This window comes from Ignavibacteria bacterium (assembly GCA_013177855.1).
GTDB lineage: Bacteria > Bacteroidota > Ignavibacteria > Ch128b > Ch128b > Ch128b.
The window spans coordinates 1-47125 of the sequence record JABLYA010000008.1 but is presented as its reverse complement, the minus strand read 5'-3'; the positions used below and the strand labels follow the sequence as shown (position 1 = coordinate 47125).

Here is a 47125-nt window from a genome sequence, read left to right as displayed (position 1 = left end):
TATACTTATTAAATGATATTCCTTCAATATCCAATTTATCAAAGAATGAAATTTCTTTATCTATAATATGATTTGGGGTTTCATTAAAGTACTTATCAAGTAGTTCTAACGATTTTTTTAAATGTGCTTTCATTTTCATTTCTTTTTCCGAATAGATAATTTATATTTTTTATATTTATCTTTATCATAATCTAATGCTCTAAATTCCTTTATATTTTTCATATCCTCAATTGGAGCTGAAATTTATTTAACACCTACGATTCAACGTTTGCTGTTCTATCGTTAAATACCATAATAAATAGTTTACAAAATAAATTAAAAAAATGGAAATAAAAAAATTATCTCCATATTTTATATTTTATATATTACTTTTTGTAAATAGTTTAAATTGCTTCACTTTCTATAATTTTTATAATCTCTAAAGGTTTTGTTATAGGTATAAATTGTTCATTAATAAGTATATATACTGATATTTTATCTGTTAATATCATAATTTTATTATAATTTACTATAAATGAGAAACCAAAAAAATCATCAACTTGTTCATATGTAATTGGTGACAAGTTTGATATTCCTTTTATCGTTTTAAGATAAACATAATAAGGTTGAAGTAGTTTTTCATATAAAGCCATTTTATCTGTTATTGTTGTAGGTATCGACATCATATTTTGTGCATTATTTTTACCTGTTGTAAAACTATTTGGTTTTATAGATGTTGAAATTGACATCATATCTTGTGCAAATGCTTCAATTTTTTTTAAATATTTCATTTTCTAATTTAATAATTTTTATGTTGGTGATATAACATATACTGATTTTTTCTTTGTATTCTTTGTTTCACGATCATCATAACCTGTTTTTTTTGGTGGTTTTTTTTCATCTTCTTCAACATAAAACATATAGTAATTTGTATCTATATAATCAGGTACAGGTTCATTATATAAATCTGGATAATTCATAGACACATATGTTTCATATGTCATTATAAATTTCATTTCTTTAGCCATTCACCTCTTATTTTATCAATAAAATCAAATATTTCTCTATCTGAACATTGAACACCTTGATCAAAGAAATAATCTTCTATCATTGATGGTGATAGTTTATCAACTCTACCGACTATACCAGGTGCGCCTTTACCGTCACCGTAACCAGTCCAATCGTTGGCTAACCATTTATTAAAATTTTGAACATTTAATATTCTATTTTTAGTAAATTGATCAACTTCACCACCTATACCATCTTTTGGTTTTGAAATATTTTCCAAATTGTCGTAATTGGTTTTGTGTAACATACCACCTAAAAATACTTCGAAAGTTTTTATAAATTTATTTTTAGATGTTGTTTTTATTGTGTATCTCATATTTTTAAATTATTTTTTATAATAAATAACTAGTATCATCCAATTCTTCTCTATTTCTAATTTCATCCAATAATTGCAATGATAGATTGTACATTTTCATTAATTTCCATATACCTATTTCTTATTTTTTGGCAAATCTTTAACGATTTTATATTTTAGAATTGTTTTACCATTTACAGTTGGTTGATTTTCATCATCTTTTCCTATTTTTTTTACAATAATTTTTTTATTTTTAAATCTACCACCACGAAGTTCATCTCCAACCTCAATATTTAGTTTTATTTTTTCATTCATTTCTTGTACAAATTCTTCTGCAACTTCATATGGACATTTTTCATTTTCCCAATCTTCCATAAACGTTTCAGACATTATGGAACCATTATAACCAAGATTGTGAACCTGATTAATAAATATATCAAACCATTCTTCAAATGTTTCATAGTTTTTTATGAAATCTAAAAATCTTGTCTTCATTGAAATTTTTTATTTTTATACATTTGTTTAAGTTTTATAGATTCTATTCTCATTTCCATCAATCTTCCAGTGTAAAGATAAAACATAAATGCAGTCTCAACCATCATCTTACCAAATGTTTTTATCAAATCATGAATATTCAATCTAGTACCATATTTTTCTGAATATTCTACTTCAAAATTTATAAGATATTCGTCTATTACAGGTAAAGAATTATATTTTTGTTCTAAATTTTTAATTCTCAACATATCTTCTTCACTTTTAGCTTGTTCATATTCCTTGGCTTTTTCTGCAAGTTTTTTATTATCTTTTAAAAAATTATAAATTTCATCTGCTGTAGCACCAGGTTTTATGTTAGCTATATTTTCTGAAATTTTTTTCATAACCTGTTCAAACCTTCTACCGTAAATTCTTTGCAAAATTCTATTGAAATTTTTCATTGTATATAATTTAAATTCGGCTGTTGTATCATCTAATATTTTCATTTCTTTTTGTACCATTCTTTGTGCTTTTGGTCTTTCTTGAAAATTACTACCAACCAATTTATAAATTATATGTTTTGGATTAACACCTATAAGTAATTGTGTTCTTGTTTTTGGTTCTCTTTCTTCTACATTATATGAACCCCAATTACTATTATCATAATTAAAATATTGAATCATATATTCATCATTACCTAAATTAATAATAACTTTAATATATTTAACAGAAATTTCTAAAAACATTCCTTTCTCATTTTTTTTCAATTCTTTTTGTAAATCTTTTTTGAAACCCAATCTTTCCCATTTTGCATCTGGTTCCAACTCGTAGTTATATTGAATGTTCTTCATTACTTCATTAGGTATACCAAGAGCAGTTAATGAAGACTTTTCAAATATATCATATGTTTTTAAATATTTCATATTCATATATATTAAAAAATATAATTATAAAAAAACCCAGTTCCGAAGAACTGGGTTTTCATACATAATAGTTGATGATTTTTATTCACTATCAAGTGAGAAAAAGTCATCGGCATCGATTGCCTTATTTTCAATTGGTGATTCTTCTTCATCTCTTGAAACTTTTGAAGAATCGTTTTTGCTTTTCTTAGCACCCTGTTCAGCAACAAGTATATCTTTTCCACTAAGAATAGAAATAACTTGTGTTACTTTGTTTTGAATAGTATCATCCCATTCTTTTGCCTTATGGTCGTCAAGATTGACTGTTCTATTAAGAAGAAATTTTTTAATTTTAGCCTGAACCTTAGCGTTAGTAATTTTACCATCATCATCAACAGGAGCTGTTTTAAATTTATTACTTGCTTCATCATAAAGTTTAATAGGTGATACTTCTAAGAATGAAGAAGCTTCATAGTTTTGAAAACCGCCTTTTTCTTTAATAATAAGTTTAAAATCTTTGCCTTTTGCAAGGTCAAATACATTACAAGGTGTACCTGTAACTTCGCCATTTCTTTCAGAATTAATCTTTTCTTTAATAGTATATCCATAAGGATAAATCATAATTTTACCAACTAATTCTGGGTTTTGTTCATCTTCGATGATGAGAACATATGAATAATACTTTGTTGTTCTCTTAATCAATTCTGCTTTTTCATTATCTGCAGCGTTTTTACTGTTTTTCAATTTCCAATATTCTGTGCAAAGTTCACAATTTGGTTCACTGTTCTTACGGCAATCATAATAACCAGCAAGGTTTGATTCGTTCTTCATATCAACATAGTGAATATGCTTCTCGATTGCAGAAGGACCAATTTTACCATTTTCTAATAAGTTTGGAAGGAATCTTAAAGTTGCACGATAACCAACTTTCTTATCAATTGCATCTTTTAAGTTTGGACGGTAAATACCATCATTGTTTGTTGTGGTTTTGTCAAACACAGACATTGTTTCATCATTTGCTTCTAAGCCTGAAAACAAAAAATCATCAGCTAAAAATTCTTTACTCATAAAGCCTTAAATTTTTTTTATATGAAGCCAAAATTTCTTCGTGCCTTTAAGCCGTTTAAAACCTTTAATGCTTCACAATGATTTTTTAAGGAAATCTAACCTAAAGCTAAAAAATCTTTCTAATTAATATATTCAATATTCGAATAAAAGTTAATTTTTTTTTATCGAATTACTTTTGATTCATTAGTTAATTAATCTTTTCAATCCAAAAGAATATACCTACAAATCTATATATTGTTTTAAAAAAATGACTTTTGTACCAAATTGTTACAATTTGATATACAATAAGTTACATATATGTAAATGTATGATTATTAATAATTTATAAATGTAGAAAAAATTCAATTTTTTGATAAATTTTTTATTTTTAAATTATTAATATCATCAATTACCAATTCTGGATTTGAAAAGTAGTTCTTTATTTTTTCTTCATAGTGTTCATCTTCCAGTATTTTATACTTAATCATTGTGTTAAGAGCTACTATTATTAATTGTGTTGTAATATTTTCAATATTTGTTTCTTTTACAATTTGTAAAATATTTTTTTCGATATCTAAGCAAAAATTATTATAACTTTTGTATTTGTTATCTATTCCAAGTTTATCTAATATTTCATTAACATTATCCATGAATTGTTTGATTTGTTCATATTCATCACAAAATTGGTTTTCTATAAAAGTTTTTATCTCCTTTAAATCCATTGTTATACAATCATTTTTTATTATATATTTCTTTTTTGTAATGTCTATTTTAATATATAATAAAAAATTAAAAATACAATATGTCTGCACCAGCAAGATATGATGATTTAGGAACAGTAAATGCAGTAAAATTATTACCAAAGATAGATTCATACAACGGATATATCAAATTATATACAGAATTAGATTCTCACATAGAAGAAGGTGATACAGTTTTTATAACATTTAGTGGTGATACAACACAATTAAATATAGCAACCGACATAATATTAGATAATTATACATACATTATATATGATAATGATTTTATCTATAATCAATTTGCTCAAGGTTATAAGGTTATATACGTTGATAAAATGAATAATTCATTCGTTATTAATAGATTTATATTCACTATACCAAATGGTAAGAAATTGTATGGTCATTATGTTTCAAGAGTTGTTTGTAATAATATAGTTATAAATAAAGCTAAAATTGATGGTACACTTTTTAAATATGGTGTTATCGATTCATCTGGTATGACAAGTAATATAGTTTTTCAACAAGGTGTTGTGTTAGATGGTGATGTGATAGATTGTGATATAATAGACAAATATACAAATAATTATGTTTCACTATTACTTAATTATACAGATAGTACAAATACATTTATCAAATATTCAAATTTAAATAACAACGATTATGGTTATTCATATTTTTATAATTTAAATTCATCACTAGTAAATTGTAATATATCAAGTGGTAACTATTATCATTGTCATATTGAAAATACAACTGGTTCAGAAAAATATATTGATGGTGGATATTTTTATAATTGTTTAATAGATGAATATCATATATATGATGGATATTTCCATAATACAGAACAATTAACAAATGAATGTGTGTGGCATTATGGAAAATGGGATGGTGAGACATTTACACTAAATAAGTGGGAAGATGGTATTTTTTTAAATGGTACATTTGGTGCACCAAATCAAAAAACTATATGGCAAAATGGTCTTTTTCTAAATGGTAATTGGAAAGGATTAATTTGGGCAAATGGTGATTTTAGTGGAGGTGTATTTTTAGGTACAGGTTATACAGAATACTCAGGACAAAAAATTGGTACACAATGGTTTAATGGAAAATTTAAAGGTGGTGTAATGACAAATGGTGCATTTAACACAATTTTCTGGAAGGATGGAGATGTTTATGGTGGTGAATTAAATAATGTTGTATTCAATTCTGGTAATATTTATGATGGTGTTTTTTATAATATTACTGCAAAAAATGTAAATATTTATGGTGGTGATTTTAAAACAATTAAAGGAACAACACCAAAATTTAATACCTTTGCTAATAGTACAATATATAATGGTAATTTTTCTAGTAAATGGTGTGGACCAAAATATATTATAAGTAATTTTCATCCTGCAATATTATCATATACTTATGGATATAATGAATTTTCTGATTCAAAAATAAATAATGGTACTTTTAAATATCCTATATTTTATAATTTTAATACAATATATGATGGTGATTTTGAAAATGGATTTTTTTTATCACCAACAGATATTTATAATGGTAAATTTTATGGTGGTTATTTAAATAAAGTAGGAATAAAAATTGGTCCACTAAATTCTTCAATAAACATAAGATCAAATTTATTTAATTCTGAAAAAGTTACAATGAGTAAAGGTTCAATCAGAAGTAAAATACTACTCAATGATTCTGGTGTTACAGAAACAAAGATTTATATAGAATTTGATAATGGTCACAACTTCAACGAATATGATGCTGGTAAAGTTATTAGCTTAATAGGTTTTAATTCACAGGAACTATATAATACAGATTCTGTTATTATTGAAAAAAATAAATATTTTGATTTATCAAAACCAACATCAATGTTAGTTAGTAGTTATACATACGAATATGTAGAACCAATAGGTGATAATTATATAATAATAGAAAAACCATATAAGAGTTGGATGTTTGGAGACACTGGTCTTATTAAGAAAATGGAATGGACAACATTATTACCTCTAGTTGCATCTGCATCAACGGATTATTATAACATATATAATGGTATATTTAATAATTCTAATTTTTTTGGAAATATTAATATTTATAATGGTGTGTTTAATAATGCAACAATGAAAAATGGTATCCAATGGTATAATGGTATATTTGATGGTGGTATATTCCAAAGTCAATCTGGTAAAAGCGATAATATTTGGTATGATGGTCAATTTTATAATGGTGTTTTTGGATTAAATGTACTTGGTCAAAAAGAAACATCGAGATTAACTTTTTTTATTGATAAATGTGAAATTGATAATTCTTCATTAGGTCCTCAAACGAGTACAACATACTTATTAAAAGCTATTTATCCATTAGTTTATAGTAAAGTTGTGAATGAACCAGAAATAATTACCAATACAATTTCTGCATTTTTAACGAGTGATAATACACTTTCACAAGATTGGGTTAGAATGGTAACAGATGATAGATCAAAGAAATATATGAACACTTCAGTTTGGGGCCGTGAAACACCATATGCACAATCTGATATAACTTCAGGTTCAGTTGATTATTTTATATCACCTTATAATTTTGTTTTCAGAATTGATTGTAATTCATATGAATCTAGAATGACTTTGAAAAAAATGTTAGATTTTGTTGCTTCAGATACATCATATAATGTTTCAATAATAAGTCCATCAGATCCAGTAAATATATCAGAAACTATTATGATAGGTGAGACTGTTGTTACATATACAAGTAGAACTTACCGTACATTCCAGGAAATGTTTGGTATGAATTATGATTACGTTGAATATATTATGGGTGCACAATCTGGAAGTACATATCCGATATATATTATTTTCAGATTCAATACAATCAAAGATTTATATGATAATTGTACAGATAGTGAAAAAGAATTATTTGCTCTAAATTTTAGAAATGTTTGGTCAATTGCTAATACAGGTTATTATACTCACCCAATGCCTGTTTTATATGAAATGATGATAGGCGGTGGAACAAGTGATTATGGTAATGAAGATATACAAAAGGTAGGTAAAATGTCTATTAAATTATCAGATGGTACTTATGTCACTAATAATAAATGGATATATGGAACTTGTCCACCACCTTGGTGGATTAGTGGCTCAACAACACCATATATAAATTGGGAAGTAATGTTTACTGAAAATGGAATTACATCTACTTTAATTGATTCCGTAGGAACATATACAAATAGCATCGGTTCAAAAATATCAAATAATGGTATAACCTGTGATGGTTATACGATACCAGAAAATCTTATATCAAGTAGAATTTACGATTCAATTAATAGAAGTGTATATGATGTTGATGAATTATCTACAACAAATTATCAAACACCTTACATGAGAAGAAGATTTACAGAATGGTTATTTCATTACATATATCAACATAAAAATCATTCAGGTTATAATTTCTCATCATCTGGTGTAAGTTTTAGACAAATATATAATGATCAAGTATTAGTAGATCCTAAATTTAATATTGTGAAAGATTTTAGAACACAATTAAATTGTAAATTAAATAATTTAATTTATAATTCACAAGTATTCAAGTGTCAAGTTATTGGTCACGCTGTATATTTTGATAACAATTTTAATTTAAGTGATTATTTTTCAATAGGAGATAAAATATACTTAGAAAATACAACAGTATTATCTGGTGTATACTTAGAAAATACAACAGTATTATCTGGTGGTGTTACAACTTCTTTTGCAGCATTCGCTTTATCATCAAGTCTGCCTGTAGCTGATACAACACTAGATGATGGAGAATATACTATTACAGCAATATCAGGATATAATTATTTAACAAATAGAAGTAATATATTATGGATTACTGGTTTTGGTGTATCAGATACTACTAATAGTTCGGCTAACGCATATATAATGAATCAAGGATTAATAGTACCATATTATTACTATGTAGGTAAAAATGGTGTTTATAGTAATATGATTTCACAATGTAATTCTGAAACATTCTTTCATATGGCACCATATAATAATACTAATACAGGTATAACATTAAATCCAGAATATAGTGAAACAGCAAATACTTTTATATCTTTAAATTATAAAAATCAAACTAATAAATTGGGTATAAGAATGCAACCTATATTCCATACTTATTATCCTGATCCTGGATTTTATGTTAATATACCTAGTTTAGCTACTTCTCAAGTTTATTATCAACATAGAAACGTATATTATTGTGAGGTAACAAAACCTGGTGCTTATTACAGATTAATATTCAAAAATGTTATGCCTTGGAGTTTTGCTACTGGTGATACTTTTCAAAACGCTCAATTACTTCCTTGTTTTTTTGGTGGTATAACTGGAAATTCAAGTTTATCTTCATATTTAAATCCAACAAATATTAAATCGGCTTGGAAATATGATGAAAATTCGACAAATTGGATATCATTAAGTTATTATTCGGATACATCAATAAATAATAAAATTAAAGGTACTTGGAGAGTTGGTAATTCTGGTATTACAGGTGGAAATTTCTATGTAGAAATAATAGATCCTAATTTTAATAATGTGCCCGCATTTACTTTACCAACTGGTCCAACAGGTTATGTTCATGTTGGTATAGAACCTACACCATCTTGTGCTGGAAAGATTGTTAATATTATGTATAAGAATGAAGATGGTGTAATAAAAACTATAAATACTACTATTTTAGATTATGATTTTATAAATAAAGCATATATTTTTGATGTTTCTCCTGCTGGTGTATATATAAATGCTACAGATATTTGGTTAGGTACGAATATGAAATCTTATAATGTATTCAATTTATCTACAGGTTTTACATTGACATCACCTTATACTGTTGCAACACCTTCATTCAATCCTCAAATTTCATATAATGTTCAAAATTGGAATTCAATATCACCATTCTCAATGACTAAATCAACAGTAACATTCCCTAATTCATTTGAAAAATTATCTATTAATCCTTACAGAGATTATTTAATTTCAACAATAATAAAGTATTCAGGTTCAACAATTAATGAATCATCACCAATAAGTGCACAAAGAATTGTTAATATCAATGATATTCCAAAAACAACACCAGTATCGAATGTATATGATTCAACACTTAATAAATTAATTTATAAGGATCTTACACAAGAAACATTAATAGGAGAACCAACAAAAATATATCAAACTTCAACGCCTATTGGATATTCAAGTGGTTGGTCAAATAATGGTAGAAATTATGAACAAGAGAAATCTATTACGGAAGATTATTGGAATAATACACATTTATTAGAAAAAATAACTTTTATAAGAACAAAAACTAGTTCGGTTGAAATACTCACGACTGATAAAATTCAAATTGAAATTTTATCAAATTATAATACAAATATGAGACCTATAATAAAGGAAGTTAATTTTTTAGAGAAAATGTCTGATAATGAATTTAAATCATTGTATCCAAACTATCATATAGATTCTTATTCTGGTATGACAAAATTTGGTGTATACCAAGTAGAAAGCAATGATAGTCAGAATAGGATATGGTCTTATATGAAATCAAATATTGCTAATAATTTACCTAATGATTTAGTTTGGTATTATGGAGACGTAGATTATAGTAATTATCATAATTTTCAAGATGCTGCTTTATTTAGTGTTTATCATTCATACATGAAAAATAACCTATCAAATTATTCAAGTTTTGATATAGACGATGTATTTATGAGATATTTATTTTATGATATGAAAAATTCTTCATCTGGTTACAGTAATATCTACAATAATATATTGACAGAAAATGACAAAGAAAATTTCAAAAATTGGAATAGTAGGGTGCAAACAAGTACACAAAACTTTAATAAAAAAGCAGGAATACAGATTTATTCAAGGAATGTAAGCGCAAATATAAGTGATTTCAAAGATCAATGGTATAATGGTGAGTTTTATGGTTATAGATTCGAAGGTGGTTGGCATGGTGGTAAATGGATTTCAGGTAATTGGTTTGGTTGGAATTTATTAAATACAGATGAAACAACAACAGGTGATACGGCTTTTATAAAACCATCAGATTTTGATTTATCAGCTAAGCAAAAAGTTAATTACGAAACAAATTATACTTTATTAAAAAAGAAGAAAAAATATTATGATATTGCTCCTTGGGATGAAGCAAATAAAAATAATAGTGAAACTATAAATTTACCATTAAGAAAAAAAGATAGATAACTATGAAAATCATTAATTCGATTGTTGATTTTTTCAACAGAGTATTTAGTAATAAATACATTAAAATTACATTAGTTGTAATTATATTAATTTTAATTGTTCTATTATTTAGAACTTGTAATAAATTAAAAGAAGAAAAATTGGATCATAAAAGAGATGTTGCGATGTATGAGAATAATCTTGTTGCAATGAAAGACTCATTAAGAACATATTATGATAAAGAATTGGATAGAATTGTAACTGAAAAAACATCATATCTGATTAAAACCGTTGATGATATGCAAAAATATAATGAGAAATTTTATAATGAATTTAAAAATATGAAAGGAATGGTCGCTGGTATTCAAAGTGATGTTAGTGTTATTGTACCTACTTTAATTAGTGAACTTACAGATATATTTGTAGATCCAAAAGATTCTAATAAATATACAATTCCTTGGAATTTTAATTATAGAGATGAAGGTTTTATACAATCATTATATGGAAGAACTCAATTTAGAATTAATCCAAATACTTGTAAAGCATCTCCATTACAATCAATATTAGATACAAATTATTTTAATATTAGTTTAAGATATTCTTTAACAGAAGAAAATAATAGGTACATTGTAAAAGCATTTTCACCTTCAAAATTGGTTAAATTTACTGAATTAGATGGTGCTTTAATTATTGATAAAGTTATACACGAAGCTAAAACTCCTAATAGATGGGCATTTGGACCATATGCAGGTATTGGTTTAAATACTGATATAAAAGGCGAAAACACGAGATGGGGTTGGAGTGTTGGTTTGTCATTAACATATAATATGTTTGCGAAAACTGAAGGTAAAAAGTCAATAAAAGATCTATTCAAAAATACGACTGAATAAATTAAAATACAAAATTCAATAAACTAAATAATTAATCCCTTATATATTAAAGAAAATTATTTTTTATAATTTTTATGTTAAATTATTGTCAATTTTTAATATATAGTATTAAAATAAATAAATTAGTTAGTGATAGTGATTTAGATAACTTGAATAAGGAACTTGAAGGTACTAGATAGAAATATTTTGGTTTCATGATATAGAAATAAAAAGGTGTGTAGAAAAAACGATTTTTATATTTAATATATAATTAAAAAAATAATGTTTTAATATGAAAAATACATTTGATTTTAAATCTTTTAGAAATTTGAAAAAAGGAAATTCATTAATTACAGAAGATGTTGTAGATATGGGTGTTGATTATAGAATTCGTGGTTTTGATGTACCAAAAACATTAGTTAATGCTTTTAAGAAAAAAGCTAAAGATTCAGGTTACGATATTTCTGGTAAATTCGCTGATACAGAATTAGCTGAATTTATTGCAAAATATATTCAAACTAAATTCTTAACAATTGATAACTTACCTCTTGATGTATTAGGTGATGAATATGCTGGTGTACAAATTCAGACAAAACCTGTTCAAACAGTACAACAAGAACAAACTTCACAAAAACCTGAAGGACAAAATATTCAAGCACAAGTAACTGCTCAAGAAATACCTGCTAAAGAAGGAGGACAAGGTCAAGGTGCGATCCAAGGACAAAGTCAGACACAAGGTCAAGGACAAACCCAAGGACAAAGTCAAGTCTCTACACAGGAAATTTAATCAAACATAAACCCAATCATCTAAATCTTCATTTGGACAGTTGGGTTTATTGTTTAAATTTAATTTAAATAAAATGTTAAAAAGGTTTACAGATTTTACCAATGAAAAAACTTCTATTGCTAAGCCTAGCGATAGTAAAGTTATTGCTATACCAAAAAAAGAAGTTAAATCACAATCAATAGAACCAAAAATTCCTAAAAAAGAAACTCCAAGGTGTCAAGAACCTAAGGAACCTAAAATGGAGAAATTTGAATTTGTTGGTAAGATAGCAAAATTTCCTGGTAATATTAAACCTTCTGTTTCTTTGGTGTTATTAGAAAATAATAAAGTTAGCAAAGAAAAACTGCACTATATTATTAGTGAACAAACACCTGATACTTTAGTTGTTATAAAATATAATGAAAATGCTGAAATCAAATTGACAGAATTTATTACAATATTAATGCAATATTATATGAAAAATGAACAATTAAGACAACCATTTAGTAAAATTGTTGTTGAAGGAACAGAACATTACTCAATAATTAAAAATATTCCAAATATATTATTTGGTGAAAGAAAACTCATTCAAGTAATAAATGATGATTTAGTCAAGTTACTAAAATAAAAAAAACGTTTAACTTAAAAACCACACTCAAAAAGTGTGGTTTTTTATTTTAATATTTTATTTTTTATATATAATAACATAAAAATAATACTAAGTATATGTTAAAGAATTATAGTCTTTTTTCAAAGAAACAAAAAGAAGAATTAAACGAATCTGCTCCAAGAATTCCAAATGATGAGAAATACTGGGCAAAAAAAGGAAAACCTGATAAAAAAGTAGCTTTATATTTTCATGATGATTTAGATGGTATCTATTCAGCTATTGCAATGAAAGGTTATTTAGAAAAAAAAGGTTTTGATATTGTTCAGTATGGTATAGTAAACTATCAAGAAGGTTGGACAACAACAGTATTAGATCCAAAATTAATTAATATAGCATTAGACTATGCAGAAAATGTTGAAAACATTGATGTTTATATCGACCACCATGGTGAATTTAAAGAAGGTGAAAATAAAGGTAAACCAACAGCAGTAAAAACAAAAACATCTTCTGCATACGAAGGTATTATGGATCAATTAGGTCTACCAGTTGATGGAACAGTTGTTAATGTTATTGACATGGTTGACTCTGCAAAATATGACGATTATAAAGTTGATGTTAAAAGTATTATAAATTTCGATTTTAAACAATTCAAAAATAAATTGGAATTTGCAGCAGCGTTTAATCAATTATTAAAAAGAAGTGACCATAAGACTTTTATTGAAGTTGTCGCTAATTGTAAAGATATTAATCCTTCAGTTTACAACATATTTAGATTATTTAGAATTTTATATCCAGCAAACAACTTAAACAATATTGAAATTAAAAAATATGCTCAAAATGCTGGATTTTTAACAGATGATGGAAAACCAGATGTTAAAGCTTTTATTGAAGATATTAAAAGGAAAAATCCAAAAGTTATGAGAGAATTTGAAAAAGACTTTTTAGATGATGCTTATTGGAGATTAGGTCAAATGAAATCGAGAGTTTGGGGTGGAGATCAATATGGTGCAAAACAATATATTGATTCACAAGAAACATTTAAAAAATTATTCTGTACTACAGGTAAAGGTGGAAACCCAAAAGTTCATATGCCAGGTTATCAAATCATTGGCAACTTGTGTTTTGTGCCATCTGGTACTTGGGCAAATGCTTTAAGAGCAAGAGCAATATTAGAACGTGATTTAGAATCTGATGAAAGAATTCCACTTATTAAATATAATGTTGCCAAAAATAGTCCTTTATATGAAGATTTAAAATTAAGAAATGGACAAACTAGAGAATTAGTCGGTGATATTAAAAAATCAACTGCAGTTGAAGCAACATTAGTTGTAAAACAAGATGTTACAGATAATGAAAAAATTGAAGGTATTAGAGGTGTTGTAGTTGTTGATGGTGATAATGTTGTTTTTGAAGCTAAACAACCAATATTCTGGATATTATTACAATATGGAAATACATTACAAGTTGCTACACTGCATAAATTTGATTTATATGTTAAGGAATATTTACCAAAATTAAAAGATGGTACAACTATTGATGATTTAGGTAAATACTGTGATAACCTATTATGTAATTTTATTAGAAATTTTGGATACAATAAAAATTATATACCTGAAATGACTACAAAATCTGGTGGACACAAAGGTATTGGTTCAATTAGTAATATCTTTGGTGAAGTTCAAAATCCAGATTTATTATTAGCCGTTGAAGATTGTGAAGGCGGTAAACAATATCAATTGCCAGACAGTGCAAGAAAATTAATGAAAAAATATCAAGGTGTTAAATTTTTAGATATGATAAAAAATAAAATGATTTCCGACTTATCGGGTATTAAATTTGATATAACTATTCAGTGGGGCGATCCTGATGAAAAACCAGCACCAAAACCTAGAGATGAAGATATGAATAAAAGGGTTTTGAAAAAAGATCAAATCAGAAAAGTACAAGATGTTGAAAATCAATATAAGAAATGGAAAGAAGAAGACATTGCTCAAATAAATGCAAATTTAAAATAAATAAAGACTTTATTTTTTACAAAAATAAAATTTATTAAAAACCACTTTACTAGATGTAAATTAAAAACCTGAAATATATCCGTTTTTGTTAGATAATATGATAAATTGGTTCGCTTTAACAATCTTTAATTTTTAATATATAATTAAAAATAAATCTTATATCTATGAAAAAAACATTTCAATGGTTAATACTAACTAAATATGGAAGATTAGTATTGGCTTTATTTTTTACAGTATTGTTTCAAGTATTAAGTGATCAATTAGATAATAACACCTTAGGTTGGATAGGACTTGGATTTTTTGCTTATATTATAGTTTTTACATTATATGTAATAGTATATGCTTGGATAATAAATCCTATAAAAATTTGGAAAGAAAATAAAAAATTAAAATGATAATACTTACAATATTTTTTATATTAATTGCTGGTATTTTTAAAGCTATTATGGATACCTTACAATTTCATTTTGATAAATCTATATTTATTAATAATAACAAAAATTGGTGGAATCCATCAATCAGTTGGAAAAATAAATATAAAAATAACGATCCTAAACAAGGTCCGAAGTTTTTTGGATCTACTACATTTTTAGTAAGTTTAACTGATGCTTGGCATTTCTTCCAAATGTTATTTCTAACAAGTATTTTCTTAGGATTGGTATTCTACATACCATTTTTCTCAGTTAGTTATACTTGGATATTTGATTTTGTTATTTATAGAATAATTTTTAGTAGTTCTTTTAATTTATTCTATGATTACTTATTAAGAAGTAAATCATCTTTTTAAAGACTTTAATACTTGTTCCTGAATATCTGATTCTGATAATTCAGGATACTTATCTTTTATTGATATATAGAGTTCATGTGATTCCTTTTTTAATTTATTTAATTTATCAAATAATGGATTTAATTTATTTACAATTTTATTAATATTTTTATCTATTTCTGCTAATTGTTCTTTCAAATCTTCTTTTGCTATTTCAACAGGTTTATCTTTATTTTTATCAACGTATATCTTATTTTCTTCCATAATAATTTCTATTCTTTTCTTATAGGAAGAAATTTCTTTTTCCTTTTCACCAATTTCATTAATTATTGCAATAAAATTTTCTCTAATTCTGTTTGCTTCATTTAAATATCTTTGATTTATTTTAATCATATTATTTAACTTTTTTTAATATTGTGAAAGAATAATCATAAGAATGTGTATCATCCTTACATAATTCTTCATGATTTAATATTTTCCATTGATAATCAAATATAACTGGTGCATATGTATCGCCTTCAACATCAACATGAACTGTTGTCATATAAATCTTATCTACGTAAGGTAGAAATAATTTGTAAATCATTCCTCCACCAATTATAAACGATTCATCATTATAATTTTTTACAAAATCCAAAACCTCATTCACAGTTTCTAACACAATTACACTTGGGTCAGGTGAAAATGTTGGATCATCATTACACAATACTACGTTTAATCTATTAGGTAATGGTTTATTTGGTAAAGAATCATATGTTTTTCTACCCATTATGACTATTTTATTGCTAGTTAATTTCTTAAATAACTTTAAATCATTCGGTAAATGCCATAATAACTTATTATCTTTACCGATAACACCATTATCTGATGTTGCAAATATCATTGATAAACTTCCCATTATTTAATATCGCTTTCTTTTGCTGGTATATATCCTTTTGATTCTGCTATTTCAGGAATCATATCGATAACCTTACCTTTTTTATCTAAATATTTAAATGTTAATTTTCCAGTTTTTGTTGGTTTGCCAGGAATAAGCACGATTGTATCTTCTTTTGAATCAATATTTTCATTAAGTTTTGATTTTTTATTCTTTGGAACATTTTTAATAGCTCTTTTTTGATTTTGATTTTCTTTTTCTATCTCTTCATCTGGTAGATAACCATAAATATTCTTATAAAGTTGATTATATATTTCTTTCTTAATGTTTTTAAAATCATCAAGGAAAGTTTTAAATAATTCATCCGCATAGAATTGTATAATATCACCTTCAAAACCATCAGCTATTACTTTTATAAAATCTGGTTTAGAAATCTTATCTTTTATTTCTAATTTTATTGTAACATTATGATTTCTTTTGAATTTCTTAAATATGGCTATTGTAGGATCTTCACCTTGAATTTGTTGTTGTGTTATGTTGTTTACAGTAACTTGTGTTGCATTCTGTTCATATGGATAAACAGTTTCATCAACTATAACCTTTGGATTTTTTAATGGTTCTATATTTTGATATCCTTTACTTATTCTATATTTTCTTATTTTATCTTCATAAGGATCTTTACCAGTTAATTCTATTTGTTGTTGTCTGAATATTTCTTGCGTTTCGGTCAAACCATTTTCATTTAAAACAACTTTTGGTTGTGGTTTTTCCAAATTCTTAACAAGTTGATCAACAGCTTTATCATCATTTTCATCAACAAAATTAGCTTGAATATTTGTTCCCATATGTTTGTATTTTTCTAATAATGTTTGCTTTTCATTATCTAAATTTCTAACCTGAATTCCAGGATTTTGTTGTTCTTGAGCTGATAAATCTCTAACAACAACTCTCTGTGATTCAGGAGCATCTACATATTTAGATGTATCTATTTTCATCAAACCATCAATACCTTTAATATTAGCTAACGAACTTGTTGGATTTAAAAAATCGATAGGATCGACTGGTACATTTGGACCAGAATTAACAGCAACATTTTCTACTATTTGTTGTTTTGGTGGATTTACTTGAATTAAAGTTTTTTGGTTTAAAAATGACTCTGCATCCATAGATTGGTTTGAGTTTACAGCGGCATATTTTTGTGCAAAAAGTTGTTTATCTATTTTCATACCATTGTTTAGAATGTAAAAATTACCTTCATCAGACATAATTCTTACAATTTCTTTTGTTTCAACATGAATAAATTGATTCATATATTAAATTATTGTTTTTTAGTTATATTTCATTTTATTTTAAAAGTTTTCAACTTTTACATTTTATATATAATGGAAATAAGAACCAAATAATATGTATATTTATAAATTTAAAGAATTTATTACTGAATCAATATCTGAACCGATTCCAGAATTAAATAAAAAATCAAAAAATATGATTTTTTTACTTGGTGCACCTGGTGTAGGAAAATCTGAATTTATAAATTATTTTTTGATTCCTAAAATGAGTAACTATAAAATATTTGACCCAGACAAATATTCTGATTATCTTATAAAAATTAGTAAAGAACCAGTTATAAGAACACAAAAAGAAAAATATCAAAAATTTCAAGATATCAAAAAAACAATAAAAAGATTACAAACAGAATATGATATTCCAATTGAATTAACTGATGAAGAAATAATGGATATTATAAATAAGAATATTTGGGTTAAAGACATTGATAGATTAATTGATATACATCTTAATAATTTTATGACTACTAATAAATATTCTGATATAATATTTGATACAACTGGTAATAGTTTTAATAAGATTAAAAAATATTTTGAAATGGCTAAAGAAAATAACTATAATATAATATTTATAAAAATAGTGGCTGATGTAAAAACTGCAGTATTTTCAAATCTAAAAAGAGGAAGAAGAGTTCAAATTGATTATCAATTAGATACAATTGAAAGGAGTTTTGAACTTGAAAAGAAATATATGGATTTAAAACCAAATGCTTTTTATGTCTATAATAGAGATACTAATATTTTATCAAAATATGAAAATAATAAACTGATAATTAAAAAACAAAAATTAATAAAAAAGTAATATGGCAAATCTAAGATATAAAGAATTAAAATTTGAAGGTAAAACCTACACAAAGAAATATCAAATAGATGAGATATTGTTAGAAAATGGTTTTAATTGGTTTCTTGATGCAGAAATAGAAAATGCTAGAATAGAAATTATGAAAGAAACATTAATTTTCAATGCTGGTATATGGTATAATGGTGTATGGGAATATGGCGTAATTCGTGATATTGATTGGAGAGCAGGCACATTTAAAAACGGTGTTATTTATAATGGTATTTTTAAAAGAGTGACTGTTGAAAGGGGTATTATTTTTAATGGTACATTTTTAAAAGGTGATATTTTATTTGCAGATATTAGAGGTGGTGAATTTAAAGATGTTAATATATCTAAAAATGTAAATCAAACAGAAAAAACACAACAACCAGAAACACAAATTCAAACCCAGATTCAAGGTGAACCAACAATTCAAACTCAAGGTAAGATTCATGGTCAAACAGGTCAAAAAATTCAAACTCAAATTGAGGAAAAATATAATCCAAGAGTGATGAAATATGGAAAATTTATAAATGAATTGTTTCTTGGTGGTAAACTTAATGAAAATGACAATCCAAATTTAATAGTTGTGGATAATGGTGATAGATATATAATAAATAAAATGAACTTGGAAAGAAAATTATACAGATTCTTTCGTGAAAATAATAAGATAGAAGAAGGACACAATAATAATGAAATTCTAATTACATATGAATATGAAGCATCTGGTACTAATAATCCAAAAGATATAGCAGATGCTATGGAATATTTAGAAAATTTACCTGGAGTTGAAACCGTCATTCATAGAATGGGATTTTATTTTGAAATTACATTTGATAAACAAGTTGAAATAAAATAAAAATTATGAAATATTTCCCAAAATAAACTTTTGCATTTTTATTCATATAAATTAAATGAATGTTATCAAAATAAATGATATAGAAATTCTTGAGGATGGTAACCGTTATTATATTTTAAATGGTTGGAACAATACCTGGTTCTAAATTCAGCAAAACAACAACAAAGACTTTCAATGTCGCTTCATATCCATCAACGATTATATCAAAAATAAAATATTGTAGTAATAATTCAAATTTAAGAGAAGAAAAATTAAAGAGATTACTAAAGAAACCCAGTAGGTTAAAAAGAATTTTTAATAAAATTTTTTAATACTAAAAATATACCTTATTTTTGTATTATCAAATAATTAAAAAAATGAAAAATATGGATTCAACATATGAAAAAATGAAAAAAGCAAGAGAAATTGCCTTAAAGAACGCAAAAATAATTTTAGCAGAAGCAGGAATAACTGAAAATAATGAATATTACTCAATTAGATTGTATGAAATGCAATTTAAGATATATCATGAACTAAAATTATGCTTAGATATACATACGGAATAAGTAAAATGAAAAAACAAAAGATAAATTTTACACAAAGATTCAAAAATATTAGGTTATTCAAAAAACCACAACAACAAAAATGTTTTTTACTTGCTATTATGCACAAGTTTTTTAAACCAGTAATTTTTTGGGAATGGACTGATATTGCACTATGTTTAAGAATATATCAACAAACAAAATTTTCTAATTATTACATAGGAGTTGATATACAAGTATTGTGGCTCAATATATGGGTACAATGTTTAAAAAAAAACAAAACTTGAATAATACACAGGAACAGAAATGCAATAAAAAACCACTCATATGAGTGGTTTTATATTTTTGATTAGTAAATGCCTAATAATACATATCTTCCCAGTAATCTGCAACGAACTTAACAGTAAGTGATTGTAAGTCTGTTGATGACCAGTCCATATCTTCCCAACCACTAAAGTTAGTGATTTGAGCATTATGATATGTTACTCTTCTGATAACATGTCCTTCTTTATCGTGAGCATGGACAATAATATCAGAAATAATATTTTTCTTATAATGTACTGAACCATCTTCATTGTTCCATACAAGATCATACCAGTCTTTCATCATTCTAAATGTCATAACTTGATAGTCTTCATTAACATTCATGTTGAAATTAATATCCACGCTGGTATCAGTCTTATCAGGAAATGTTAAGAATAATCTAGTTGAATATTTAAATCTTTGAGTTTGTGTAGCGATGTCAGGATAAGTTGGAAATTTAACTGTTGTTGTATTTTCAAGTAATATCGTTTCATAACCTGGATGTAATGCTTGAATCGCAGGTGGTAAAATGATAACTACTTCATACAAATTTTTATAAACTGGTTCCCATATTTTATTATGGGAGTTTATATTCGTAAAATGAGCTAATGGCATATTTTTAAAAATTATTTTTTGTATACATTATATATAAATTATTACAACTTCATTTTTTTAATTTTTTGAGGGATCTTTTAAATCCCTCAAAAAATCAAATTATTATGCAAATCCACCAGATTCAATATCACCTTTCTTCAGGATTGTGATATTATTTGTAATAATACCCATACCTTTAATAATTTCAACATATGTATCAAGAACACCCATTTGTAAATCAATGATATAGTTTGTATTATTTGTTCCATCAATTACGTTTTTAAAGTTATATAAAGCGTCTCTGTCTTGCATATCTTTACAGATTTTATCAGCCCTATATTTAATTTCATTTCTGATTTCAGGAGTATTAAATCTCCATTGGTATCTTAACAACATATCATATAGTGCATTTTCAAGTTCAATTAAAACTTCTCTTGAATGGATTAAACTTAATGAACTATATGGAAATACTTGTGCTGTTGATTCTGAGTTGATGCAGTATCCATTATTAAGAACTTTAACAATTGGATTAAGATTCATTTGATATAAGTTTTCTAAATCTTCATTTGTAAAATCCATTTCAACGCCTGCTATGTCTATTACTCTACCGTGAGAAACACCAGCGCAAATTGTCCAAGGTTCAACTAAACTTGATGTTGATATGAATTTATTCATATAAGTTGTTGCTACCCAAGCTGCTGGTGGAACATCTTTTTGAATACCTTGATCATCAATTTTTACATATGGGAAGAAGTAACCAACACAAGAACGTCCAACACCAGAAGCAAATGAATATAGAAATGAAGGATTCTTTGTTTCATCACCACCTGATCTTAAATAAGCAGTATTCAAAGTTCTATCATCATTAACAAATGATGGATTTGAACTGTTTTTAAATGTTCTAACACTTGGTGCATTAATGAAACCAAAACAGTTTAATTTCATTCCACAAAGATCAACTAATTGTTGTTTTGAATTTGCTGTCAAACCTAAACCAAACGAATCAATCAAATATCTCCAAGAAATCCTATTCTTATTTGCAAGACCTTTAGCAAGATTTGTTGTTTTAGCTATAACATCAAGTATTGATGATTGTCTTTCTTCAGTTCCATTTGGAATTGAATCAGGATGAATTGTGAAAGGAATAAGTTTTATACCTTTGTATGTATCAACATACTCATCAATTTGAGGATATACTGTTGTTTGATAATCATAACCACCTCCTACTTTATCGATTTGTTCAATCTTAATAGGAGCATCCGTTTTAATAATTTTCAAATCAGTGTTATTTGAATCAATAGTTACACTAATAACTCTTGTTAATTTTCGAGGATCAGCACCATATAATTCACCACCTGCTTCGTATAAACTTTCATCATAATATGCTTCTAAAAAATCACCTTTTACGATTTCTGAATATCTGTTTTTATCTACTTTGATTTCATAAACCAAATTAGGTAATTTAGATTCATCTAATGATTCAATTTCAACTGTTTGTTTGTAACTTGATTCATTTGACCAGATAACAAGTTGTTCACCGTAGTTTGAAACCCAGTTAGTAATAGGTTGTGGTGAAACTCTATCTTCTGCCATAAAATCAATATACATTGTATCAACACCTTGAATCCAAGATTTTAAGTAAATCTTTGTTGTTGAACCGGTATCGTTATATTCATAACCATAATCCCAGTTATTGATTATGCCATTGTAAATATCAAGGTATATATCTGAATATTTACCGATTACACCATGTCCACTCAAACTTAAATCTTCAATTGGTGCTAATGAACTCCAAACTCTTGAAGTTGATGTTGTGCCAATCATAAATTCATTATCAAGGTAATAAATTAACCATTTATAAGGATTTGTGTTATAAAATTGAGTATAAGGATATGTTCCTGTATTAATTGTAATGCTTGCATTATAAGTTGTTGAGTAATCTGTAAATGTTGCTCCAATGATAGGATATTTATATCCTGTAAGATTATTAATAATAACACCTTTACCATCATCAAGATAAGATTCCATTTCATTATAAGCGGCTCTATATCTTAATTGAATATAATTTTTAAGACTTGCTACACCAAGAGTATTGCCGAATGTTAGAATAGCATAATTTACATTATTTACTGTATAACCGCTAAGTGTAATATCTGTTAATGGTAAATAACCAGTACTATCAATTGTTACAGGTGTATAATCGCAAAGGATTGCAAAATCTGTTTGACCTGTGCCTGGTGTTGCACCTGATATAATATGCAAATGAACATAACCTAAAATGATAGCATCGTTGTAATCTATTGTAAAATCAGGTAATTCTGCAGTGCCATTATTAGATTGAACACCTTTCAAAATATGAACTTCATCACTTCCTTCAGTAAGGTATAAAACATCATATCTTTCGATACCTGCTGAAATTGTGTTGATTGTTAAAGGTTCAAATTGATATTCAGTCAAACCAGTATTAAGAGTGTATTGAGCACCGCCGAGATTGAAATATGAGTTAATACTTGTATCAATTTCAATAGTTGCTCTTTGGATATATAATCCTGAAGGTACTGTACAACTATTATTTGTACAGAATACTATTGGAGAACCGCCTCTTGTTTCTGATAATGAATACCAACCATCGTTTGTTGAAGCGTCTTCAATGTAATAAATTTTATATGCTTCTAAACCTGCATAATCTTTGTTAAGATATACAGCATCACCAGCAACGAATGCTTTATGATAAATATTTACTGGAGGTGTATCAAAATCAACTGATGAAGCATAATCTGTACATAACCAACTCTTACCTGATGAATAAGCCGCTATTGTTATGTTAATCAAAGTTGAACCTGTGTCACCGATTGTTACATCATTAACATACCAGTTTGTTTTTGAACCAGTTCTACTGTTCTTTAGAGCAAAAGGATTTGATAACACAGTACTGTGATTACCAAATACATTATTATGTGCATCTAGTGATGTTTGAGCATAAGCCAATGATTCAACAATAGATTCTTTATAAGATAAGAAATCTATTGATGTATTTTCTAATCCTACAATACCATCACCAATAATATCTATTTTACCAGTTGGATAATCAGAATCTAATAATATGCTTTCATTGTAAGCACAGAAAAGACCAGTTTTATCTGTGTTGTTATTGATAATAGTTTTGATATACATATCTCTACCGTCAATATCTTTGAAATAAGGAATTAATGAACAATCATAGTAAGCAGCGACTGTTACATTTGTTTCATTAACAAAATCTTGTACTTTAGTTTTGTCTAAACCTTCTGATGTAAAATATTGTCCCCAAGTTGCATCAACTGAAAGATTGTCATAATCTGTCCAATCACCCATAACAACTAATACTGAAACCATATAATCAGAAATCCAATCTTTTGGATGAATGTATTGTGGAACTTTTGTTACACCACCATACCAATCTTCTGCTGTCACATCAAAACCTGTAATACTAGACTTATATAAGAAAACTGTTATAGTTTTTTCACCTAAGTTTGTAATATGTAAAAGTCTGTTATTGTCAGGTGTTGGATCATTTATATAATCTAAAAATGATTCATCATCTCTTATCCAAAAATCTTGTCTGTTAAAAATTCTTGAATAAGGCATTTGTTTTGTTGCAGCATTATTATATGATGAAGCACAAGATATTGATTTCCAATTTAATTTATCTCTTGTATCATTTGTACTTAATAAATTAAGTGCCCAAATTGGACCACTTTGCAACATTTTCAAACATGTTCTGTGGAAGAATGAACCTTTTCTTTCTAAACCCCTATCAATATCACCGAAAATAGTAATAAAATCATTTGGATTTGTAATATAGATTGGTCTATTTACAGGTCCTTTTTTAGAAAAACCTGGTACTAAATTAATTAGCACATTTTGTACTGGTAATTCTATAATTGAGTTATCGATCTCGTTTATAAAAATACCTGGTCTTTTGTATCTTCCTAAATCTTTTTCTTGAATTGGCATAATTTACTTTATTATTTTTTATTATACTTATATATTAATTATGAAAAACCACTTTTTTTGTTCATTTATGGTTTTACATAACTATATATTAAAAAATAATTAAAAATTATAGTAAACTATCAAGATGTTTTCGGAAGATTATATTTACTTCTTCTTTGTATTTAACTGGAAAACAGATAGAATCATGAACAGTGAATAATTTAATTTGTGGAAACTTTTGTTTTATTTCTGTAACAACCTTGTTAAAGATAAATTCACTTTCTAATAATTGTAATTTATGACTCAATTCTTTATATGAGTTGGAAAAATATTTGAAATCTTTAATATATTCACATATACCTGGATATAATTTTTTGAAAAGTCTTGTTTCTTCATTGGATCTATCAACATTATTACCAAATAATACTTTATACATCATAACTTTAGCTTGATCTCTTGTTTTTATTTTATCTGGAAATTTTTGTAATATTTCATCATATATTAATCCATTTTTTACAGAATCAACATATCTGCGCATTTCGTCATCAAAAGTGTCTTCACCATGTTCATTTTTAATAGCAACTGCAAAAAAGAAAGGTTGTGAGTTTTTAATATCAATTTCTTCGATTTCTTGCCCATCTATTGTTAGAAAATTTTTTCTTATGTGTTTTTTTAAAACAGTAAAGTTTGTATGTAATCTACCATAAGAATCAAATTTAAAAAATATATAACCACTGTTTATACCATCTATTGCACCAACATTTCTAAAATATTTTTCTAATTCTAACGTTTTATCATTTTTTCTTTCATTCAACCATTTATATGCGGCTTCATAATCAATTTCAACATGATATAAATCATCTATGAGTTTTTTTCTAAGAGATAAGTTAATTGGACTCTCTTGTTCTGATGTAAATGTTCTCAAAAGATAATCTTTACTATGTTTTTTTAATAAAACTTTATCTGTTACTTTATGTTTAATTACATCTAATATTGTAATGTTTAATTTATATGTTTTTGCTTTTTTACCTACATAATAATTAGATATAAGATTCATAAAACCTTTTTCTAATAAATAATCTATATAAATGTTATAGGTCTTACCATATTTCTTTCTTAATATAGTAGACCATAAATTATGATTTAACTCATTATTAAAAAAGAACTTTAATATGAGTTCATGCATTATATTTATAAGGTAATCGTTTTTTAGGGTATAATTCTTGTAAATTTGGGTTTTTTGTTCAGTGAGATATACAAAATCTCTTGGAAGAAATTGCCATAAATAATCTTTTTCATCTCTACACATTCATATGCGATTCGTTTTGTAATTTTATATGAAAATAGTAATAAAGTTTATCATTTTTTTTTATTATAAAAATCACTTTATCTTTGTATAAATAATAATTTAAATGAATTGTATGATAACATTTATAGTAATAATCTGCATATCTGCTGGGATAACTGGATTAGCAATTTTATTAAAGAATACAAAACGTATTAAAGAAATGAAATTTGATGTTGGTGAAGTAGTTAATATTAGTTCTAATATTCGTATTGGTAAAATTATTGAAGATAAAGGTGATTATATCAGAATTGAAGTTGAAGTACCAAAACATTTAGTATCAAAATTAAAATAATTAAACTTTTTAAAAATTTGAATGTAAATACAAATACATAAAAATTAAAAATTATGGAAATGGACGAAAAAGAAAGCATAAGTGCAAATAAAGAGAGTATATTAGTACAATTTTCTACTGATATTACAGAATTGGCAAAAGCTGATTTGCTTGACCCTGTTATTGGTAGAGAAAAAGAAATTGAAAGGGTTGCTCAGATACTTTCACGTAGAAATAAGAATAATCCTGTTCTTATTGGTGAGCCTGGTGTAGGAAAATCTGCAATCGTTGATGGTCTTGCACAACTTATTGTCAAAGGTGAATGTCCTACAAACCTTTTAGATAAAAAGATTTTATCTATTGAAATGAGTTCACTTGTTGCTGGTACAAAATATCGTGGTCAATTTGAAGAAAGAATGAAAGCCATTATTGATGAATTGAAAAAAAGAAATGATGTTATCATTTTTGTGGATGAACTACACACAATGGTTGGAGCTGGTAGTTCGTCTGGTTCACTTGATGCGGCTAACATTCTTAAACCTGCACTTGCAAGAGGTCACATTCAGTGTATTGGTGCAACCACATTTGATGAATACAAAAATTCTGTTGAAAAAGACGGTGCTCTAGAACGTAGGTTTCAGAAAGTTATTATTGAACCACCAACAGCAGAAGAAACAAAGGTTATTCTTCATAACTTAAAAGAACGTTATGAAGACTATCATAATGTAAGATATACTGATGAAGCAATTGAACTCTGTGTAAAATTAGCCGACCGTTTCATTTTTGAACGTGCTTTTCCCGACAAGGCAATTGACATCCTTGATGAAGCAGGATCACGTGCACAAATTAGCAAATCTATACCAGAACACATTAAGCAAATGAGTGCTGAAATTAAGGAAGTTATTGCTCTTAAACAATCATCTGTTAAAGCACAAGATTTTGAAAAATCTGTTATTTATCGTGATAAAGAGAAAGAACTTAAAAAGAAACTCGAAATTGCAAAAAATGAATGGAGAGAGAAAATCGCCCTTAACGCACAAGTAGTTGATGGTGATGAAATCAGAAAAGTGGTTTCTATGATTTCAAAGATACCTGTTGAAAAAGTTTCAATTAACGATGCTAAAAAATATCTTGAACTAGAAAATATTTTGAAAAAAGAAATTGTAGGTCAAGATGAAGCAGTTTCATTAATTTCAAAAGTACTTAGGCGCAATAAAACTGCTATATCCAATCCAAATAAACCTATCGGAACTTTTATGTTTTTAGGTAATACTGGCGTAGGTAAAACAGAAACAGCAAAAGTAATTGCAAATGAAATTTTCGGACCTAATTCTCTTATTAGAATCGATATGTCCGAATATTCAGAAAAAATATCATCATCAAGACTTACTGGTGCGGCACCTGGTTATGTTGGTTATGAAGAAGGTGGTCAATTAACTGAAGCTGTAAGACGCAAACCTTTTTCTGTTGTTTTATTTGATGAAATTGAAAAAGCACATCCTGATATTTATAATATACTACTTCAAATTCTTGATGAAGGTCGTTTAACTGATAATACAGGTCGTGTAGTTAATTTCAAAAACACAATTATCATTATGACTTCAAATGTTGGTGTAAAAACTGCCCAAGCGCTTGGTAAAGGTATAGGTTTTACTACTTCTTCAACTCTAAAAGAAGAAGAAATAATTAAAAATAACATTATGAAAGCATTGAAAGATAAATTTGCACCAGAATTCTTAAACCGTATTAATGAAATAGTTATTTTTAACCAACTAAATGAAGATAATATTAAGGAAATAGTTAAAATTCATTTAAATAAATTGAAGAAACGTATTGATGATATTGGATACATTCTTACTTGGACTCCTTCAGTTATTGATTACATTTCAAAGGAAACTTACAACCCTATGTATGGCGCAAGACCTGTAGAAAGAGGTATTCAAAAATTAATAGAAGATATGATTTCAGAAGAACTTCTTAGAAATGAACCAACTACAGGTTCTAATATAAAAATACAATATAATAAGAAAGATAACAAACTATTTGTTGTATTTGATAATAAATTAAATATTAATAAAAATTAAAGGTTTTTAAAATTCATATGACAAAAGAAAATCTAGTAAAGTGGTTTTTAAATAAATTTAATTCTTGTTATAAAGTAAAATATATAGATTATCCAAATTCTATATTTTATTATTATGATCCACAATTTATTAGACAAAATAAATTAGCTAGAATTATGGGTGAAAATATTGAATATCCCTCAAAAGCTTCTGGTGTAATTCTTTTTGAACAGGATTTAAAAAATAAATATTTTTATTGTAGTTATAATGAAATATGGTCTTTTTTTATAACTAATTTTAATACTAATTATAATGAAATCCAATCTTTAATTAAAGATATATTAGAAAAACATTGCAAAATTAAAGGGTTTACACCTCACGAAGACTTATTTGTTCCAGGCTATTTATTAGAAAAACATTGCAAAATTAAAGGGTTTACACCAAAATTGCAGGCGACACTACCGATCCTTATGATTAGAAAAACATTGCAAAATTAAAGGGTTTACACCTTTGTATTCCATAATTTTTTAGTGTTTCTAATTAGAAAAACATTGCAAAATTAAAGGGTTTACACCTTTTGAACAACAAATATACAACGCAAAATTAAAGGGTTTACACCTTAAAGCACTCGTCAAATAGTTCAGCCATTATTAGAAAAACATTGCAAAATTAAAGGGTTTACACCTAACATTGTTGCACACTTATATTAAAGAGTTTATGACAAAAGAAAATCTAGTAAAGTGGTTTTTAAATAAATTTAATTCTTGTTATAAAGTAAAATATATAGATTATCCAAATTCTATATTTTATTGTTATGATCCACAATTCATTAGACAAAAGAAATTAGCTAGGATTACGGGGGAAATATTGAATATCCATCAAAAGCTTCTGGTATAGTTCTTTTTGAACAGGATTTAAAAAATAAATATTTTTATTGTAGTTATAATGAAATATGGTCTTTTTTTGAAAACAATTTTAATACTAATTATAATGAAATCCAATCTTTAATTAAAGATATATTAGAAAAACATTGCAAAATTAAAGGGGTTACACCTCAGTGTATTTCTATAATGATTTTGGATTATTAGAAAAACACCGAGGAGTGTTTGCAGCATTTACTTTATTTGATTAGAAAAACATTGCAAAATTAAAGGGGTTACACCGATTTACGTTGCGGCAAGTATATATAATTATTTTTATGTTTAACCTTAAATAAATTTGAGATTTCAACAAAAAAAAAAAAACAAGATAACGGATTGTGGGGAATGCCTATGCAATTAGTAAAATTGGACAAAATAGTTATGAATAAAAGTGAAGAGAAGTTGATAAAATTTAGTGCCATTGTTATTGGCATTGCAGAAGCTTATAGAGATGAAATCTTTGAAATATTTTGGAGTGATGAAAACGGTTTTTTTGTGAAATTGAGCAAAAGCGGAATAAAGAAAATTAGATACGATGATTATAAATTAGAAGATAATGTTCTTATGTGGGTTGGGCAGCAGTGTTTTTGTCGGACTAATAAATTTAAAAAAAATGAAAGATAAAAAAGTATTTAAAGCGGTTTTAGAAGCGTTGGTTTTATACCTGGCAAAACGAATGTTTTTGTTGCTTTAAAAAAAAACATGTTATTCCTGACATAAAATTCTTTCTAATTTTTGGCTCTACTTATATTTTTAATGAAATTCAATTCAGATATATCATTAAATAGAAATATTTCATTATCTTTTAATGTTGAAGTTGTATCAACATACACAGTCAAACCAGCAATAGAACCAATATGATTACTACTACTTGGTGATGTTATATAAAACCCAGGAGAATCATATAAGTACTCAAATATAAGAAAATTTACACAAGTATGTTATTACATAATTTACCATTTTTGATAGATACCTCATTATTAGCTCTAATTATTCTAGTTATAATTCTTCTTGCTATAGTTTGATGTGTATCATAATATGTAGATTCATTTACAGAATCAATATCTATTTTGTGTATTTCCATTTTCTTGATTATTTTTTATACTCTATATTATATTTATTGAAATATCTATTAAATGTATCAGACACAATTCTTTTTAATTTATTTATTTTTAATTAATTGTTAATGAACTGATACCATCTTTTGATTTTTGAACTTCAATCAAAACATCAAAAGGTACAGTATGAACGTGCTCAATAATAAGAATCTTATCAATCTTTTTCTTCATATCCAACAACATATCATTAAACTTATCAACCATATGATTTTTGAGTTTCATCATAACTTCATCCAACATTAAAAGATTTGGTTTTGATTTATTGTTTATTGTTCGTAACGCCATTTTCAATGCAACCGCACCAAAGGAACGTTCAGAACCAGAACTTTCTAGTAAGTTTTGTATAGCCCAAGGCGAATTTTTCATATACATCTTTAAATTCAAGAATTCATCAAAAAATACTGAAAAATCAACATTACTAAGCATATCATCTAATTCAATATTGATAAGATCCTTAGATTTTTGTAATAAGAAAGTTGGTATACCATCACGGTGTACACATTTCATATATTCTTTTAATATCTCATCTCTCTTAACTTGTTCTTGATACTTTTTAATTCTGTTCTGAATATCTTGAATAGTTTGTTTTGTTACTGCTGCTTCTTTCATAACATCAGCCAATCTTTCTGTGTACTCAGTTTTCTCTGTATTTAATGCTGATAATTTTTCATCAAATTCATTTATAGCAATTTCTATAACTTTATTTTCATCAATATATTTAAGTTGTTCATAATACTTATCAATTTTTGTTTTAGCGTTCTCTATAGTAAGTTTAATATTTTCTATTTTTAATACCAATTCTTTATTTTCTTGAACTAAAGTTTCATAAGTTTTTACTTCTTCTTTAATTTTTTCAATTTTAGATATTTCATCTTGAACATTAAACTTTTTCGTTTCTTTATCTTTAATATTTTGTTTCAAAGATTTAATAGTTTCTTCACTTGTTTTAATTGATATTTCGGATGTTGTCCTAATTTTAAGACCCATTTCAATATTTGATTTCAATTCAGGAACATTTTCAAAATTATTGCTTTTTATTTCTTCACAAATATTATTGATTTGATCTATTTCAGCTTTCTTTTTTTCTAATTTATCTTTTATATTCTTTTCAATATCTTTAATATCTTTTGGATAAATACCTGCTTCTAAATCATCAAGTTTCTTTTGAATTTTTTCGGCATTTGTTTTTGCATCATTAAGTTTTGTTTGTACATCCATGCCTTTATCCAATAAATTCTGAATTTCTTTTTTTAATTCAGCAATCTTATCGGTTTTATGTTTTTGGTGTTCTGGTAAAGCACCACAAGTAGGACAATTTTCTGATTCTTCTAACAATTTTATTTGTTCTTTAAGACTAAGACCTTTCTCCTTTATATTTTTGATTTCTGTTGAAAGAGTTTTGATTTTAAAATCTTGTGTTTTTTGTTGATCCTTAATATCACGCTTTTTACTTTCAATAGCGATATTTAATTCATTTGAAATTTTTTCAATATCATTGTTAATAACAATAAGTTTTGCTTTTTGTGAATCAATTTCTTTCTGTTTCAAAGATTTTATTTTGTCATCAATTCTAACTATATTACTTTTTTCCTTCTCAATCTTAGTTTCTTCTTGAGAAATTTTAAGTTTTAAATTTAATATATCATCTTCAATTTTTTTAATATCTTTAATAAGACTTTCATATTTATCTTTATCATACTCTTTTTTAAGATTTTTTTGCTTATCGTTATTTATTTTTTGTTGTGATATATTGTTTTCAATCGCTTTATTGTATTCTTCAATTTTATTTTTAGCACTTTCTATATCAATATTAGCAATTTCGTCATCAATCTTGTTTAATTTTTTGATTTCATTATCTCTATCAGAACTTACAACTTTTATTCTTTCATCAATATCTGAAATTTTTTTCTTAAAGTCATCATGTTCTTTTTTATAATCCTGTAATAAATTTTTTAAATTTTTTAATTCTTCTTCAGATTCATTTAAATTTATATCAATTCTTTCTATATTTATTTGTTTTTTATATTCTTTAAATTCTTCTAATTTTTTTTCAAAAATATCATAACCAGCATCTCTAATAATAGAATCTATAAAAGTTGCTCTATCTAATGATATTAAATAATTTAAATTTTCCGAATTTGTTAAAGTCATTCTAACAAAATCTTCAAAATTACCAATAATAGAATCTATTTTTTGTTGTGTTTCAATTTTTCTTTCACCTATTAATTTTTTATCTTCACTAATAATAGGACCTTCATAATATTCTAAAATTGTTGAACAAGAAGATATTGTTTTCTTATCTTTTGACAATTTTCTTTCAGTTCTACGAAATAATGTATAAAGATCACCATTTATATCAATTACCATTCCACCTTCACAAAAATCTAAATTTCTTTTATTATTAATATAACGATTGTCTGCATTTTTTTCTCTTTGAGCACCACCTAGTTTGTTAGTAGCTAATGTAGTACCATGTGTTATATAAGTTATAGCATCTAATAATGTTGTTTTGCCTTGTTGATTTTCACCACCAATCTGTATAATACCTTTTACATTTGACCAATCAAGTTCAAAATGATCATATGATTTAAAATTATTAACCCATATTTTATTAATAGACCATTCAACATTATTTATTGTTTTTGTTATTTCTAATCTTTCATTAATAATATTATCAATTTTCAATATTTCTTCAATAAAATCATCATTATATTTATTAGCAATCAAATATTCTCTAAATATATCCTGTTGAACTTGCTTATCATTAATATTTATAGATTCTGTTAATTTTTGAACAGAATTTAAATTTGTATAAATTCTCTCTTTTTCAAATTTTATATTATCATTCCATCTAGATGAAATATACTTTTTTAATTTTTCTTCATTTTCATTATTTATATTAGCAGAATAATCTCTCCAAATAATTCTAAATTCTGATTTGTTTGAAGCTAAAGGATGACTAAAATCTATGTTATCATAATCATAATTTTCAGTTGTTCTGAATGTTATAAGTTTATATTCATCAGGCACTATAATAAATTCTGATGTTTTGTTCACAATATCCCAAATGATAAAACCATGTTTTTCAACATCTTCACCCATTGTTTGTTGAAATGTTGAAGAACAATATGCTATTGTTTTTTTATCATTAAGATATTGAAATTTATGAATATCAGCAAAGAAACCAAAATCACCTTTAAAATCAGATATGTTTCTATATGATTTGGATGTCATTTGAAAACCATTATCAGAAAAACAACCGTTTACAGGATCATGCCAAAGATCAATGTATATTTTATTTTTAGATTTTTTATGAGGAATATCATTCCAAGGATTTATATCCTTCTCTAAATGAGAATGATTAACCCAAACTACATTATCATCATCATAAAAACCAGACTTATCGTAATATGTAACTTTTGGATTATTTATAAGTTCAATAACTGTTTGAACAGAATTCTTTCTTTTAAGGTCTTTTTTCCTAATATCATGATTACCAGGAACAATTATAACAGGTGCGATTTCTGAAAGTTTGTTTAGAAATCTACCAGCAAATGTTTTAGCTTCATTCGAAATTTGGATAAAGTTTTCAAACAAGTCACCAACAATGACAATTCTGTCTGGTGATTGTTTTTCAAGTGTTTTGTAAATAAATTGATTTCCTAATTCATATCTATCATGCCATTTTTGATTATGTATGTGATAATCACCAAGGTGTGCAATTTTACTTATCATCAAATATTATGGTTATTTTTTGAAATGTGAATAAAATAAATTCACTATGATATTTTAGTAAATTTGATTGGAAAAGTTTAAATAATATTTAATTTTTTTATGGGAACAAGAAATTTAACAATAGTAATCAATAAGGAAGGTGAAACCAAAGTTGCACAATATGGTCAATGGGATGGTTATCCTGAAGGTCAAGGTTCTATCGCTTTAAAATTTTTATTAAAAAATAATTTAGAAGAGTTTCAAAAGAAAATTGAAAACTGTTTCTTTTATAAAGAAGGTGATATAGATGAAAACGCAACCTTAGATAAATATCCACAATTAAGTAGAGACCATGGTGCTGATATATTAAACTATATTTATGAGAATGTTAAAGAGGATACTAAACTTGGTTTAATAGATAGTAGTGATTTTGCCTATGATTCATTATTTTGTGAATGGGCATATATCATAGACTTTTCAAAGAATACATTTGAAGTGTATGAAGGATTTCAGAAAAACAAATTAAATAAAACACAAAGGTTTTATAATGATATGGATAAAGATGGATATTATGCAGTTAAAATGATTGATTCATATCCATTGGACAAATTACCAACGGTTGAAGAATTTATATACAATTTCACTGACAAAGGTTTTATTCAAAGACAAAGAAGTAAGAAATTAAATAAAATTATTAAATAAAATTATTGTAATGGTATAAACATTACTTGTTAAAAACAAACATTAATGAATTTTTATAATTAATAATTGAATTAGGAAACAGAATTAATAGTATAAGCATGCAATTCATAATAGATCTTATATAAAGAAATTATGATAAATCTATGATGATGTCAAATTCATCCTCATATTAGGAAAACATTACAAAAATTAAAGGGTTTACACCGCAAAATTCTAATGCTATTCTTTACACTCCATTAGAAAAACATTGCAAAATTAAAAGGTTTACACCTTGGTTTCAACTGGCAAAGTCTTTTATAGAAAGTTATTAATTGATTGTCTTCTTACATTCCAAACTTAATCTGTATATCTACTCATTTACAAATCCTTTCTCGTTTTCTTTTTTTACAGAATGATTGACAATCCTTTATAATTTAAATTTTCTCAATGATTTTTTATATTTTTGTTCCAATATATCATAATCACTTATAATAATAGCCACAAATTCTCCTGAATTTATACAACCTCTCCATTTTGGATGATATACTTTATTACCATATATATCATATTCATCAATTATTATTCTTTTGTATTGTTTGTATTTCATACCTTCAACCTCAACCAAAGAATAACTAATTGGATTATTTATATTAATCTATTCAGAAGAATCTAAATTATCAATTATTTTTGTTTCTATAATTTTCATTTGAATTTTGTTAAATAAGCACTTTCATTTAATATTCTGTCTAACATATTCTTTCAAGTTTTTTAATGCGAATTAATCTTTTATAACCTAATATTTTTTCTTCTATTTGTTCTTCAAATGGTTTATTTTTTATACTAAAACTTATTACTTTACCATTTTTAAAAGTCAAATAAATAAAAATATCTGCTGCTATAGTCGCTGATATATTAACATCAGGATATTTTTTACTTAGTCTATCAATGGTTTCAATCATACAATTATAGTATATATCATTATATAAAATAGAGATTTATGTTATTGAAAATCAATCTTCTTCGTCATTCATTCCTGAAACATCTCTAATCAAACCAACACAATTTGCGATTGATGTTAATATTGAGTATGGTGGTGTTACAAACAATAAGAAATATAATGCTATCGAAAGAAAATGATCAGATATTTCTGACCATTTAGGAAATTTTTCCCTTGCTAATAAAAATCTTATTGTAATGATTACAACATTTATAATTATAGGTGCTATAAACACCCAAAATAATGGAGAGGTTAACATAGTTTAAAATGTTTTTCTTTTTCTGTTCTATTTTCTAATATAAATTTTTTAATTCATAAAAATCATTTATATCTTTTTGATTTTCATTATTTATTGTCGATTTTATCTTATCTATTATAGTTTTCATATCTAATCTTTTAATTTCATTATCTCTTTAAGAAAACCTTCGATATTTCAATTAGAAAAGTCATCCTACAATAGTACACCATTCTTGTGCAAACCATAAAGTAAATGTATGATCGCAGTCACAAGAAGGATGGTATTCAGTACCATAAGACTTTGTACAACCTTCATAAACTTTTACTGAATGAGGTTATATTTTACGGTTTAATACTTTTTAAAGAAGTTTTTCATTTGTTTTTATTTATTTGTTTATCAATCTTTCCAATTTCTTTTCTCTACTATTAATAGAGGTAGTATATTTTTTTAATTCTTTGATTTTTTCATAATTGTCTTCTACATAAAATATAATATATTCCTTTATACCTAAATCATCCAAATTTACTTTTTCTCCATTTTCTTTAATAATATATTGAGTAAATCTTTCATCTTGTTTTACTTCATCATTTAATGCAAAAAGATAATAAGAGTCAAGTTTATAAACAATTTTATAAATTTTGTCACTTTCTTTTGATTTAAATAATTCGCCTATAAACATATTAACCAAATATATTATTACATATATAAAATTCTGTGTCACATTTAACTCCGAAAATCAAATCAAATATTCCCATACTTTTACATATTATATAAATGAAAAAATGAATTGTTTGATAAAAATATTTGGAAGAAAAGAAATTAGATTTTGCAAGAACTATTGTGGCTTATAAATATCCTGAAAAGTTTCTTTACTATAAGAGAGCAATGAAAGAATACGATTAATAAGTTAAATTAATCTATAATAATCTTTTTAATTTCTTTTCTCTAAGTTCTAATATGTTTCCAATTCTTTTATTAATTCATCTTCGGTATATGTTTTTGTATTATTATCAAAGTCTGTAATTAATAATTTTGAATCAAACCCTTTTTCACTAATCATTGAAATAGACCTAATTTTACCATAGTTTATCAACATGTTTTCATTTATCTGTGATAACAATTTTTCTAATTTAGCATTCATTCTCTAACAGTTTTTTAATTTGTTTTCCACCGTTATTTTTTACAAAAAGATAATAAGAATCTAATTTATAAATCATTATATAAATTTCGCCAGATTTTTTTTGATTCAAACATTTCACCTATAAACATTCCAAAATCCTTTTTAATTTTTGTTCTCTTATTAGTTGATATAGTTTTTTAGCTTCTATAATTAGTTCTTCTTGCTAATTTGATTCTGTGTTTAAAAAGTTTTCATCACATTTATCACGTAAGATGCAAGTATCACAATCAAATTTTGGAAATGGTAAAAGGGTGTATAAAAATTTAACTATTCTTTATTTTTCCTTAATTATTTTTTCAATATACTCACTAATTATATAAATTTCGCCAGATTTTTTTTGATTCAAACATTTCACCTATAAACATTACCAATTCAATATAATCTTTTCTTTTTCTTTTATCTCTTTCTGTCTATAATAAAAATCTAAAATTATTTCATTTTTCTTTTTATGTTCATCAATGAATTTTGAGAGTGATTTTGTTTTATGAAACCATTCTCTGTTATCAACCATTCTTGAATCATCAAATCTTTTATGTAATTCTTTTTCTGAATATTGAGAAGAAGGAAATACTATATCAATATGTATTGTTGGATTTGCTGTTTTCATTGTATCTAATCTTCTAACTGGATTTTCTTGTGATGTTCTGCCTATTTTTAATTTAGTGTTATCATCGAATACATAGGTATATTCTAGACATTCTGATAATTCATAATTCAAATGATCATCATCTTTATATATCGTAAGACATTTCCATTCTAATTCCTCACTAGTCATTTGATATACAATTTGCCTTTCTTTTGGAACTATTATGGTTGTGGCTGGTTGTGGTTGTTCGCTTTGTGGTTGTTCGCTTTGTGGTTGTTCGCTTTGTGGTTGTTCGGTTTGATTTTTATCTAAATAATTATCATTTAATTTAAAAGTATATGGTTTATTTCCAACAATATCAAAAATATTTTTATTTTTTTCTGGTTCTTTTTTTAATTGTTCTGGATTTATTGGAGAATTAATACAACCATATAATATGATAGTATTTAATGATGCCCAAGGTGTTTTACCATTTGTTTCAACCAATTTTTGTTTTGAAATCTCTTTCCATATATCATTAGCAGACATAGGTTTATTTCCATTATCTAATAATATTTTTATAGCAGCATCTAAAAATCTCATGTTTTGCTTTTCTTTTGGAACTATTATGGTTGTGTCTGGTTGTTCTATTATAGTTTCTACTGGTGTTTTGTTAAAATATTTAAATAAAAATGGGTCAATAGATTTTCTAAATTTTTCTGTATATTTAATAAAAAATTCTAGTATATTATTCCATTGAGATTTGTCATAAATATTAACATTATCTATTTGATATTTTATTTCGCATGTATTTTTATCATCCATTCTTCTCCAAGTTAGAGTATTACCAAATGATTTTTCAATATCATTTTTATTTTCGAATAAATAATCATATAATTTTTTGTTATCGTTTTTATTTCCATTAAACCATAAATTTATTTTTGCATATTTACCACTAACCGCTGCATTATATTGTACTATTTTTATTGATTTTGATGATATCCAATACTCACATGAGGTTGTTCTTGTATAAAATAAATCTGAATATTCATCAATTCTTTTTAAAAAGAATGACCAAAATTCTCTAAATAATTGTTTATTTTCTAATTTGTCTATATTATCTATTTTAATAGAATGTATGTCTTTTATTAATTTTATATTTTTATTTATAAAACTTTCATCTAATTTATAAACAAATGATTTATCTTTAATATTGTAATTTACATTGTTTTTATTTAATATTTCTTCTATTTTTTGTTTTTTTTACATTATCTTTTTGATACCAAAATTCAATTTTAACACTATTTTTTAGACAATAAAATGTATATAATAATATATTATCTTTTTTAATACTAATATAATCTTTTGCATTATAATTTATTTTTATATTAGGATCGCCCAAAACTTTAAAGAATTTTTCAACAATATTTTTAAACCATTCTGGCTTTTCATTTGTTTCTTCAACAGGCTTTTTATTCAATTTATAATATGTCTTACCATCATTTTTAAATTGAATAAAAGAATTTGACTTATCATGTTGGGTCATGAACGAAATCAATTCAGCTCTCAATTGATCCCATAATTGTTTATCAGTTTTATTTACGTTCTTATTAATATAAGATTGTCTTTTTTCTTCAATTATATCAGGATATAACTCATAAAATTTATCGGTTATTTCTGATGATGTTAATTTATCAAAATCTTTTAAAATTTCTATTAAACATTCTTTTCTAGTCATTATTTTAAATTCTTTTAATTTTTTAATTTCATTATTTCTTTAAGAAAGTCTTCGATCTTCCATTTAGTGAAGTCAATATCAATATCACCTTTATTAACACCTTTTGGTTGACAAACATAGTCAAATACAAAGAACATTCTTTTATCATTTCTATCTTTCATAAATTCATACATAAGATAGTGAATTGCTTCCAAATGAGCATTTTTAGAACATTCCTCTTTTGAAGGTGCTAGTTTTGGATCTTTGCTTGTGAGACGTTTAAAGTCTCCGACCTCTATCTTTTTCTTGATAGTATTATAATATTGTTGTATTGTCATAAGAATTTATATATGAATGAAAACAAAAAGTTTTATCTCCATCTTTTTGTCACTTTTGGTAATATTTCATGCACCTTATCTATACAAACATTTGTATTGTTAATAACATCTAATAAATCTGATTCTCAATTATATGTTTGTATATTTTTTCTTCATCTGGTTCCCATTGGTTTAGACCTTTTATCAATCTTTCTACTATTTTGACTTGAAAATTTCCGAGACCAGCCGTTGGTCCGAACCATTTTAAATCAGGATTTTTTAAAATCGTTCTAATCTAATAAATCTAACATTTCGTCAATTATTGTAAATGGTGTCATTACTTCTGCAAACTCTTTCTTTTCAGTTGTACTTGGCATCAAGTAATCATTTATCAATTCTATGTAATTCTTTAGCATATCAATATTGTCGTTTTTTAGTTCTATAATTTTTTTAACTTGTTGATTAAATAAGTGTCCTTCTTTTTGAAGGTCTAATTCATATAACTTGATTAACTTTTCTGGATTTGATGTCTTGTCTTGTTAATTGATTCTTACGTCTGCTGAAACTTGCGTTGTCATACCTATTTTGTACCAACACTTTTTTTATAAGAATCGGTTGTATAAATGTAAATTATTTCTATTTAAACACTATTTTAATTTTATTTTTATACAATTTAAAAAGTAATTTATTTATTTTATATATACTACTATAAAACAAAAAAACTAAATATGTGTAATACATAAAGAAATTTGAAATATTTAAAATTTTGAAGAATGATAGATTGTATTACATATTTGAAAAAAAAATTAAAAGATGAAATATGAAACATTTACAAATATATGAATTATTTAAAAATAAATGGAAAAATTAAAATATGAAAAATTATAACAATTTCATATTAGAAAAAATCATTCGAAAAGAAAACATAGATGTAATTTATAATAAATATTATAAAAACATTGATTACAAAATATTTAAAGAAATTATTTCATCAGATCAACATCTTGGATAGATGGAAATCTTTATTTCGGTAAATATTGTAAGTGGCTTTTAAACCTTTATAAATCAAATAAATTAAAATTAGAAGACCTTTATAAAGTAAAAGACTATTTGGATATATTTAATAGACAATCTGTTAGAAATAAATTACCTCTCAATAAAAGAGATATAAATTTATATGATTCTCTGGGTGAATTAGCAAAAACTATAGAACCTTTTAAAGAAAGTGAAGAAATTTTAAGCAGAAGTGAGATAAAAGATAAAATTTTTGTAAAGGAGTTTAAAAATTTTAATTTATATATTCCTAGAACATATGAAGATTCATGCATTCTTGGTAAAGGAACTGAATGGTGTACAGCCACAGAAAAAACCTCTAAATGGTATAAAAAATATCATAAACCTGGAAGAGAATTACTTATATTCATTTCTAAAACAGATTCAAAAGAAAAATACCAACTTCATTTAAGATCAAAACAATTCATGGATAAATTCGATAAAAAAGTTGATCTAAAAACATTTTTAAATGAAAATGAAGATATAAAATATTGGTTGTTAAATAATTATAATAAAGAATATAAAAAATATTTTAATGATTCTATTAAATGGGGAAAAAACACACTATTAGGTTCACCAAAAATAGTTGAAGGCGATTTTGATTGTTCTTATAATCAATTAACTTCATTAGAAGGTGCCCCAGAAAAGGTTGAAGGTTATTTTAATTGTTCTTTTAATCAATTAACTTCATTAGAAGGTACCCCAGAAAAAGTTGAAGGTTATTTTGATTGTTCTTATAATCAATTAACTTCATTAGAAGGTGCACCAGAAATGGTTGAAGGCAATTTTGATTGTTCTTATAATCAATTAATTTTATTAGAAGGTGCACCAGAAAAGGTTGAAGGTAATTTTAATTGTTCTTTTAATCAATTAACTTCATTAGAAGGTGCCCCAGAAATAGTTGAAGGTGATTTTTATTGTGATAATAATAAATTAACTTCATTGGAAGGTGCTCCAGAAAAGGTTGAAGGTGATTTTTATTGTGATAATAATAAATTAACTTCATTGGAAGGTGCTCCAGAAATAGTTGAAGGTGGTTTTTATTGTTATAATAATAATAATTTAACCGAAAAAGATATAGAATGGTTAAAACAAAATTGTAAAATAAAAGGAAGAATTATATGGAAATAATTATATAGAAATAAAGGAAAAATTAAAATTATTATTTTAATTAAAAAAAAATGGATTTTCAATTTATATATATACTATTATAAAAAATAATAAGTTAGAAAATGAAATTTTTATTTGATTACGAAAACTTTATAAGTGAAGCAAAAAAAAGCGTTACCACACTTAGTTTATTCAAGAAAGATGTGGAAAATATCATTAATGATATGTTTCTTGTGGCTAAAAAACCAAAATATGAATATGATGATGAAGGTTTTCCAATATCTGTAGAATTTGAAGTTATTTATAATGACTGGTTCTGTAAATATGATGATGAATTAAAGAATGACTTTTCAGAGGGTGTTTTGAAAAAGAGAGACTTTGAACCATCATTGGTTTATTTATCAAAAAATCAAGAAGGTAAAGATAAAGATAAAGATAAAAATAAATATACTATTAAATTCAAAATTAAAAAGTTAAAAGTTGATAAAGAAGCTATTAAGAAACGTGAAGAAAAGAAACGTTCAGAACAATTTGAAAGAGATTCAGATGATCATCCTTTTGAGGAAGATGATGAATATGAAATGTCAGAAGAAGAAATGGCAAAACAAGCCGAAAAAGCCGCAAAATTAAAGGAAAAGAAAAACAAATCTTTTTTAAATGAAGGTCATATGAGCAATATACACATAATTGCAAATGAAGCAGGTTCATTTGAAAATTTCAAAATTGAAATGATGAAAGAATATCCTGACCTTTTTAGAAAATCAATTGGAGAACAAGATAAACTTAATGATTGGTTAAAAACAGTATATGAAGAATCTATTGAAGATGAAGGTATTACTGAAAAGAAAAAAGATTGTGGTTGTGGTAAACCAAAAGCAATCGAAAATGAAAAATGCGAAAAATGTGGCAAAAAAGAATGTGAATGTGGTGAATCTAAAAAATGTGAATGTGGTAAACCAGATTGTATCAAATGTAATGAATCTTTAAATGAAGGTTTTCTTGGTAAAATTGCAAAAATTTTAAGCAGAAAGGAATACGATAAAGCTGTTAATCATGTTTTAGATAATTGTGATGGAGAATGTACAAAAGAAAAAGTTAAAGATGCTTTAAAAGGAATGTTATTTGATAAATTAACTAAGAAAAAATTGGAAGAAGATGGAAAACTAATGGCTTCTTTAATAGATGAAATTTATAAAGATGTTAAGAAAAAATTGGAAACAAAAGAATCATTTGGTTCAAAAGAATGGCAAGAAAAATATGGCGTTTCTATCAAAGAAGAAAAAGAAGAAGCATGTTTGAAATGTATTGTTAATGAAACTCTTAAAATTAAGAAAGTTGATGAAATAGAAACATTAAATGACGTTTTTAATAAAGTATATGAGGAAAACAAAGTAGTAGAAAATTTAAACACTATTAAGAAATTTAAAGAATAAAATACAAAATTTAAATTATTGTTAATTTTTAATATGTATAAAATTAAATAAAAAAGACCTTATTTGAGGTCTTTTTTATTTTCTAAACTATCCATAAAATTTTTATATGAGTTCATTCGGAATTTTTTATTTTTAACATCAAAGAATATAGTTTGTGCATCTACCTCTTTCATATCAACAAAGTAAGCAACAATCTCTCCATCCTTTTCAATTGTTTCGACATCACCAGGTGATTCCATAACAAAAGACAATTTTTGCATTATTCCTTCTACATCAGATGGTTTTGAATATGTATTTATAATATCAATCATTTCTTCTGAATATTCATTATAATATTTAACGATTAATTCATTGAGCTTATCATTATTATATTTCTCATATTGTTTTATATATTTCATAAATAATTATTTGTTTTTTAAATAAAATCCATTAAATTTTTTACTTGTTTTCTTTTTTAAAATTTTACGGAATTCTGGAAAACTACTTTTTTCAATGAATAAACAAGGACTATCAGTCCAACATTCATTAATGGATAGATTTTCCATATCATTATATAATTCTTTATAACTTAACAACTTAAAATTATTTATTTTCGGATTTATTATATCAATAATTTTTTTAAAAACATTGTCGTTACTTTTATTAAAAAAATATTCTAATCTTTTAAATTTAAAATATTTAAATTCAGATTTTTTAATTTTTTCATACTCATCTTTTAATTTTTTCAAATCAAAATTTAATAATTGATTTTTAAAAATTCTATAATTAGTATCATTTAGTTCTTGTTGGTGTATATCACAATAAATATAAGATAAATCATTAAAAAACATATCAATATCGTATCCATCAGTTATATATTTTTTAATACCTTCATTAAAAGATTGAAGTATATCAGATTTAGGTGCAACACCCCATGTAGAGCCATCTTCTGGAATTACAAAATATTCAATATTACTCATTTGCAATTTATTAAGTGAACAAATAAATGATTTATTTCTTTTTGGATATTGTGCCCAAGATGGATGATTATCCATAATTAAATTATAATAATTATAATTATCTCTAGACCATCTTTTTACAGGTTTACTATAAAATATATTAGTTGCATCATTTGTTCTTAAACCTCTAATTATTTTCACAGGATGTTCTAAATATTCTTCACAATTATTTATGACAAAATCGACAGCTTCTTCTACAGTCATTTTTTGACTAGCTTTAATAAAACGTTTTTTAGTTCTATATTTACGTTCTGTCCAAATAGATTCAAAATATTTTAAGTATAATTTTTTACCAATTTTTTGACTAATTTTACTCATTATATCAAAATGAGCATTATATTTAACAAAAACACATGGCGAATCGGTCCAAGTTTCTGACAAAAAAGGTTGATATTTTATATTTTTATAATCATATAAATCAAAATAATTCTTTTTTGGTTCCATTAATATTTCTATTTGATTTACCATATCTTTTTCCCAGAATTTCCACAAAAAGTTACTAAACAAATCCTTGGTATTATATCCCAAATAATTACCATAATAATCTTCAAAATCTAAGAAGTTTTTCCATCTTTCGTGTAATGTTTTTTGTAATTTATTAATATCTTCTTTCATTTCATCAAAAGAATTGTCACTAATACCACCTAATTTTAAATTTAATGACATTTGATTCATCATATTAAAAAATTCATCAGGATGACCAATAGTACTTTCAAAACAAGAATATATATCATCTTCTGGAGCTATTGCCCATTTAGAGCCATTTTCTGGTATGACAATATATTGATACCAATTAGGTTCATCTCTATCATTGCTAATATAACATATAAAAGATTTTCCTCTTTTTGGATAATCTTTCCAATATTCAGAATTATCTATCATCAAAGTATACCAATTTGGATTATCTCTTGAAACTCTTTTCATTGGCTCACTCCTAAAAAATTTACTTTTGCATTAACTGTTCTATAAATTAAAGTAGGTCTTTCGATAAATTCCGAACAATTTTTAATTATATAATCAACGATTTCGTCATCGGACATTATAATCATTATTTTTTCATATTCGAAATCTTTATTACCGTAGGAGATTTTTTTAAAATCTTCAAAATGATTTATATATTTCATAACACTTCAACATAAACTAATTTTTTACCTAACTCTTTTAAAGCTGCAAACCTATGATTAAAATCTGTAAGATGGTATTCTTTTTCATCTTCAAAATATTTTATTATTTCTCTCATACCATCAAGAATATCTTCATCATATACTTTCATTTTGTCTTTCCATTCATTGTAAGCAATTTCATATTCATCCTTATTATCGTAATCAGATTCTATTGGTTCTTCATCTTCATAATTATGATAAATATTTTCCAAATCTTCAATTGTTCTTATACTTTTTAATGGATTTTTACCAACAGGTAAATATTCTTCACTAAATCCATAAAGTTCTGGTTCACAGGTTATTTTCCAATAACCACCTCTTTCAAAATATAAATCGTACATTTTTTGATTTTTGTCTTTAAACAAATGCCATACAATATCAAATCCTTCTTTTTCATCGTCTAAGTATGAAAGCATTTCATCTAAATTATCACATTTGGAAATTTCTTCTACAGGGAAGGTTTGTAAAATACCGCCATTCTCAATATATTCTTTGTATCTTTCTATTTGGTCTGAATAAAACATGTTTCCTTCCGTATAATGTACAGAATCTATATCAACTATTATATCTTTTCTACCAGACAATTCGTATAGGACACCATCAACTCTTGCATAATGGTGGTTTTTGTCTCTTTTAACTTGTGTTATTTCATAATCATCATCACCGTGAAGATTTAAATAAGAACTAACTTCATTATATGTCTTTAAATATTTCATTTAAAAATAATTCTTCCTTTTATTTTGCAATTTTGTTTTAACCATTCTATATCTTTTTCGGTTAAATTATTATTATCACAATAAAAATCACCTTCAACCTTTTCTGGAGCACCTTCCAATGAAGTTAATTGATTATAAGAACAAATAAAATCACCTTCAACCTTTTCTGGGGCACCTTCTAATGAAGTTAATTTATTATAAGAACAATAAAAAACACCTTCAACTATTTTTGGAGCACCTTCCAATGAAGTTAATTGATTATAAGAACAATTAAAACTACCTTCAACCATTTCTGGAGCACCTTCCAATGAAGTTAATTGATTATAAGAACAATTAAAATAACCTTCAACCTTTTCTGGGGCACCTTCCAATGAAGTTAATTTATTATTATCACAATAAAAATCACCTTCAACTATTTCTGGGGCACCTTCTAATGAAGTTAATTGATTAAAAGAACAATTAAAATTACCTTCAAC

46 protein-coding genes and 1 CRISPR repeat array are annotated in these 47125 nt (G+C 25.4%); of the genes, 18 read left to right on the top strand and 28 right to left on the bottom strand.

From position 1 onward, the window contains the following. The 8 genes from HPY57_16110 to HPY57_16075 all read right to left on the bottom strand — a co-directional run. A partial coding sequence (locus HPY57_16110; protein NPV13285.1) for a hypothetical protein occupies positions 1–139 on the bottom strand: 139 nt, incomplete at its 3' end. Between the two features lie 244 nt (positions 140–383). Further along, positions 384–770, bottom strand: a complete 387-nt coding sequence (locus HPY57_16105) for a hypothetical protein (protein NPV13284.1) — start codon at positions 768–770, stop codon at positions 384–386. An 18-nt stretch (positions 771–788) separates the two neighbouring features. Beyond that, positions 789–1007 (bottom strand): hypothetical protein, encoded by a 219-nt coding sequence (locus tag HPY57_16100; protein ID NPV13283.1) that lies wholly within the window; start codon positions 1005–1007, stop codon positions 789–791. Further along, a complete protein-coding gene (locus HPY57_16095) occupies positions 992–1363 on the bottom strand; it encodes a hypothetical protein (GenBank protein ID NPV13282.1) in 372 nt (123 codons plus the stop codon). The genes HPY57_16100 and HPY57_16095 overlap by 16 nt, the downstream gene beginning before the upstream one ends. A 114-nt stretch (positions 1364–1477) precedes the next feature. Beyond that, positions 1478–1837: a hypothetical protein gene (locus HPY57_16090; protein ID NPV13281.1), complete on the bottom strand. Its 360-nt coding sequence runs from the start codon at positions 1835–1837 to the stop codon at positions 1478–1480. Continuing rightward, positions 1834–2739: a hypothetical protein gene (locus tag HPY57_16085; protein NPV13280.1), complete on the bottom strand. Its 906-nt coding sequence runs from the start codon at positions 2737–2739 to the stop codon at positions 1834–1836. The genes HPY57_16090 and HPY57_16085 overlap by 4 nt, the downstream gene beginning before the upstream one ends. Positions 2740–2820: 81 nt before the next feature. After that, positions 2821–3786 (bottom strand): hypothetical protein, encoded by a 966-nt coding sequence (locus HPY57_16080; protein NPV13279.1) that lies wholly within the window; start codon positions 3784–3786, stop codon positions 2821–2823. 341 nt (positions 3787–4127) lie between these two features. Next, positions 4128–4487, bottom strand: a complete 360-nt coding sequence (locus HPY57_16075) for a hypothetical protein (protein ID NPV13278.1) — start codon at positions 4485–4487, stop codon at positions 4128–4130. Between the two features lie 80 nt (positions 4488–4567). Between HPY57_16075 and HPY57_16070 the strand changes: the two genes are divergently transcribed. The 7 genes from HPY57_16070 to HPY57_16040 all read left to right on the top strand — a co-directional run bounded on the left by HPY57_16070 (position 4568) and on the right by HPY57_16040 (position 15773). Continuing rightward, positions 4568–10747, top strand: a complete 6180-nt coding sequence (locus HPY57_16070) for a hypothetical protein (protein ID NPV13277.1) — start codon at positions 4568–4570, stop codon at positions 10745–10747. 2 nt (positions 10748–10749) lie between these two features. Beyond that, positions 10750–11616, top strand: coding sequence for a hypothetical protein (locus HPY57_16065; GenBank protein ID NPV13276.1), 867 nt, complete (start codon positions 10750–10752; stop codon positions 11614–11616). Between the two features lie 271 nt (positions 11617–11887). Beyond that, a complete protein-coding gene (locus HPY57_16060; protein NPV13275.1) occupies positions 11888–12382 on the top strand; it encodes a hypothetical protein in 495 nt (164 codons plus the stop codon). A 73-nt stretch (positions 12383–12455) separates the two neighbouring features. Beyond that, positions 12456–12989, top strand: a complete 534-nt coding sequence (locus tag HPY57_16055; protein ID NPV13274.1) for a hypothetical protein — start codon at positions 12456–12458, stop codon at positions 12987–12989. A 98-nt stretch (positions 12990–13087) separates the two neighbouring features. Then, entirely contained in the window at positions 13088–14986 is a 1899-nt protein-coding gene (locus HPY57_16050; GenBank protein ID NPV13273.1) for a hypothetical protein, read from the top strand. A 164-nt stretch (positions 14987–15150) separates the two neighbouring features. After that, positions 15151–15381: a hypothetical protein gene (locus HPY57_16045; GenBank protein ID NPV13272.1), complete on the top strand. Its 231-nt coding sequence runs from the start codon at positions 15151–15153 to the stop codon at positions 15379–15381. Then, on the top strand, positions 15378–15773 hold the full coding sequence (locus HPY57_16040) for a hypothetical protein (protein ID NPV13271.1): 396 nt from the start codon (positions 15378–15380) through the stop codon (positions 15771–15773). The genes HPY57_16045 and HPY57_16040 overlap by 4 nt, the downstream gene beginning before the upstream one ends. Here the strand turns inward: HPY57_16040 and HPY57_16035 are convergent. From HPY57_16035 to HPY57_16025, 3 genes are read right to left on the bottom strand one after another with little or no spacing between them, the layout of a single operon-like run. Further along, a complete protein-coding gene (locus HPY57_16035) occupies positions 15762–16145 on the bottom strand; it encodes a hypothetical protein (GenBank protein ID NPV13270.1) in 384 nt (127 codons plus the stop codon). The genes HPY57_16040 and HPY57_16035 overlap by 12 nt on opposite strands. A 1-nt stretch (position 16146) precedes the next feature. Further along, positions 16147–16635: a dihydrofolate reductase gene (locus HPY57_16030; GenBank protein NPV13269.1), complete on the bottom strand. Its 489-nt coding sequence runs from the start codon at positions 16633–16635 to the stop codon at positions 16147–16149. 14 nt (positions 16636–16649) lie between these two features. Beyond that, complete coding sequence (locus HPY57_16025; GenBank protein NPV13268.1) at positions 16650–17939, bottom strand: hypothetical protein; 1290 nt, start codon at positions 17937–17939, stop codon at positions 16650–16652. Between the two features lie 94 nt (positions 17940–18033). Between HPY57_16025 and HPY57_16020 the strand changes: the two genes are divergently transcribed. From HPY57_16020 to HPY57_16005, 4 genes are all read left to right on the top strand, one after another. Further along, on the top strand, positions 18034–18777 hold the full coding sequence (locus tag HPY57_16020) for an ATP-binding protein (GenBank protein ID NPV13267.1): 744 nt from the start codon (positions 18034–18036) through the stop codon (positions 18775–18777). 1 nt (position 18778) lies between these two features. After that, positions 18779–19654 (top strand): hypothetical protein, encoded by an 876-nt coding sequence (locus HPY57_16015; GenBank protein NPV13266.1) that lies wholly within the window; start codon positions 18779–18781, stop codon positions 19652–19654. A 356-nt stretch (positions 19655–20010) separates the two neighbouring features. Then, positions 20011–20199, top strand: coding sequence for a hypothetical protein (locus HPY57_16010; protein ID NPV13265.1), 189 nt, complete (start codon positions 20011–20013; stop codon positions 20197–20199). A 5-nt stretch (positions 20200–20204) separates the two neighbouring features. After that, a complete protein-coding gene (locus HPY57_16005; GenBank protein NPV13264.1) occupies positions 20205–20462 on the top strand; it encodes a hypothetical protein in 258 nt (85 codons plus the stop codon). Positions 20463–20535: 73 nt separating this feature from the next. Here HPY57_16005 and HPY57_16000 read toward each other — a convergent pair whose 3' ends face one another. The 3 genes from HPY57_16000 to HPY57_15990 form a co-directional block, all read right to left on the bottom strand. Further along, positions 20536–21093: a hypothetical protein gene (locus HPY57_16000; GenBank protein NPV13263.1), complete on the bottom strand. Its 558-nt coding sequence runs from the start codon at positions 21091–21093 to the stop codon at positions 20536–20538. Positions 21094–21195: 102 nt separating this feature from the next. Next, positions 21196–25068: a hypothetical protein gene (locus HPY57_15995; protein NPV13262.1), complete on the bottom strand. Its 3873-nt coding sequence runs from the start codon at positions 25066–25068 to the stop codon at positions 21196–21198. A gap of 106 nt (positions 25069–25174) precedes the next feature. Continuing rightward, positions 25175–26356, bottom strand: a complete 1182-nt coding sequence (locus HPY57_15990; GenBank protein ID NPV13261.1) for a hypothetical protein — start codon at positions 26354–26356, stop codon at positions 25175–25177. Positions 26357–26468: 112 nt separating this feature from the next. Here HPY57_15990 and HPY57_15985 point away from each other — a divergent pair, with 112 nt between their 5' ends. The 3 genes from HPY57_15985 to HPY57_15975 all read left to right on the top strand — a co-directional run bounded on the left by HPY57_15985 (position 26469) and on the right by HPY57_15975 (position 30273). Continuing rightward, positions 26469–26687, top strand: coding sequence for a hypothetical protein (locus tag HPY57_15985; GenBank protein ID NPV13260.1), 219 nt, complete (start codon positions 26469–26471; stop codon positions 26685–26687). Positions 26688–26746: 59 nt separating this feature from the next. Further along, positions 26747–28750 carry an ATP-dependent Clp protease ATP-binding subunit gene (locus tag HPY57_15980; GenBank protein NPV13259.1) on the top strand — a complete coding sequence of 668 codons (2004 nt, stop codon included), beginning with the start codon at positions 26747–26749 and terminating at the stop codon, positions 28748–28750. Between the two features lie 319 nt (positions 28751–29069). Beyond that, positions 29070–29305: a CRISPR direct-repeat array (repeat unit 36 nt; unit sequence ATTAGAAAAACATTGCAAAATTAAAGGGTTTACACC). Positions 29306–30000: 695 nt separating this feature from the next. Next, positions 30001–30273 carry a hypothetical protein gene (locus HPY57_15975; GenBank protein ID NPV13258.1) on the top strand — a complete coding sequence of 91 codons (273 nt, stop codon included), beginning with the start codon at positions 30001–30003 and terminating at the stop codon, positions 30271–30273. Between the two features lie 548 nt (positions 30274–30821). On the opposite strand, the gene HPY57_15970 is transcribed toward HPY57_15975, so the two are convergent. Beyond that, complete coding sequence (locus HPY57_15970) at positions 30822–34502, bottom strand: AAA family ATPase (GenBank protein NPV13257.1); 3681 nt, start codon at positions 34500–34502, stop codon at positions 30822–30824. A gap of 99 nt (positions 34503–34601) precedes the next feature. On the opposite strand from HPY57_15970, the gene HPY57_15965 reads away from it, so the two are divergent. After that, positions 34602–35183, top strand: coding sequence for a hypothetical protein (locus HPY57_15965; protein NPV13256.1), 582 nt, complete (start codon positions 34602–34604; stop codon positions 35181–35183). A gap of 406 nt (positions 35184–35589) precedes the next feature. Here the strand turns inward: HPY57_15965 and HPY57_15960 are convergent, their stop codons facing one another. The 8 genes from HPY57_15960 to HPY57_15925 form a co-directional block, all read right to left on the bottom strand. Then, entirely contained in the window at positions 35590–35769 is a 180-nt protein-coding gene (locus HPY57_15960; GenBank protein NPV13255.1) for a hypothetical protein, read from the bottom strand. A 139-nt stretch (positions 35770–35908) separates the two neighbouring features. Continuing rightward, on the bottom strand, positions 35909–36121 hold the full coding sequence (locus HPY57_15955) for a hypothetical protein (protein ID NPV13254.1): 213 nt from the start codon (positions 36119–36121) through the stop codon (positions 35909–35911). A gap of 51 nt (positions 36122–36172) precedes the next feature. Further along, a complete protein-coding gene (locus tag HPY57_15950) occupies positions 36173–36418 on the bottom strand; it encodes a hypothetical protein (protein NPV13253.1) in 246 nt (81 codons plus the stop codon). Between the two features lie 364 nt (positions 36419–36782). Further along, a complete protein-coding gene (locus HPY57_15945; protein NPV13252.1) occupies positions 36783–37118 on the bottom strand; it encodes a hypothetical protein in 336 nt (111 codons plus the stop codon). Positions 37119–37349: 231 nt separating this feature from the next. Next, entirely contained in the window at positions 37350–37538 is a 189-nt protein-coding gene (locus HPY57_15940; protein ID NPV13251.1) for a hypothetical protein, read from the bottom strand. Positions 37539–37941: 403 nt separating this feature from the next. After that, positions 37942–38967, bottom strand: coding sequence for a hypothetical protein (locus HPY57_15935; GenBank protein NPV13250.1), 1026 nt, complete (start codon positions 38965–38967; stop codon positions 37942–37944). A 406-nt stretch (positions 38968–39373) separates the two neighbouring features. Next, positions 39374–39880, bottom strand: a complete 507-nt coding sequence (locus HPY57_15930; GenBank protein ID NPV13249.1) for a hypothetical protein — start codon at positions 39878–39880, stop codon at positions 39374–39376. Positions 39881–39894: 14 nt separating this feature from the next. After that, the gene (locus tag HPY57_15925) at positions 39895–40197 is read right to left on the bottom strand and encodes a hypothetical protein (protein NPV13248.1); all 303 of its coding nucleotides are present in this window, start codon (positions 40195–40197) and stop codon (positions 39895–39897) included. A gap of 853 nt (positions 40198–41050) precedes the next feature. Here HPY57_15925 and HPY57_15920 point away from each other — a divergent pair. From HPY57_15920 to HPY57_15910, 3 genes are all read left to right on the top strand, one after another. Beyond that, positions 41051–41188, top strand: coding sequence for a hypothetical protein (locus HPY57_15920; GenBank protein ID NPV13247.1), 138 nt, complete (start codon positions 41051–41053; stop codon positions 41186–41188). A 584-nt stretch (positions 41189–41772) separates the two neighbouring features. Beyond that, positions 41773–42360, top strand: a complete 588-nt coding sequence (locus HPY57_15915) for a hypothetical protein (protein NPV13246.1) — start codon at positions 41773–41775, stop codon at positions 42358–42360. A 101-nt stretch (positions 42361–42461) separates the two neighbouring features. After that, entirely contained in the window at positions 42462–43772 is a 1311-nt protein-coding gene (locus tag HPY57_15910; GenBank protein ID NPV13245.1) for a hypothetical protein, read from the top strand. 59 nt (positions 43773–43831) lie between these two features. Here the strand turns inward: HPY57_15910 and HPY57_15905 are convergent, their stop codons facing one another. The 5 genes from HPY57_15905 to HPY57_15885 all read right to left on the bottom strand — a co-directional run. Beyond that, positions 43832–44170 carry a hypothetical protein gene (locus tag HPY57_15905; GenBank protein NPV13244.1) on the bottom strand — a complete coding sequence of 113 codons (339 nt, stop codon included), beginning with the start codon at positions 44168–44170 and terminating at the stop codon, positions 43832–43834. A 6-nt stretch (positions 44171–44176) separates the two neighbouring features. Further along, positions 44177–45694 carry a hypothetical protein gene (locus HPY57_15900; protein NPV13243.1) on the bottom strand — a complete coding sequence of 506 codons (1518 nt, stop codon included), beginning with the start codon at positions 45692–45694 and terminating at the stop codon, positions 44177–44179. Then, positions 45691–45894 (bottom strand): hypothetical protein, encoded by a 204-nt coding sequence (locus tag HPY57_15895; GenBank protein NPV13242.1) that lies wholly within the window; start codon positions 45892–45894, stop codon positions 45691–45693. Before HPY57_15895 ends, HPY57_15900 begins: the two co-directional genes overlap by 4 nt. Continuing rightward, positions 45891–46649, bottom strand: coding sequence for a hypothetical protein (locus tag HPY57_15890; protein NPV13241.1), 759 nt, complete (start codon positions 46647–46649; stop codon positions 45891–45893). The genes HPY57_15895 and HPY57_15890 overlap by 4 nt, the downstream gene beginning before the upstream one ends. After that, positions 46646–47125, bottom strand: a 480-nt coding sequence (locus HPY57_15885) for a hypothetical protein (GenBank protein ID NPV13240.1), incomplete at its 5' end; no start/stop codon positions are given. The genes HPY57_15890 and HPY57_15885, both read right to left, overlap by 4 nt.

What these genes read in the sequence shown, in the direction of transcription:
- HPY57_16045 (NPV13272.1), top strand. Translation starts at nt 15,151, where the DNA reads ATGAAAAAAACATTTCAATGGTTAATACTAACTAAATATGGAAGATTA.
- HPY57_15970 (NPV13257.1), bottom strand. Translation starts at nt 34,502, where the DNA reads ATGATAAGTAAAATTGCACACCTTGGTGATTATCACATACATAATCAA.
- HPY57_15950 (NPV13253.1), bottom strand. Translation starts at nt 36,418, where the DNA reads ATGTTAACCTCTCCATTATTTTGGGTGTTTATAGCACCTATAATTATA.
- HPY57_15990 (NPV13261.1), bottom strand. Translation starts at nt 26,356, where the DNA reads ATGTGTAGAGATGAAAAAGATTATTTATGGCAATTTCTTCCAAGAGAT.
- HPY57_15895 (NPV13242.1), bottom strand. Translation starts at nt 45,894, where the DNA reads ATGAAATATATAAATCATTTTGAAGATTTTAAAAAAATCTCCTACGGT.
- HPY57_15975 (NPV13258.1), top strand. Translation starts at nt 30,001, where the DNA reads ATGCAATTAGTAAAATTGGACAAAATAGTTATGAATAAAAGTGAAGAG.
- HPY57_16025 (NPV13268.1), bottom strand. Translation starts at nt 17,939, where the DNA reads ATGAATCAATTTATTCATGTTGAAACAAAAGAAATTGTAAGAATTATG.
- HPY57_15965 (NPV13256.1), top strand. Translation starts at nt 34,602, where the DNA reads ATGGGAACAAGAAATTTAACAATAGTAATCAATAAGGAAGGTGAAACC.
- HPY57_16035 (NPV13270.1), bottom strand. Translation starts at nt 16,145, where the DNA reads ATGATTAAAATAAATCAAAGATATTTAAATGAAGCAAACAGAATTAGA.
- HPY57_16015 (NPV13266.1), top strand. Translation starts at nt 18,779, where the DNA reads ATGGCAAATCTAAGATATAAAGAATTAAAATTTGAAGGTAAAACCTAC.
- HPY57_15960 (NPV13255.1), bottom strand. Translation starts at nt 35,769, where the DNA reads ATGAAATACAAACAATACAAAAGAATAATAATTGATGAATATGATATA.
- HPY57_15995 (NPV13262.1), bottom strand. Translation starts at nt 25,068, where the DNA reads ATGCCAATTCAAGAAAAAGATTTAGGAAGATACAAAAGACCAGGTATT.
- HPY57_15910 (NPV13245.1), top strand. Translation starts at nt 42,462, where the DNA reads ATGAAATTTTTATTTGATTACGAAAACTTTATAAGTGAAGCAAAAAAA.
- HPY57_16010 (NPV13265.1), top strand. Translation starts at nt 20,011, where the DNA reads ATGAAAAATATGGATTCAACATATGAAAAAATGAAAAAAGCAAGAGAA.
- HPY57_16050 (NPV13273.1), top strand. Translation starts at nt 13,088, where the DNA reads ATGTTAAAGAATTATAGTCTTTTTTCAAAGAAACAAAAAGAAGAATTA.
- HPY57_16020 (NPV13267.1), top strand. Translation starts at nt 18,034, where the DNA reads ATGTATATTTATAAATTTAAAGAATTTATTACTGAATCAATATCTGAA.
- HPY57_16040 (NPV13271.1), top strand. Translation starts at nt 15,378, where the DNA reads ATGATAATACTTACAATATTTTTTATATTAATTGCTGGTATTTTTAAA.
- HPY57_16065 (NPV13276.1), top strand. Translation starts at nt 10,750, where the DNA reads ATGAAAATCATTAATTCGATTGTTGATTTTTTCAACAGAGTATTTAGT.
- HPY57_15980 (NPV13259.1), top strand. Translation starts at nt 26,747, where the DNA reads ATGGACGAAAAAGAAAGCATAAGTGCAAATAAAGAGAGTATATTAGTA.
- HPY57_16075 (NPV13278.1), bottom strand. Translation starts at nt 4,487, where the DNA reads ATGGATTTAAAGGAGATAAAAACTTTTATAGAAAACCAATTTTGTGAT.
- HPY57_15955 (NPV13254.1), bottom strand. Translation starts at nt 36,121, where the DNA reads ATGATTGAAACCATTGATAGACTAAGTAAAAAATATCCTGATGTTAAT.
- HPY57_15890 (NPV13241.1), bottom strand. Translation starts at nt 46,649, where the DNA reads ATGAAATATTTAAAGACATATAATGAAGTTAGTTCTTATTTAAATCTT.
- HPY57_16060 (NPV13275.1), top strand. Translation starts at nt 11,888, where the DNA reads ATGAAAAATACATTTGATTTTAAATCTTTTAGAAATTTGAAAAAAGGA.
- HPY57_16100 (NPV13283.1), bottom strand. Translation starts at nt 1,007, where the DNA reads ATGGCTAAAGAAATGAAATTTATAATGACATATGAAACATATGTGTCT.
- HPY57_15935 (NPV13250.1), bottom strand. Translation starts at nt 38,967, where the DNA reads ATGGATGATAAAAATACATGCGAAATAAAATATCAAATAGATAATGTT.
- HPY57_15925 (NPV13248.1), bottom strand. Translation starts at nt 40,197, where the DNA reads ATGACAATACAACAATATTATAATACTATCAAGAAAAAGATAGAGGTC.
- HPY57_16095 (NPV13282.1), bottom strand. Translation starts at nt 1,363, where the DNA reads ATGAGATACACAATAAAAACAACATCTAAAAATAAATTTATAAAAACT.
- HPY57_16085 (NPV13280.1), bottom strand. Translation starts at nt 2,739, where the DNA reads ATGAAATATTTAAAAACATATGATATATTTGAAAAGTCTTCATTAACT.
- HPY57_16105 (NPV13284.1), bottom strand. Translation starts at nt 770, where the DNA reads ATGAAATATTTAAAAAAAATTGAAGCATTTGCACAAGATATGATGTCA.
- HPY57_15900 (NPV13243.1), bottom strand. Translation starts at nt 45,694, where the DNA reads ATGAAAAGAGTTTCAAGAGATAATCCAAATTGGTATACTTTGATGATA.
- HPY57_15920 (NPV13247.1), top strand. Translation starts at nt 41,051, where the DNA reads ATGAAAAATTATAACAATTTCATATTAGAAAAAATCATTCGAAAAGAA.
- HPY57_16070 (NPV13277.1), top strand. Translation starts at nt 4,568, where the DNA reads ATGTCTGCACCAGCAAGATATGATGATTTAGGAACAGTAAATGCAGTA.
- HPY57_15985 (NPV13260.1), top strand. Translation starts at nt 26,469, where the DNA reads ATGATAACATTTATAGTAATAATCTGCATATCTGCTGGGATAACTGGA.
- HPY57_15905 (NPV13244.1), bottom strand. Translation starts at nt 44,170, where the DNA reads ATGAAATATATAAAACAATATGAGAAATATAATAATGATAAGCTCAAT.
- HPY57_16000 (NPV13263.1), bottom strand. Translation starts at nt 21,093, where the DNA reads ATGCCATTAGCTCATTTTACGAATATAAACTCCCATAATAAAATATGG.
- HPY57_16030 (NPV13269.1), bottom strand. Translation starts at nt 16,635, where the DNA reads ATGATATTTGCAACATCAGATAATGGTGTTATCGGTAAAGATAATAAG.
- HPY57_15930 (NPV13249.1), bottom strand. Translation starts at nt 39,880, where the DNA reads ATGACTAGAAAAGAATGTTTAATAGAAATTTTAAAAGATTTTGATAAA.
- HPY57_16090 (NPV13281.1), bottom strand. Translation starts at nt 1,837, where the DNA reads ATGAAGACAAGATTTTTAGATTTCATAAAAAACTATGAAACATTTGAA.
- HPY57_16080 (NPV13279.1), bottom strand. Translation starts at nt 3,786, where the DNA reads ATGAGTAAAGAATTTTTAGCTGATGATTTTTTGTTTTCAGGCTTAGAA.
- HPY57_16005 (NPV13264.1), top strand. Translation starts at nt 20,205, where the DNA reads ATGAAAAAACAAAAGATAAATTTTACACAAAGATTCAAAAATATTAGG.
- HPY57_15940 (NPV13251.1), bottom strand. Translation starts at nt 37,538, where the DNA reads ATGAATGCTAAATTAGAAAAATTGTTATCACAGATAAATGAAAACATG.
- HPY57_16055 (NPV13274.1), top strand. Translation starts at nt 12,456, where the DNA reads ATGTTAAAAAGGTTTACAGATTTTACCAATGAAAAAACTTCTATTGCT.